The following is a 55,803-nucleotide window of genomic DNA, read 5'->3' on the forward strand; positions in this document are numbered from 1 at the left end:
TGGCGCTTTTTGCAGCCTGTGATTTGCCCAAGCCGCTCTGACTTTCTCTGAGCTGGAATGAGTCATCCACGTACCAGCAAGCGTTCGAAAGATGAAACCGCGCGACTGCTCCTGGCCTATTAATCTGGCGCAATCCATTCATGAGCCCCGTCCGAGCCGAGGCTGCCGAAGCCCTGGGCAAGCGGAGGTACGGCGCCATCGATACTCTGGAGTAAACCGCGCCGCATCAATAACAAGGCGCCCAACCCCCTCACCACTCCGCAAAACTCCCATCCCGATGCCGCCACACCGGGTTCCTCCACCGGTGCCCCTCCTGCGCCCGCTCGCGCACATAGTCTTCGTTCACCTCAATCCCTAGCCCCGGCCCGGTGGGGATGGCGACCATCCCGTCCTGGTACGCAAACACCCCAGGGTTGGACACATAGTCCATCAGGTCGTTGGCCTGGTTGTAGTGGATGCCCAGGCTTTGTTCCTGGATGAAGGCGTTGTAGCAAACCGCATCCAGCTGCAGGTTGGCCGCCAGTGCAATCGGGCCCAGCGGGCAGTGCAGGGCCAGGGCCACGTCGTAGGCCTCGGCCATGCTGGCGATCTTGCGGGTTTCGGTGATGCCGCCTGCATGCGAGGGGTCGGGCTGGATGATGTCCGCATAGCCCCCTTGCAGCACGCGCTTGAAGTCCCAGCGCGAGTACAGGCGCTCGCCCAGGGCGATGGGGGTGGATGAGATGCGGGCGATCTCCTTCAGCGCCTCTTCGTGTTCGCTCAGCACAGGCTCTTCGATGAACATGAGCTTGTAGGGCTCCAGCTCCTTGACCAGCACCTTGGCCATGGGCCGGTGCACGCGGCCGTGGAAGTCCACGCCAATCCCCACGTTCGGCCCCACGGCCTCGCGCACGGCGGCAACGTTTTGCAGGCAGCGCTCCACCTTGTCGTAGCTGTCCACGTACTGCATTTCTTCGGTGCCGTTCATCTTCACGGCGGTAAAGCCGCGTGCCACGGCGGCCTGGGCGGCGGCGGCTGTTTCGCTGGGGCGGTCGCCGCCGATCCAGCTGTAGACCTTGATGTGGCTGCGCACATTGCCGCCCAGCAGCTCGGACACGGGTACGCCCAGTGCCTTGCCCTTGATGTCCCACAGCGCCTGGTCGATGCCGGCCAGCGCGCTCATGTGCACGCCGCCGCCCCGGTAGAAGCCGCCCCGGTACAGCACCGTCCAGTGGTCTTCGATGTGGCGTGGGTCTTTGCCAACGAGGTAGTCGGCCAGTTCATCGACCGCAGCCGCCACGGTGTGCGCGCGGCCTTCCAGCACGGGCTCGCCCCAGCCGGTGATGCCTTCGTCGGTTTCGATTTTGAGGAAGCACCAGCGTGGCGGGACGATGAATGTGGTGAGTCGGGTGATCTTCATGGGGGGCTGGGCAGTCGGTTCAGAAATGCTGGGTTGTCTGGAACGAGTAGGGGGCGGTTCAGGCCGTGGCGGGCGCGGTGCCAAAGGACGCCTGCCACGCCCGCGCAAACGCTGCAGCCTTGTGCGCCACCTCGGGGGCCTGGTCACCGGGCCGGTACAGGGCCGATCCCAGGCCAAAGCCGCTGGCCCCTGCTGCCGCATAGGGGGCAATGCTCTCGGGCACGATGCCGCCCACGGGCACCAGTGCCATGGGCGGCGTGATGACGGCGCGCCAGGCCTTGAGCACATGGGGCGGCAGCGCCTCGGCCGGGAACAGCTTGAGCATGTTGGCGCCCGCTGCCAGCGCGGCATAGGCCTCGGTCAGCGTGGCCACGCCCGGCGCGCAGGCCATGCCGGCAGCGCGGGCGGCCCGGATCACATCGGGGTCGCTGTGGGGCATGACGATGATCTGCCCGCCGGCTGCCGCCACATCGGCCACGGCATCGATGGAGAGCACGGTGCCTGCGCCCACGAGGCAGTCGGCAGGCAGTGCATCGCGCAGTGCTCGGATGCTGGCCAGCGGCTCGGGCGAGTTGAGCGGCACTTCGATGATGCGAAACCCTGCGTCGTACAGCGCGTGGCCGATGGCCACCACCTCATGCGGCTGCACGCCGCGCAGGATGGCGATGAGCCCGCAGCGCTGCAGGATGTGGAACAGGGCTTTGTCGATGGGGTTCATGCAGCCAGGCTCCCGGAGGTGAAGGGGTGTGAGGAGGAGGCGGGTGCTGGCGCAACGACCAGCCCTGCCGCCAGCGCGATCTGCCACAGCCCGGTGGCCGTGGCTTGCGTGGCGATGGTGGGGGCGGCAAAGCCGTAGGTCTGCAGCGCGACGGCGTAGCGGCGGCACAGGTCGGGCTCGCCGCACAGCACCAGCGTTGGTGGTGTTGTTGGGGTTTGATCCTGTGCGCGGCTCAGGCTCGCCACCTCGTGCCCGATCAGCAGGCCCGAGAGGTAGTCCGCTTGCGCGGTAGGCGCCAGCGCGCCGGTCAGCCCCAGCGTGCGGGTGCTGAAGATGTGCGAGAGCAGTCCCAGCGCGGCATCGCTGCCCCGCGCCACCTCCAGCCCGCGCGCAAAGGCATCGTCGTCGTGGGCCGCTGCAGCCTGCATCGTCTTACCCAGAATGGTATGGCCGCGCAGCGCGGCAAACACCTCGCCGGTCATGAAGGTGTGGAACTGCTCGATGTGGCCTTGCCGTGCCAGCACCCATTTGCTGTGCGTGCCGGGCAGGCCGATGAGCATGGGCGCATCCGCAGGCAGTGCAAGGCCTGCCAGCACGCCCAGCACCTGGGTTTCTTCGCCGCGCATCACGTTGGGCAGTGCGCCCTGCTGCAACAGACCCGGCACGATGTGCAGCGGCGGGCCGTCGCGCCGCTCCACCAGCGTCAGGCCCCGCGCCAGTGCATCGAGCGAGGTGGGCGTCGGTAGGTACTTGGCCTCGCGCCAGCCCTGGGCGCTGCCTACCATGCCGCAGGCCAGCAGAGGCAGGCCGGGTGTGGCGGCCAGCCAGTCGCCGCAGGTGTCTTGCAGTGCGCGTTCAAACGCGGCGCCGGGCTCGCCGTCTGTCACGCTCGCGGTGGCGGGGGGCAGGTTCATGATGCCCCAGGGGCGGTGCCGCGTTTCCAGCACCTCGCCATGCGCGCCCATGCGGAAGGCGCGCAATGCGCTGGTGCCCCAGTCCAGGGCAATCAGGCCCGCCTCGGCAGGCACCAGATAACGTGCAGGCACCATGGGAGTCCTGCTTAACGTGCCCAGCGCAGCACGAGCGGGTCCACCCGCCGCGCGATGTCGATCAGGCCGCGGCGCACTTCGGGGTGCATGGCCGGGAAGGGATGGCGGCCTGCCTCGCAGGCGATCACGCCGCCTTCCTTCATCAGTGCCTTGGCCGTGAGGATGCCGCCCTGGCGGTTTTCGTGGTTGATGAGGGGCAACCAGCGCTGGTAGAGCGCAAACGCCTGGTCCATGTCACCCTGGCAGTGCGCCTCAATGATGGGGCGAATGCCGTCCGGGAAGGCGCCACCCGTCATCGCGCCGGTGGCGCCGGCATCGAGGTCGGCCAGCAGGGTGATGGCCTCTTCGCCGTCCCACGGGCCTTCGATGGCGGCGCCGCCCAGGCGGATCAGCTCGCGCAGCTTGCTGGCGGCGCCGGGCACTTCGATCTTGAAGTAGGCCAGGTTCTCGATCTCCTGCGCCATGCGGGCCAGGAAAGGAGCCGACAGCACGGTGCCGCTGGCGGGTGCGTCCTGCACCATGATCGGGATGCGGATCGCATCCGACACACGGGCATAGAACTCGTAAATCTGCGCCTCGGGCACGCGGAAGGTGGCACCGTGGTAAGGCGGCATGACCATCACCATGGCCGCGCCCATGTCCTGCGCGGCGCGGCTGCGCTCGGCGCACACGCGGGTGCCGTAGTGGGTGGTGGTGACGATGACGGGCACGCGGCCCGCCACATGCTCCAGCGATGTGCGGGTGAGGACTTCGCGCTCGGCGTCCGATAGCGAGAACTGCTCAGAGAAGTTGGCCAGGATGCAGACGCCATCCACACCGGCGTCAATCATGAAGTCAAGGCAGCGCTTCTGGCTGTCGAGGTCGAGGCGGCCGTCTTCATGGAACGTGGTGGGCACCACGGGGAAGATGCCGCGGTAGCGAGGGTTCTGGAGGGAATGGGTGGCGGGCATGGCGGGCATGGGCAAAAAAATTGAGTGAAATGAGGCTCTGTCGCCTGTCCATTAATCTCTGATTGCTATAAAATGTGTAGCATTCTTCTGTGGCTGACGCGGCAAAGGTGCGAAGCGACTTCGGGGGCGTCCTTCAATGAGAGTGACGCGGGACCGCCGCACCTCGGCAACCCACCAGAAAGTCAAAGTCGCAGCCATCGTCGGCCTGCAGTACGTGGTCCACATACAGCCGCTGGTAGCCGCCGCGTCCGCCGTTGTCCGCGCCAGCCAATGCGGCCAGGCGTGCTGCCAGTTCCTCGTCGCTGATGTCCAGATGCAGGCGGCCGTTCTCGCAGTCCAGCTCAATGAAGTCGCCATCGCGCACAGCAGCCAGCGGGCCACCGGCTGCCGCCTCGGGCGCCACGTGCAGCACCACGGTGCCGTAGGCGGTGCCGCTCATGCGCGCGTCGGAGATGCGCACCATGTCCTTGACGCCCTGGCGCAGCAGCTTCGGGGGCAGGCCCATGTTGCCCACCTCGGCCATGCCGGGGTAGCCCTTGGGGCCGCAGTTCTTGAGCACCATCACGCAGCTGGCGTCGATGTCCAGGTTTTCATCGACGATGCGCTCCTTGTAGTGCTCCAGGTTCTCGAACACCACGGCGCGGCCCCGGTGCTTGAGCAGTTCGGGCGAGGCGGCGGAGGGCTTGAGCACCGCGCCACGCGGCGCCAGGTTGCCGCGCAGGATGCAGATGCCACCGTCGGCAATCAGCGGGTTGTTGATCGGGCGGATCACCTCGTCGTTGTACTGCGGGGCTTCGCGCACGTTGTCCCACAGGCTCTTGCCGTTGACGGTGAGTGCGTTGGGGTGGGGCAGCAGGCCGTTCTCGCCCAGGCGGCGCAGCACGGCGGGCAGGCCGCCCGCGTAGTAGAACTCTTCCATCAGGAAGCGGCCCGAGGGCTGCAGGTCCACCAGCGTGGGCGTGCCACGGCCAATGCGCGTCCAGTCCTCCAGGTCCAGCTGCACACCGATGCGGCCCGCGATGGCCTTCAGGTGGATGACCGCGTTGGTGGAGCCACCGATGGCGGCGTTGGTGCGGATGGCGTTCTCGAAGGCTTCGCGCGTGAGGATCTTGGAGAGCGTGAGCCCTTCGTGTGCCATTTCCACGATCCGTTTGCCCGACATGTGGGCCAGCACATACCGGCGCGAGTCCACCGCCGGTATGGCTGCGTTGTGCGGCAGCGAAGTGCCCAGCGATTCGGCCATGCAGGCCATGGTGCTGGCCGTGCCCATGGTGTTGCAGGTGCCGGCAGAGCGGGACATGCCGGCCTCGGCCGCGAAGAACTGGTGCTCGTTGATCTCGCCGGCTTTGAGTGACTCGTGCAGGCGCCACACGGCCGTACCCGAGCCGATGTCCTTGCCGTCGAGCTTGCCGTTGAGCATGGGCCCGCCCGTGACCACGATGGCGGGCACATCGCAGCTGGCCGCGCCCATCAGCAGGGCCGGTGTGGTCTTGTCGCAGCCCACCAGCAGCACCACCGCGTCGATGGGGTTGCCGCGAATGGCCTCTTCCACATCCATGCTGGCCAGGTTGCGCGTGAGCATGGCCGTGGGGCGCAGGTTGGATTCGCCGTTGGAGAACACCGGGAATTCGACGGGGAAGCCACCCGCCTCGTAGATGCCGCGCTTCACATGCTCGGCGATCTTGCGAAAGTGTGCGTTGCACGGGGTCAGCTCGGACCAGGTGTTGCAGATGCCGATCACGGGGCGGCCGTCAAACGCGTGGTCGGGGATGCCCTGGTTCTTCATCCAGCTGCGGTACATGAAGCCGTTTTTGTCGGCCGTGCCGAACCATTCGGCGGAGCGGAGTTTGCGCTTGGGGGTGGTCATGGTGGGGTGCGAGAGAAAGAGGAGAAATGAAGGGTCAACGGGCCTTGCCCGAGCGGCGCGAAAGCAGCCGCTGCAGCAGGCAGAAAACGAACAGCAGCACACCAACGACGATGCGTGTCCACCAGGAGCTGAGCGTGCCGTCGAAGGAAATCAGGGTCTGGATGATTCCGAGCATGAGCACGCCAAACAGCGTGCCCGCCACATAGCCCACGCCACCCGTGAGCAGCGTGCCGCCAATGACCACGGCGGCAATTGCGTCCAGTTCCATGCCCACGGCATGCAGGCCGTAGCCCGACAGCATGTAGAACGTGAACACCACGCCCGCGAGCGCCGAGCAAAAACCCGAGAGCGTGTACACGCCAATGAGCGTGCGGCGCACCGGCAGGCCCATGAGCACGGCCGAGTGCTCGCTGCCGCCCACCGCATACACGCTGCGGCCAAACGGCGTGCAGTGCGCCAAAAACAGGGCCACCAGCAGCACGGCGATGGCAATGAGCGCGCCCAGCGATAGGGACGCGCCTTCCCACAGCGGCAAGCGCCACTGGGCCAGCTCGGAGTAGCCCTCGTGGGTGATGCTGATGGAATCGATGCTGATCAGGTAGCACAGCCCCCGCGCCAGGAACATGCCTGCCAGCGTGACGATGAAGGGCTGCAGCCGAAAGCGCTCGATGAGGAAACCCATGAACGCGCCAAATGCCGTGCCCATCAGCAGCACCAGCGGGATGGCGACCATGGGGTTCCACCCCCGGTGCTCCACCAACGCGGCCAGCACCATGGTGGTCAGCGCCACCACCGAGCCCACAGAGAGGTCGATGCCGCCGGACAGGATCACAAACGTCATGCCCACCGCCACGATGATGAGGAAGGCGTTGTCGATCAGCAGGTTGAGGAACACCTGGGCCGAGAAGAACCCGGTGTACAGCACCGAGCCCAGCGTGGCCATGGCCACGAACAGCGAGATGGTGGCTGCCAGCGGCAGGTACTTGGGGTTGAACCGCGCGCGCGCGGCGGCGGCCTGTGGGGCAGGGTGGTTCACCGTGCCGAAGCCTGCGGTTTTGGGCACGGCGCTCATTGCAAAGCTCCCGCGCCGGGGCGGCGTGCCAGGGCACCAACTTGCGCCCGGAATTCGGGCGACTGCAGCAGCATCACGATGAACACCACCACGGCCTTCACCACCAGGTTGATCTCGGGCGGCACGCCCAGCGAGTAGATGGCGTAGGTCAGCGTCTGGATGATGAGTGCGCCAATCACGCTGCCCACCAGGCTGAAGCGGCCGCCGGTGAGGGCGGTGCCACCCAGCGTGACGGCCAGGATGGCGTCCAGCTCCAGCAGCTGTCCAGCGTTGTTGCCATCCGCGCTCTTCACGTTGGAGCTGATCAGCAGCCCCGCAATGCCCGCGCACACTCCGCAGAACATATAGGCTGCCACGATAAGCCGCCCCGCCTGCACACCCGCCACCCGCGCCGCCGTGGGGTTGATGCCCACTGCCTGGATGAACAGGCCCAGCGCCGTACGCGTGATGGCGAGGTACAGCACCACGAAGACTGCGGCCACTACGAACACAGAGAACGGCAGCCCTGCCAGGTACCCACCGCCCATGAAGAAGTAGGGCGTGTAGTAGATGGTGATGATCTGCCCGTCGGTGATGAGCTGGGCAATGCCCCGGCCCGCCACCATGAGGATCAGCGTGGCAATGATGGGCTGCATGCCCACCTTGGCAACCAGCACGCCATTCCACAGCCCGCACAGCAGCGCCACGCCAATGGCGCCCAGAATGGCGACCGGGAGCGGAAACCGGCTTTCGGTGCCTGACACCGAGCCGCCAATCAGCCACGCGGCCACTGCCGCTGCAATGGCCACCGTCGCACCCACCGAGATATCGATGCCACGTGTGGCGATCACCAGCGTCATGCCCAGCGACACCAGCACCAAAGGTGCGGCGCGGTTCAGGATGTCGATGAGGCTGCCGTACAGGTGTCCGTCGCGCCATTCGATGTGCAGGAAGCTGCTGTTGAACACCGTGTTCACGATGAGCAGCAGTGCCAGCGTGATCAGGGGCCAGGCCAGACGGTGGCGCAGCAGGGCCACCAGAAGGGAGGGGGAACGTTCAGACATGTTCGGCAGCAATCAGGTCGTAGACGGCGTCTTCGCTGCTGCCTGCGGGCAGCTCACCCACCTTGTGGCGGTCGCGGAGCACCACGATGCGGTGCGCCACGCGCACCACCTCGCTCATTTCGGAAGAGATGAACAGCACAGCCATACCCGCCTGGGCCAGGCGCAGGATCTGGTCCATGATTTCCTGCTTGGCGGCCACGTCGATGCCGCGCGTGGGTTCGTCCAGGATGAGCAGGCGCGGTTCGATGGCCATCCAGCGCGCGAGGATGGCCTTTTGCTGGTTGCCACCCGAGAGCAAGCCGATGGGCTTGTCCACCGTCTCGGTCTTGATGCCCAGCAGCTTTACATAGCGCTCGGCCAGCGCCGTCTGCTCAGCGCGCGAGAGGAACTTGCCCACACCCATGCGCGCCTGCAGCGCCAGCGCAATGTTTTCGCGCACTGAGAGCTCGGCCACGATGCCGTCGGTCTTGCGCTCCTCGGGGCACAGGGCCAGGCCGTGGCGGATCGCGTCCATGGGGTTGGCAAACTTCACCACCTGCCCGTCGATGCGCAGCGCGCCCCGATCAGGCTGCTCCAGGCCAAATAGCAGGCGCGCCAGCTCGGTGCGGCCCGAGCCCAGCAGCCCGGCCAGGCCCACCACCTCGCCGGCACGGATCTGCAGGTCCAGCGGCTGCAGTTGCGTGTCTTGCCCCAGGCCCTCGGTTTGCAGCAGCGTGGCTTGACGGCTGTCCACGGTGGGCGCTGGTGCGGGTTGCTCCGACGCTGCGGCCAGGTCGCGCCCCAGCATGGCCGCGATCAGTGCCTGTGGGCCCAGGTCCTGCGCGCGCCACTCGCCCACCCAGCTGCCGTTGCGCAGCACGGTGATGCGGTCGGACACGGCATACACCTGGTTCAGGAAATGCGTCACAAAGACGATGGACAGCCCCTCGCTGCGCAGGCGCCGCAGCACCTCGAAGAGCTTTTGCACCTCGTCGTCGTCCAGGCTGGAGGTGGGTTCGTCCAGGATCAGCACACGCGACTCGATGCTGAGTGCCCGTGCAATCGCCACCAGCTGTTGCACGGCCACCGGGTAGTCCGACAGCAGGCGCGTCACGTCGATCTGCAGGCCGATGCGCGCCACCAGATCGCGGGCGCGCTGGTGCAGCGTGGCCCAGTCGATGCGAAAGCCCTGCGCGATACCGCAGCGCGGGTAGCGGCCCGCAAAGATGTTCTCGGCCACCGAGAGGTTGGGGCAGAGGTTGACCTCTTGGTACACGGTGCTGATGCCCAGGCGCTGAGCCGCCAGCGGCGAATCGGGCCACACGGCTTCACCGCCCAGCCGCATCTGCCCGCCGCTGGCTTCCAGAACGCCCGTCAGCACCTTGATCAGCGTGGACTTGCCCGCACCGTTTTGCCCCATCAGCGCATGGATCTCGCCGGGGTAGAGGTTGAGCTGCACATCGCGCAGCACGGGGATGCCCGCAAACTGCTTGTGGATGCCCGAAAGCTGCAGCACCGGAGCTGCGGCTGGGGCGTGAGCGGTGGACGCGTCCATGGGGGCCATCACGCTTTGTTCTTGTTGTAAACGTCCACGAGCACGGCGGCCAGCAGCACGACGCCCTTGATGACCTGCTGGTAGTCGATGCCGATGCCCAGGATGGACATCCCGTTGTTCATCACGCCCATCACAAAGGCGCCGATGACCGCGCCCATCACCTTGCCCACGCCGCCCGATGCCGATGCGCCGCCGATGAAGCAGGCTGCAATCACGTCCAGCTCAAAGCCCAGCCCCGCCTTGGGCGTGGCGGTGTTGAGCCGCGCCGCAAACACCAGACCAGCCAGGGCCGCCAGCATGCCCATGTTGATGAAGGCGTAGAGCGTGAGCCGCTCCGTCTTGATGCCCGAGAGCTTGGCCGCCTTCTCGTTGCCGCCCATGGCGTAGATGCGGCGGCCGATGGTGGTGCGGCTGGTGACAAAGTCGAACAGCACGATCAGCAGCGCCATCACGATGAGCACATTGGGCAGGCCCTTGTACGAAGCCAGCAGGTAGCTGAAGTACACCAGCAACCCGCCAAACACCACGGTGCGCGCGACGAACAGGCCCGCAGGCTCTGTCTGCACGCCATGGCGCAGGCGGTTGGTGCGCTGGCGCAGTCCGCCCACGGCCAGGGCTGCGGCTACGGCCGCGCCCAGCAGCAGCGAGGTCAGGCGCAGGCCTTCCACGCTGAACAGGTCGGGGATGAAGCCCGAGCTGAGCATCTGGAACGCCGAGGGGAACGGCCCCACCGACTGACCCGCCAGCAGCGCTAGCGCCAGGCCCTTGAACACCAGCATGCCCGCCAACGTGACGATGAACGAGGGGATGCGCGAGAAGGCCACAAACCCGCCTTGAATGGCGCCGATGAGCCCGCCGCACAGCAGGCACACCAGCGTGGCAGGCACGAAGTGCCAGTTGTATTCGACCATCAGCACCGCTGCCAGCGCGCCGATGAAGCCACACACCGAGCCCACCGACAGGTCGATGTGCCCGGCCACGATGACCAGCAGCATGCCCAGCGCCATGATGACGATGTAGCTGTTCTGCAGCACCAGGTTGGTCAGGTTCAAGGGCTGCATCAGCGTGCCCTCGGTCATGTACTGGAAGAAGCCCATGATGGCCACCAGCGTGATCAACATGCCGTATTCGCGCAGGTTGTGCTGCAGGTGCTGCAACAGCGATTTGTCGTGCCGCGCCGCTGCTGTCGGGTTGCCGTCGGCCAGCGTGCTGGCGGGGGGATGGGTGGTCTGGCTCATTTCGGTCATCAGTTCAATGCGTTGTGCGGTTCATCAGGCGCTGAAGAGGGGCGCTGCAGCTACGCGCGGCCGCCGTGCAAGGGCCGCCCCGCCGCACGGGCGGCGTCCCCCTTGGGGGGGATGGCGCGAAGCGCCTCAGGGGGGGCACTCACGATGGCTCGCATGATCTTTTCTTGCGAGGCGTCTGAAGTTGGCATCTCGGCCACAAAGCGGCCTTCGTTCATCACATAGATGCGGTCCGTGATGCCCAGCAGCTCAGGCATTTCGGAGGAGATCACGATCACGCATTTGCCCTCGGCCGCCAGCTGGGCGATGAGGGTGTAGATCTCGTACTTGGCGCCCACGTCGATGCCGCGCGTGGGCTCGTCGAGGATGAGCACTTCGGGGCTGGTGAACAGCCATTTGCTCAGCACCACTTTTTGCTGGTTGCCGCCCGACAGGTTCAGCGTCTTCTGGTCCACGCCCGAGCAGCGGATGCGCAGCTTCTCGCGGTAGTCCTGTGCCACGCGGTGTTCCTGCCCGCTGTCGATCACGCTGGCGAACGACACGCCCGGCAGGTTGGCCAGCGAGGTGTTGAACTGGATGTCTTCGTTCAGCACCAGGCCATTGCCCTTGCGGTCTTCGGTCACATAGGCCAGGCCGTGGCGCACGGCCTTTTCCACCGTGCTCACGTCGATGGGCTGCCCGTGCAGCCGCACTTCGCCGCTGATGCGCTGGCCCCACGAGCGGCCGAAGATGCTCATGGCCAGCTCGGTGCGGCCTGCGCCCATCAGGCCCGCAATGCCCACAATCTCGCCGCGCCGCACATTCAGGTCGATGCCCTTGAGGTGCTCGCGGTCGCTGCGCTGCGGGTGGTGGGCGCGCCAGTTGCGCACCTCAAAAACAATGTCGCCCACTTGTGGCTGGCGCTGGGGGTAGCGGTCGCTCATCTCGCGGCCCACCATGGCCTGGATCACGCGGTCTTCGCTCACCGCGCCTTCGCGGCAGTCCAGCATCTGCACGGTGCTGCCGTCGCGCAGCACGGTGATGGCATCGGCCACGCGCGAGATCTCGTTGAGCTTGTGCGAGATCAGGATGCAGGTGATGCCCTGGGCTTTCAGCTCCAGCAGCAGGTCCAGCAGGGCCTGGCTGTCGTTCTCGTTGAGGCTCGCGGTGGGCTCGTCCAGGATCAGCAGGCGCACCTTGCGCGACAGCGCCTTGGCAATTTCCACCAGCTGCTGCTTTCCCACACCCAGCTGGCCCACGGGCGTGTCGGGCGACTCGCTCAGGCCCACCTTGTGCAGCAGCGCTTGGGCCCGGCTGTGCGCAGCCATCCAGTCGATGACGCCGTGCCGCGCGGTTTCGTTGCCGAGGAAGATGTTCTCGGCAATCGACAGCAGTGGCACCAGCGCCAGCTCCTGGTGAATGATGATGATGCCCAGGTGCTCGCTGTCGCGGATGCCCGCAAACTCGCGCTCCTGCCCATCGAACAGGATCTGGCCGCTGTAGCTGCCGTGTGGGTACACACCCGACAGCACCTTCATCAGCGTGGATTTGCCCGCCCCGTTTTCGCCGACGATGGCATGGATCTCCCCGGCCTGCACCTGCAGGTTGACCTGATTTAGCGCTACCACGCCGGGAAAGGTTTTGCGGATGTTCCGCATTTCAAGAAGCATGGTCTCTCAGTCTGTTGGTGGGGCCTCTGGCCCCATCCCGGTTGCTGGCCGCCTGCGCTGCCCCAGAGGCATTCGCAGGCGGCGGCTTTAGATGCAGAAGCCGCTCGCGCTCACTTGATCTGAGACTCTTTGTAGTAGCCACTGCCGACCAGCACCGTGTTCCAGTTGGATACGTCCACCGACACGGGCTTGAGCAGGTACGAGGGCACCACCTTCACGCCGTTGTTGTAGGTCTTGGTGTCGTTGATCTCGGGCTGCTTGCCTGTCAGCACGGCGTCCACCATGTTGGCGGCCACCTTGGCCAGCTCGCGGGTGTCCTTGAACACGGTGGAAGACTGCTCGCCCTTGAGGATGGACTTGATGGAAGGCACCTCAGCGTCCTGGCCGCTGACCACGGGGCAGGGCTGCTGGGCAGTGCAGTAGCCCACGCCCTTGAGGGAGGACAGGATGCCGATGGAGATGCCGTCATAGGGCGACAGCACCGCATGCACTTTGTCCTTGCCGTAGTAGGCCGACAGCAGGTTGTCCATGCGCGCCTGGGCCACCGAGCCATCCCAGCGCAGCGTGCCCACCTTGTTCATGCCGGTCTGCTTGCTGCGCACCACCAGCTTGCCGCTGTCGATGTAGGGCTGCAGCACGCTCATGGCGCCGTCGTAGAAGAAGAAGGCGTTGTTGTCGTCCGGCGAGCCGCCGAACAGTTCAATGTTGAACGGGCCCTTGCCTTGCTTGAGGCCCAGCTTGTCCACGATGGAGGTGGCCTGCAGCACGCCGACCTGGAAGTTGTCGAACGTGGCGTAGTAGTCCACGTTCTTCGAGCCCTTGATGAGACGGTCGTACGCAATGACCTTCACGCCCTTGTCGGCCGCGTTTTGCAGCGCCTTGGACAGCGTGGTGCCGTCAATCGACGCGATCACCAGCACCTTGGCACCCTTGGTGATCATGTTCTCGATCTGCGCGAGCTGGTTGGGGATGTCGTCTTCGGCGTACTGCAGGTCGGTCTTGTAGCCCCGGTCCTTGAGCACCTTGACCATGTTGTCGCCATCGGCAATCCAGCGCGCCGAGGACTTGGTGGGCATCGAGATGCCGATGGTGCCCTTGTCCTGGGCCGATGCCACGGACGTGGCGCCCATGGCAGCCAAGGCCACGGTGGCCAACACGGCCTTGAAAATTGCACGCTTCATTTGAGTCTGTCTCCTGATGTTGTTTTGATTTGATTGACGCTTGGATATGCAACGGCCTTGCGAAACTGTCGCTGCCCAATTCCAGTGCCAACGCGCAAGGGCGGCCCCGCCGCGCCGGTGGCGTCCCCCTTCCCGCATCGCAAAGCGATGCGAGAGAAAGGGGGAAGGCGCGCAGCGCCTCAGGGGGTTAATACTTCCTGTTCGGCATTTCCTTCGCCGCCACTTCCATCGGGAAGATGCCTTCTTCCGTCACGATGCGCTTGGGCACCGCCTTGCCAGCCTTGATGTCCTTGACAGCGCTCATCAGCTGCGGGCCCAGCAGGGGGCTGCATTCCACGCTCACGTTGAGCTTGCCGGCGATCATGGCTTCGAAGGCGCCCTTCACCGCGTCGATGGAGATGATCACGATGTCCTTGGCGGGCTTCATGCCGGCCTCTTCGATGGCCTGGATGGCGCCGATCGCCATGTCGTCGTTGTGCGCGTAGAGCACGTTGATCTTCTTGCCCTCGGCCTTCAGGAAGGCTTCCATCACTTCCTTGCCCTTTGCGCGGGTGAAGTCGCCGGTCTGGCTGCGGATGATCTTGAACTTGGCGTCGGCCTTGATGATTTCCTCAAAGCCCTTCTTGCGGTCGATGGCAGGGGCGGAGCCCACGGTGCCTTGCAGCTCGACGATGTTGACCTCGCCCTTCTGGTCCTTCATCTTCTCCACCAGCCAGCGGCCGGCCTTGCGGCCTTCTTCCACAAAGTCCGAGCCCATGAAGGTCACGTAGAGCGACGTGTCCTTGGTGTTCACCGCGCGGTCGGTCAGCACCACGGGGATCTTGGCGGCCTTGGCCTCGCGCAGCACGGGCTCCCAGCCGGATTCCACGACGGGCGAGAACGCGATCACATCCACCTTCTGCGCGATGAACGAGCGGATGGCCTTGATCTGGTTCTCTTGCTTTTGCTGCGCGTCCGAGAACTTCAGCTCGATGCCCGCCTCCTTGGCGGCCGACTTGATGGACTCGGTGTTGGCGGTGCGCCATTCGCTCTCGGCCCCCACCTGGCTGAAGCCCAGCACGAGGGGCTTTTGCGCCCAGGCGGCGCCGGGCAGCAAGGCGGCCACGGGCACGCTGGCCAAGGCGGCAGCAACGGTGCGGCGGTTCATTTTCATCATCTTGTCTCCTGTCTTTAATGGTTGGTTGACGATGGTTGCGGGATTGAAAGAAGGAACGCTCGAAAAGGGCAGGGCTCAAGCCAGCATGTAGCCCGTCTTGACCGTGGTGTAGAACTCAGCGGCGTAGCGCCCCTGCTCGCGGGCGCCGTAGCTCGATTCCTTGCGGCCGCCAAAAGGCACATGGAAGTCCACACCCGCCGTGGGCAGGTTCACCATGGTCATGCCCACGGCAGCGTGGCGCTTGAAGTGCATGGCGCGCTTGAGCGATGTGGTGCAGATGCCCGCACACAGGCCAAAGGGCGTGTCGTTGGCCAAGGCCAGCGCGTGGTCGTAGTCGTCGGCCCGCAGCACGCAGGCCACGGGGCCAAAGATTTCCTCGCGCGCCACGCGGTGCTCGGGCCGGGCCAGGAAGAGGGCGGGGCTCATGTAATGGCCTGGGGTGGGGCGCTCCAGGCGCTCGCCACCCCAGACATGCTCCGCCCCCTCATTGCGCGCAATGTCGATGTAGCCCAGGTTCTGCGCCAGTTGGTTGTCGTCCACCACCGGGCCCATCTCGGTGCCGCGCTCCAGCGCATGGCCCACCTTCAGGCTGGCCAGCCGGTTGCGCAGGCGCGCCACAAAGGCGTCGTGCACCTCGGCCTCCACGATGAGGCGGCTCGATGCGGTGCAGCGCTGGCCGGTAGAGAAGTACGAGCCCTGCAGCGCGCAGTCCACCGCCTGGTCCAGGTCGGCGTCGGCCAGCACGATGAGCGGGTTCTTGCCGCCCATCTCCAGCTGCACCTTGGCGCGGCGCTGGCTGGCGGCGCGCAGGATGCGGTCGCCCGTGGCGACTGATCCGGTGAAGCTCAGCGCGTTGACCAGCGGGTGGTCCACCAGCGTCTGGCCCACCTCGCGGCCGCTGCCCATGACGAGGTTGAAGGCACCGGCGGGCAGGCCGCTGCGGCTGATGATTTCGGCCAGCGCCCAGCCACAGGCGGGCACCAGCTCGGCGGGCTTGAACACCACGGTGTTTCCGTAGGCCAGGGCCGGGGCGATCTTCCAGGCCGGGATGGCGAACGGGAAGTTCCACGGCGCGATGATGCCCACCACGCCCACGGGCTCGCGGGTCACGTCCACCTGCACGCCCTGGCGCACGGAGGCCAGCAGCTCGCCCTGGATGCGCAGCGCCTCGCCCGCAAAAAACTTGAAGATCTGCCCGCTGCGCGCCACCTCAGCGATGCCTTCGGGCAGCGTCTTGCCTTCTTCACGGGCCAGCAGTGCGCCCAGCTCGTCCTTGCGTGCCAGCAGCTCGCTGCCGATCATGTCCAGCACGTCGGCGCGGCGTTGGGGTGTGCTCTGGCTCCAGGTGGGCAGGGCGTCGGCCGCAGCGCGCACGGCCAGCTCGGTCTGGTTGCGGTCGGCGCGGGCGTATTCGGCCACCACCTCGCGGGTGTCCGACGGGTTGGTGCTGATGCCGGTGGTGGTGCCGATTTCCCACCGGCCGTTGATCAGGTGCCGGGGGCTGAGCTGGAGGTCGCCGAGCTTCATGGAGAGAGGCCTTTGTTGCAGTTGCGGCGAAGTCTATGGAAGGTTTAGATATCAATCCAATCGTTTTTTAGACAAAATACATATCGTTCTTTGCATTCTGGAAAACCCCTCCCTCCATGAGCACCTACAACCACTGGTTCATCCGCGCCCGCCTCAAGACGCGCCAATTGCTGCTGCTGGTGGCCCTGGCCGAAGAGGGCAACATCCACCGCGCCGCCCAGGTGCTCAGCATGACCCAGCCCGCTGCGTCCAAGCTGCTCAAGGATCTGGAGGACGTGCTGGAGGTGTCGCTGTTCGACCGCCTGCCACGCGGCATGCGCCCCACCTGGTATGGCGAGACCATGATTCGCCACGCCCGCATGGCCCTGGCCAGCCTGAACCAGGCACACGACGAGATCGGTGCGCTCAAGACCGGTCACTACGGCCAGGTGGGCATCGGCGCCATCACCTCACCGGGCCTGAGCCTGCTGCCCGCTGCCGTGGCATTGGTCAAGCAGGAGCATCCCAGCCTGCGCATTTCGCTGGACATCGAAACCAGCCCCGTGTTGCTGGAGCGTCTGGAGCAGGGCAAGCTCGACATCGTGGTAGGCCGCCTGTATGAAGAGCACGACAAAGAGAACCTGCGCTATGAGTCGCTGACGGAGGAGCTGGTCTGCGCCATGACGCGCCCGGGCCACCCGTTGTCGAGCATGACCGGGTTGACGCTGCGCGATGTGGTGTCGGCCAGCTGGATCGTGCCGCCAGCGGGCAGCGTGCTGCGGCACCGGTTTGACCTGATGTTCCAGCAGGACGGGCTTGCGCCGCCGCTGCACACGGTGGAGACATCGGCCCTGCTGTTCATCACGCGCATGCTGCAGCAGAGCGACATGATTGCGGTGGTGGCGGAGGATGTGGCGCGCTATTACGCGGCGCATGGGATCGTGACGGTGTTGCCGCTGGCGATGCCGTGCCATATGGATGCGTTCGGAATCATTACGCGGTCGGACCGGCTGTTGTCGCCGGCGGCGAAGGTGATGATGAAGGCGTTGAAGCAGACGAGTCTGGTGCAGTATGGGAGGCGGTTGGAGGTGGGGGATTGATTTTTTGGATGAAATTGGCTGCTAGCGCTTGTGAGGTAAGCGCTGGCAGCTATTGTTTTTGTAGTTTTAGGCCTCCTGTCCGTTCGGGCTGAGCCTGTCGAAGCCGGGGCGTGCTGTTTTGGGAGGCATGCTTGGGTTGAGGGCGGAGGCCGGGAGTCGCCCGGCGTGCGAGTAACTTTCTTTCGCGTCGCCGAAAGAAAGTCACCAAAGAAAGGGCGACCCCCAGTCTGCGACCCCTGCGCTTCGCTACGGGGCAAACCTGCGTCGGGGCGGTTGCTGGGTGCGCCGTGGAACTCGCTTTGCTGCTGCGCAGCGCCGCTCGGACAACCACGGCGAGTCAGTTCACGAAGCATGGGCGCTTCGACGCCCATGCCACCCCGCAACCGCCCCGCCGCAGGCGCAGCCAGCAGGGGTGGGGCAGCAGAACATCCGAACAGCCAAACTGCCCTTCGGGCCATCGCTGCGCTCGGCCCTGCCGCCGCAGCGCGTGGCGCTTGCGCCCGCGAGATGGGGCCGAGCGAAGCAATGGCCCGTGTGGAAGTCCGCTCCCCCGGGTTCCCTTCTGTATGCGCCTGGGGCGCGCAGGGCGCGGGGTGGCATGTGCGTCGGAGCGCGCATGCTTAGTGATCTGACTCACCGCAGTTGTTCGAGCGGAGCGCCGCAGGCGCGCAGCGAGTTCTGCGGTGCACCCCGTGACCGAGCACCCCAGGTTGCCCCGTAGCGAAGCGCAGGGGTCGCAGACAGCAGGGTCGCCCTTTCTTTGGTGACTTTCTTTCGGCGACGCGAAAGAAAGTTACTCGCACGCCGGGCGACTCCCGGCCTCCGCCCTCAACCCCGGCATGCCGTTCAAACCAGCACACCAAGGCTTCGACCAGCTCAGACCGAACGGGCAGGAGTCATCAGGACTGCAAAAACAATAGCTGCTAGCGCTTGATGGATAGGCGCCAGAGCCCAAAAAGACCTCAAAAATTCAAACCCACCCCGCATCCACCTTGAACTCCTGCGCCGTACACATCGCCGCATCATCCGACGCCAAAAACAACACCATCCGCGCAATGTCATGCGGCCGCAGCTTGTCCGGCAAACACTGGTTGCGCGCCAACTCCTTCTCGCCCTCGGCGTCCAGCCACAGCTTGATCTGCCGCTCCGTCATCACCCAGCCAGGCGACACCGTGTTGATGCGGATCCGGTCTTGCCCCAGCGTCTTGGCCAGCCCGCGCGTGAGGCCGTTCACCGACGACTTGGCAATGGCATAGCAAGGGTAGCCCGTGCCCTTGCCCTGCCAACCGGTGGAGCCCAGGTTGATCACCGAGCCCGCGCCCAGCCTGCGCATGCCCGGCACCACGGCCTGGATGGCGAAGAAGGCGGGGCGCTCGTTGATGGCCATGCGCTCGTCGTAGTACGCGGGCGTTACGGATTCGAGCGTGTGCCGGTCATCGCTGGCCACGTTGTTCACCAGCACCGCAAAGTCGCTGCCCAACTCGGCCGCCGCTTCGGCCACACAGGCCTGCAGGGCGTGCACGTCGCGCACATCACACACACGCCACCAGGGGCGGGGCAGGCCTGCGTCGGCAATGTGCTGGGCGAGGGCTTCGCTCGCGTTGCGCGCCACGTCCACAAACGCCACGCGGGCACCTTGCTCGGCAAACGCCGCCACGATGGCCGCGCCAATGCCGCTGCCGCCGCCCGTCACAAACACGGCACGGCCTTGCAGGCTGGGGAACTTCGCCAGGCCCTGGGGGGCGCCGGTGGCATCGGTCGAGGAAGAGGAGGGGGTAAAAACCTTTGACATATAAATATTGCAATCAATCAATTGAAAAAAATTTCATTTCAAGCATCAATTGGCGTTGATAAGATGCCGTTCGTCAAGTGCCTGGCGGCAGGCCGATACAAAAAAAAGACCGGAGACACGCATGCGCCCCTTGCTGGATACCCCCTTCTCTCCGCCCGAGGGCGCTGCCTGTTCCGCGCCCATCACCGGCGCCGTGCGCTGCGTGATCGCACCGGGCAACGCGCTGGGCGAAGGCGTGTTGTGGTCGGTGCGCGAGCAGGCCGTGTACTGGGTGGACATCCTTGGTCGCGAGCTGCACCGCTGGGACCCGGCCACCGGCGGCCACCAGCGCTGGACGTTTGACGAAGAGATCTCCGCCATCGCCGAACGCGCGCACGCCCCCGGCTTCATCGTCACGCTGCGCCGGGGTTTTGCGCTGTTCGACCCGGCCACCGACATTGCCCCGCGCTACCTGCACCAGCCCGAGCCCGACCGCGCGGGCAACCGCTTCAATGACGGCAAATGCGATGCACAAGGGCGCTTCTGGGCGGGTTCGATGGACTTTGCTTGCGAGGCGCCCACGGGCGCGCTCTACCGCTATGACCCCGACGGCAGTTGCACCCGCCACGACGACGGCTTTGCCGTGACCAACGGCCCCACCTGGTCGGGCACCGGGCAGGGCGCGGCCATGTTTTTCAACGCCACCATCGAAGGCAACACCTACCGTTACGACAGCAATCTGGCCGCAGGCACCGTGTCCAACAAAACACTGTGGAAGCACTGGCTGCCCGAAGACGGCCTGCCCGATGGCATGACCACCGACGCGCGGGGCCGCCTGTGGATTGCACACTGGGGCGGCTGGTGCGTGACCTGCCACGACCCGGTGACCGCCGCCGAGCTGGGCCGCGTGCGCCTGCCAGTCAGCCAGGTCACCACCTGCGCGTTTGGCGGCGCAGACCTGCGCACGCTGTTCATCAGCTCCGCGCGGGTAGGTCTCACGCCCGAGCAGCTGGCGGCTGAGCCGCTGGCCGGGGCGCTGTTTGCGGTGGACACCGACAGCCTAGGCCTGCCCGCCCATCCATTTGGCGGCTGAGAGCGGCTCACAAAACCCTTCTGGCGTCGTCGCCGCGTCTTGTCGTACTACGCGTACTGCCTGCGACGCGGCGCCTGGCCAGAACCGCTTTGCTGGGTTTTGTTATCCGCTCTAAGCGCTGAACGCAGCCCCGGGCGCTCCGCCAACCCGCAATCCCCTTCAACACCCCAAAGAAAGCACACCGCCCATGACCGAGGCCTCTTCATCCCACCCCATCGTCTGGCTGCACCAAGCGGGGCAGCACCTGGGCCTGGTGCCCACACTGGGCGGCAGCGTGGCGGCCTGGCAGATCGACGACCCGCAAGCGGCGGGTGCGCGCATCGACCTGTGGCGGCCGTGGGATGGCGCCACGGCCGACCTGTACCAGCTCGCGTCGTTTGCCATGGTGCCCTGGTCCAACCGCATCAGCGGCGGCGGGTTTGAGCACGCTGGCCAGTTCCACCCCATGCGCCCCAACCGCGTGGGCGAGCCGTACCCTATTCACGGCGATGGCTGGCTGCAGCCCTGGCAGCTCACCCAGCCCGCGCCCGACACGCTGCAGATGCAGCTGCGCTCACAGCACTTTGACGGCAACCCCTACGAGTACGAATGTGTACAGACCTTCCGCCTGGTGGACGGCGGCCTGGACCAGTCGGTGCAGGTGCGGCACCTGGGCGCGCAGCCGCTGCCCTACGGCCTGGGCCTGCACCCCTGGTTTCCGCGCACCCCCCGCACGCGCATCACGGCGCCGGTGCAGGGCGTGTGGCTGTGTGGCGACGACCCTTTGCCCACCCAGCACACGCAGCACTTCCCGCCCGGCTGGGACTTAAACAGCGGCGCTCCCGCCAATGGCGGCCTGATCGACAACGCCTACACCGGCTGGGGCGGCACGGCCCAGATCGACTGGCCCGAGCGGGGCCTGCGCTTGACCGCCCAGATGCCGGACTTTGCGCAAGACGGCGGCACCGACCAGCACTACTGCCTGATCTACCGACCGCCACAGGGCCCGGCATTCTGCTTTGAGCCCATCACACAACCCATCGACGCCTTCCATCAGCCCGGGCAGCCCGGCCTGCGCACGCTGGCGCAGGGGGAGTCGATGGCGCTGCGTGTGGAGTGGCGCTACAGCAGCGGCGTGAGTGAGGTGGATGCGGGGCAGTAGATTTTGATTGAAATTGGACCTAGCGCTTAATGGTTATCGGTTGTTTGCTATCGAAATAATAGTTTTCAGCCACAGCTGGCTCCACGGGCTTTCTGCGCCTAACTGGCCGTGCGTGCACCCCGTGCCGATTTCGCCTTGGCCTTCGCACCCCCGGCATTCAGGGCCACCGATGCGCGGATCAGCGCCTTGAAGGCCTCCGCGTCCACGGTGTCCCCTTCGTGGATGTCTATAGCACGCCGGGCGTTGCCGTCCAGACTGGCGTTGAAGAGCTTCGCCGGGTCTGGTAACGAAGCGCCCTTCAGAAAGGTCAGTTTTACCGCTGACTTGTACGACTCGCCCGTACACAGAATCCCGCCCAGCGACCACACGGGCGTGCCGTTCCACTTCCATTCCTCCAACACCTCAGGCGCCGCCTCATGGATCAGCTGCCGCATGCGGCCCAGTGCTTGCCCGCGCCAATCGTTCAGGTCGGCGATGCGCTGGTCGATCAGCACCGATGCGGGCGGGCCTTCGGGGGGTTTTGCAGTGCTCATGGGGTCTCCTGGTGAGTCAAGGTTGCAAGCCCCGCTCGCAACCGGTGCAGATTCCGCGCAGCGGCCGGGTAGCACCTGAGGGGTCAGAACGGTGGTGATGAAGCGTGATTTTTCCTCACGGTAGCGCTCCATGCCAAAGGGCGCAAAACGCTGCTTGAGCTGGTTGTACTGCTCCACCAGGCGCGGGTCTGCACGCAAGGCATCGCGAAAGTGCAGAAAGAACTCAAACTCCGATCCTTTGGCCACCACCTGCAATGCCACGTCCGTGTCTGTGCGTGGCGACAGCAGCATGCACAGCTCTTGCGTGCGCAAGGTGTCCTTCTTGGCCACGTAGCCTGCGCCCTGCAGCACCTGAACGGCCCGCGCGTGCTCTTGCGCAGCCACCAGCACGCAAATGTCCAGATCGCCTTTGGACACCGCACCAGGTATGGCCGACGCACCAATGTGTTCCGCCTGCGCATCAGGCAGGAGCCGGGCGATCTCTTGCACTACGGACAGATATACGGCACCAGCGGCTGCCTGGTACTCGGAGGGTTCCAACAACTTCATGGGGTCATGATGATGCCAGTCTGGCGGGGCAGCGGCCCCTGCAAAAGCCTGGTTCAGGACGGCTCGGGCTGTTGCCTTCGATCACCCCCATGCGCCCCCGTCCGCCCTGCTGAGGTTGTGATAATTTGCAACTATCCGACCGCCACCCCAACCACCCCGCAGGGACGATCAACCGATGAAGAACACCCAACCTGGAAGCGCTGGTCCGTTTGCACCGCTGACCATGCTGATGCTGCTGTCCACGCTGCCCTTTGCCGCGTCGGCCCAAACGATCTCCAGCGGCGCCCCTGCCGTGGCCAACGTGCCGGTGGACAGCCCCCTGGCGCTGGGCGCCTTGCTGGTGGCTGTTGCGCTGGCCGGGTGGTGGTCGCTGCGCCGCAGTCACGGCGTGCGGCGTGTGGCGTCGCTGCTGCTGGTGGCCGCAGTGGTGGGCCTGGCGGGGCAGGGGGCAGGTTTGATGGCGCAGGTTGTCAGTGCCTTCACCCAGCCTGCGGGCGAGACACTGCCCATTACCGTCAGCCCCATTACCGCCGGTGGCTTCACAGGCTTTCAGCCTGCGGACTTCAGCAACAACTCCGGCGCTGCGCTGCGAATTGCCGCCATCGATCCGCCCGACCTGGCCCAGTGTTTTGCCACCAACCCGGCCAACACCTTGCTGCCCCCCGGGCCTCCCACGCCATCGCCCCATCCCGCCTGCGGCGTGGGGGCCATGCTGGCCAATGGTGCTACCTGCCGGGTGGATGTCGAGGCCATCTGCCGCAGCCTCTACGTCTCGGGCGCCACGCTGACCGCCATCAGCCCCACCTCTGGCACTGCATCGGGTGGGGTCGGCGTCACGCTGACCGGCACCGGGCTCACCGGCGCCACCAGCATCACTTTTGACGGTGTGCCCGCTACCTCGGTCAACGTGGTCAACGCCACCACCATCACGGCGGTCACGCCAGCGCACGCAGCGGGTGCCGTCAATGTGGCGGTTTTCACCCCGGCCGGGGCCGCTCAGCTGGCTAATGGCTATACCTACCTGGCCACCGCTGTGGGGCAAAGCAGTGGCGGCGGCGTGATTGCTGCGCTGGGCGGCGGGCTGAACAACCTGATTGCGGCCACCGCAGACAACAGCACCGGGATCGGGTGGGGTGGCTTCGGCACGGCCGTGGGGCCGGGTGCGCAAAGCGACACCGACGGCGCCAGCAACACCGCCGCCGTCGGAGTGGCCCTGGGTGCGGGCGTTTATGCCGCGCAACTGTGCAGCACCTACCAGGTCGATTCGCAAGGCAATACGCCCTGCCAGGCGGGTAACACCTGCTACAACGACTGGTTCCTGCCCGCCCGCAACCAGCTCGCGGCGCTTTATACCAACAGGGTGGCGGTAGGTGGCTTCGCCAACGCCCTCTATTGGAGCTCCACCGAGGGCTCGGCCTCGCCCCTGAGCGATGCATGGATCAATGATTTTTCCATCGGCAATCCGGTGACCATCCCCAAGACCCAAAACCTGCAGACGCGGTGCGTGCGTGCCTTCACGCCTTGAAGGCCGGGGCGCATGCCGTAAAACGCCGAAAATTTGGTTGAAATATGCTCTGGCGCTTGATGGACAAGCGCCAGAAGCTATCAAATGGTGAGCAATCGATCTTGGGCATATGCAGAACACCGGCCGGGCCGCAACGGCCCGTGGTTTACCCGCTTGCTGCCCATTGCGCCTGCCCACACCCTTAACGTCATCCGCAGCGGGGCGTAGGCTGCAAGTGGTGGTGCATGGCGCCCCTCATGCTCTGTCGCCTTGGCCTGTGCAGCCCATCCCCCAAACTGGAACGATTCCGGCAAACTGGCACCACCATGAACGTGATAGACCCGCGCACCGCCATCGTGTTGATCAGCGCCATGAGTGCGCTGATGGCGCTGGTGCTGTGGGCCCTCAAGCGCAGCTACCCGCCCAGCATTCAGGGTCTGGGCCAATGGGCGCAGGCGCTGTTGATCATTGTGGTGGGCGGCATCCTGGCGGCCTCGCGTGGGCAACTGCCTGAAATCCTCACCACGGCCGTGCCCAATTTCTTGCTGTGCTGGGGCGTGTATGGCCTGTATGCGGGCACCCAGCGTTTTTACGGCGTGCGCCCAGCCACCTGGCGCTGGCTGGCGGTGACTGTCGCCGTCACGCTGGGCACCCTTTGGTTCGCCCTGGGCGACCCCAGTTACACAGCCCGCCTGCGGCTTGTGACGGCACTCTTGGCCGTGATGTTTGCCGTGCACGCCTGGTTCATCGTGCGGCAGGGCATGGGCAGCTTTTCGCGCTGGCTCACGGTGGGGGTGATCGTGTACATCGCCGTGATTCAGCTGGTGCGGCTTGCCACCACGTTCTTCCTGCCCATGGGCGACACCATCTTGAGCGGCACGCCGCAGCACGTGCTGTTCATCGCCAGTTTTTCCGTGTCCGTCCTGCTGTTTTCGGTGGGCGCCGTGCTGATGGCTGGCGACCGTCTGCGGGCCGAGCTGGAGCTGCTGGCCACCCGCGACTCGCTCACCAACACCCTGACCCGGCGCTACATGGACGAAGCCTGCGCCATCGAGCTGGAGCGCAGCCACCGCACCGGCCAGCCCCTGGCCATGCTGATGCTGGACCTGGACCATTTCAAAACCATCAACGACACCCACGGCCACCAGGCCGGCGACCGCGTGCTGGTGGAGTTTGCCACCAAGGTACAGCGCTGCCTGCGCAGCAAAGACCTGCTGGGCCGCTTTGGTGGCGAAGAGTTTGCCCTGCTGCTGCCCAACACCCCCCTGGACGCCGCCCTGCAGGTGGCCGAACGCATCCGCGCCGCCTGCGTGCCCCAGGGCAACGAGGTGGGCTGCACCGTCAGCATCGGCGTCACCCTGAGCCTGCCGCAGAACGATTCGATGGACAAACTGCTGGCGCGGGCGGATGCGGCGCTGTATGAGGCGAAGAACACGGGGCGCAATCGGGTGGTGGCGGGGTAGGGGCTGGGGGGCTTGGCAGAGACTGGCACCCGGGGTGATTGCTGGGGGCTTGAGCCGAACTGGCCGATAAATGCGATGGGTTCGGTTTGAGAATTTGATTGAAATTGGCCGCTGGCGCGTTATTTGGGAGTTCAATCGAACTGGTTCGCCCTGAGGTAGCCAGAGCCCTGGAGTCACCTCAAAAGCGTACCTCTAGTGTGAATATGCTGCCAGGCGGTGGCCGTCTCCCTTCTGCACCGTGTGGCAGGTCAGCTGCGCGACTAGAGCCGCGGAAAAACGATCACACAGCGCGCTCCGTGTGATGGCGCGGTTCAGGAGATCCGAGGCCTCGGACGACAGGCTGCACCATCAGGACGAAGTGACTATTGGCAGTTGCGCTGGTGAGACAACTTCTCCGCGTGGCTGCGTGAGGAGATCTTCCTTTACCCATGGGTTGAATGGCAAGCCGTGCGCAATTGCATCGCCCACGGCCTCCGCGCCCAGCTACCGTTAGGCCTCTTAGGCACAGCTTATGGCGCGCACGACGCTGCTGGAGCGGAGTCTAGTCCGGAGTTGGGGGAATGATGCCAGGTAGATTTTCGCTAGCCAAACGTTGATGTTGCTGATACAAGTGGACACAGCTACCAATCTATTTCTGTTGATAGCTAACTTCTGCGGGCTACCTACTTGAAGTTTTTTACCTGTTGCAGGCCGTGCCCAGCGTCTCCAGCGCAATTAATTTGATATTTAGTAATGATTCCAAAGAAAAATATTAAAACTTCGCGAAGCTCTCAGGGGGTGAAATTCCCAATGGAAAGAATTTTAGAGTCCGCGAGACAGGGGAAATTGATTATTGTTGTTGGGACTGGCGTTAGTATGGGTTTGGCTGCGGGTCAAATTCCTTCTTGGACTGGGTTACTTAAAAATGGATTTGATTTTGCCAAGAGAAAAGGGCGAATAACTGAATCGCAATTTGAAGGCTGGGCGAGTCAGCTCGCATCCGCTGATCTAGATGATTTATTAAGTGCTGCTGAATTTATAGGCAGAAAGCTAGGCGCTCCAAAAGACTTGGTTTATGCGCGATGGCTGGAGGAGGTTTTTAGTACCGTTGCTCCGTCCAATGACCAACTAGCGAAGGCCTTAAAAATCTTTGTAGCACAAGAAATACCTATTTGTACGCTTAATTACGATCCTTTATTGGAGTTGGTAACTGGGTTGCCTCCACTTTTGGTTAGCGATACCAAGAACGTGATGGCTTGGATGCGTAGAGAATATTCAGCAATATTTCATTTGCATGGATTTTGGGAAAATCCTCAATCTTGTGTTTTGGGTATACGAGATTATGAAGCTACACAAATCAGCGAGGTTCGCGATTTATTTCAGAGAAATTTGACGGTATTTAATCATTTGCTCTTTATTGGCTGCGGTGATACTTTGGCTGATCCCAACTTCTCTGCTTTGATAGATTGGTTGCGACATCAGCTAGGTGTATTGACGCTGCCGCATGTGGCTTTGGTGCGAGAAGCTGATTTGGCGAATCGGAATGAAGATCCTGCTTGGTTGGGATTCGTAGAGCCAGTTAGTTTTGGTGTGGATTATGCAGATCTTGCTGGATTTCTTGTTAATAATTTTTCCATGCCTGTTGAGAAAATTAGAAAAAGAAAAAAACCTCTGCAGATTATCGAAAATGAAACTATAATCGATGATTACCGAAAATTTTTACAACGCGATTGTGGGCAAATGACAATTGAAGGTGTTAGTGCGGATATGGACACTGGACAGCGGAAATTTGACTTGGAGCGTTTGTTTGTTCCATTAAGTGTTGTTGCGTGTCCTCCGGATTTTCTTCCAAATGATCCAGACGCGCATGAAAAGCTTGAACAATGGCGTGAAAAAAATAGAAATTCACTTCCATTTGGAAAAATTCTTGCTAAAAATAAAAAATTGGCTTTATTGGCACTGCCCGGCGGGGGGAAAACTTTGCTTTTAAAGCGTCTTGCGGTGGCATATTCTGAGCCACAACGTAGAAAGGCTAGTTCGGACAACTTGCCCGAGTTGAATTTGTTGCCAATTTTAATTCGTTGTCGAGAGTGGAGGGAGTATATAAAGTTGCCAATCTTGACTCTCCTTAAAAGCATTGGCGAAATTACCGGTCAGCCAAATTTGGCAGGGCTGTCCGATGCAGTATTGCCCCTTCTGAAAAAAGGGCAGATATTGTTGCTCGTAGATGGTCTTGACGAAATCCATAACGATGCTGATAGGGCTACCTTTGTTGATCATTTAGAGTCATTCTTAGAAGAGTTCGGCGGGATTCGGCTCGTTGTGACGAGCCGTGAAGCTGGTTTTAGCTTAGTTGCTCCTTCCATTTCGCGGTTTTGCGAGCGCTGGAAATTGGCTCCACTGTCGGAAGATGCGATTTCGCTTTTGTGTGAGCATTGGCATCGATTAATGGGAGGAGAAAATCCAAATGCAATTGATGAAGGGCGGGAAGTCACGCAATTGCTTTTGAAGAATAGTTCGTTGCGGCGTTTGGCTGAAAATCCGTTACTTTTAACAATGCTCCTTGTTGTCAAGCACGGAGCCGGGGGGGTACCTCCTGATAGAGTGAGTCTCTATGGACGCGCGGTAGATGTATTACTCGACACATGGAATATAAAGGGGCATGCGCCTTTAAATGCTAAGGAGGCCGTTCCGCAGCTAGCGTACGTTGCTTTTCAACTTATGTGTATGGGCAAACAAACAGCGACGGAGCACGAGCTTTTAGGTCTTTTGGAAGACGCTCGGGAAAAGCATCCTAATATCAAACGCTACGCTAAAGATAGTCCGCATGCATTTTTAAAAAGGGTTGAACTACGGTCTAGTTTATTACTCGAGGCTGGACACCAAATGGAAAATGGTCGAGCAGTCCCGTTCTATCAGTTTCGTCACCTGACGTTCCAGGAATATTTAACAGCCGTTGCGGCAACTGAGGGGCATTACGAAGTCTATAAACAGGAGGACACCGTTTTGACGCCTCTCGCTAAATATTTGCTAGCCGAGGAATGGAAGGAGGTCATTCCGATGGTGGCAGTGTTGGCTCGTAAAAGAGCGGAGCCACTACTTCTAGAGCTAATAAATCAAGGTAACTATCTAAGAAGAAAAATAGAAAGTGGAGAAATTAGAGAGGATGAACCGGTCTCCATGGATCGAAAATTGGCAGGTCCAGTCGGCCGTCTCCTTCAGTGCTTTATAGAAGAGGCCGAAGCATCACCAGGGACAATTTCTTCAGGGCTCGAATTGGTTGCATTCTTCGCCCATGGCTGCAAATCTTCAGATGATTGGGAAAATCTTTGCCGAGGCCCTTATGGTGAAGAATTATATCGCCAGGCTTGGGATTTATTTATATCTGAAGAGTGGTCTGAAGAATCTTGGCTAATGAACAGTTGTGCAAGTATTGCTGCTTATCATAAGCCTCTGAGTTATTGGATTGGTGATCAAGGTGTCGTCCAGTTGCGAGACTTAATAGATAGTGAGCGCAAGGAGGATGTCGGCCGCGGACTTTTGGTGTATATGGGCATGCTTTGGAATCACTCTAGAGGTTTAAGTGATAACGATATAATAGTTGGCTCAATACCTGTGAGTTTGATAGAGAAATTCATTTTTCACAATGATTTTAATATATCGGCTATTGCTATTTGGATATGGACTAATGCTCGCCGTCGGCAGAAAAATCCCCAATTGGTTTCTGGTGAAGTGCTTGATAAGCTATTGGATTTTTGGTTGGATGAGCGTGCTTCGCAAAGGGTCTGGCTTGCGGCTTACTCATTGAGTTGTCAAATTGGAATTGAGCGAGAATGTTGGATGCCAATCTTGAACGATTCAAGAGTTTTAGAAATTAAAAGAAGATTTGAATCAAAAAATTCCACTTATAATGAGTCTGATAACTTTGAAAAAACTGCTAGTTTTTTTGTTGCATATCATGCCAAAAATGTTTGGTCGGATAGTATCCTATCAGGACAGTTGGATTATATTGATGAGATAATTGGTCGAGGACAGGATTCTGATGTTTTGAAGGGGATTAGGGTAACTTTGGGAGTTAAATCAAAGAATAAAAAACATAAAGACGATAAGCTAAATACTAAGGTCTGAGACTATTTATATATAGATTATTTTGCGGTGTGGGTTTATAGCAGTCGATGGGGTATCCGCATCCCCGCCAACCCCGGCATCGCCCCCCGCATCCCCTCCAAAAACAACCGCAACCGCGCCGGATAAAACCGCGCATGTGGATACACCAGATACACCGGCAACGAGGGGGCCTGCCAGGTGGGCACCAAGTGCAGCAAGTCGCCTGCGCGCAGATCCGCATCTACGATCCACGCCGATGCAATACACGCGCCGAGCCCGGCCAGGGCGGCGCTGCGCAGGGCGTACAGGCTGTCGGTGGCCAGGCGGGGGGTGATGGCGAAGGTGCTGGCCTCGCTGCTGTGCTGGTGGGTCAAGGTGACTTCGCGCTGGTAGAAGGTGCTGAGCGCCAGCCAGGGTAGATCCTTCAGATCCTGCGCGTGTTGCGGTGTGGGCCGACTTGCCATGAGGGCGGGCGATGCCAGTACGATGCGCGGCACTTCGGCAAGGCGAATGGCGACCACCGAGGGGTCTTCCACCGCACCCACCTGGATGGCGCAGTCAATACCTTCTGCGATGAAGTCAGGGCGGCGGTCGTGCAGCATCCATTCCACCGAAACATCGGGGTAGCGGCGCAGGTAGTCCATCAGCGGGGGGATGAGCTGGTTTTGCCCGAAGGCGTGGGGCGCCAGCACGCGCAAGGTGCCGCGCGGGGTGTCGGCCGTGCCGCGCAGGTCGTCTTCCATGGCGCGCCAGTCTTCCAGCAGGGCTTTGGCGTGGGCAAAGCAGCGGTCGCCGTCTTCCGTCAGTTTCATCACATGGGTGGAGCGCTGCAGCAGCTTGACGTCCAGGCTGCGCTCCAGCGCTTGCAGGCGGCGGCTCACGGTGGGCTGGCTGGTGCCCAACTGCTGGGCGGCGGCAGACAGGCTGCCGGCCTCGACGATGCGGACAAAGGTCTGCATCAGCTCGATGCGGTCGGCGCCGGGCGGCTGGGTCGGGAGGGTGTTGGTCATACGTCAAGCGTATAACGAATCTGCAATTCAGCCTACTACCCAGCGCGGCGACGGGATAGAACAATCGCACCATTCCTTTTAAACCGATGGTGTTGTGATGTCTTCCATTCAAAATGTGCATGCAAGGGGTGTGGCGGGGCGGGCCCCGGTGGCGCTGGCTGAAGAGAGTGCGGCAGGCGCGGTGGGCGCGACGCTGCTGTTGCTGCTGGCGACCACGGCGGGGCTGAGCGTGGCGTCGCTGTATTACAGCCAGCCCATGCTGGGCGTGCTGGGGCCCGACATGCAGGCCGACAGCCGCGTGGTGGGGCTGGTGCCCACGCTCACGCAGCTGGGGTATGCGCTGGGCATCTTGCTGCTGGCGCCGCTGGGTGACCGGTTTGACCGGCGCCGCATCATCGTCATCAAGTCCATCGCGCTGATGCTGGCGCTGCTGCTGAGCGGCCTGGCGCCCGGCATGGGCGCGCTGCTGGCGGCCAGCCTGGCCGTGGGCCTGGCGGCTACGGTGGCGCAAGACGTGGTGCCCGCTGCCGCCACGCTGGCCCCGGCCGCACAGCGCGGGCGCATGGTGGGCACGGTGATGACGGGGCTGCTGCTGGGCATCTTGCTGTCGCGCGTGGTTAGTGGCTTTGTGGCGCAGCAGTGGGGCTGGCGCACGGTGTATGTGGCGGCGGCGGTGGCCGTTGCGCTGCTGACGGTGGCGGTGTGGCGCGGCCTGCCGCGCTTTGCGCCCACCACGCAGATGGGCTATGGCGCGCTGATCGGCTCCATGGTGGCCTTGTGGCGCCAGCACGCAGCGCTGCGCCGCGCGGCCTGGGCGCAGGGGCTGCTGGCCGTGGGCTTCAGCGCGTTCTGGTCCACGCTGGCGGTGATGCTGCACAGCCAGTTCAACCTGGGCACGGCGGCGGCGGGCGCGTTTGGCCTGGCAGGAGCGGCGGGTGCACTGGCAGCCCCACTGGCCGGGCGCCTGGCCGACAAGCGCGGGCCCGAGGTGGTGACGCGCTTCGGCGCAGGGCTGGCCGCTGCGTCGTTTGCGCTGATGGCGCTGGCACCGCTGCTGCCTGCGCAGGCCCAACTGGGGTTGATCGTGGTCAGCGCCATCGGCTTTGACTTCGGCGTGCAGGCCACGCTGGTGGCGCACCAGACCATCGTGTACGGCATCGACCCTGCGGCGCGCAGCCGGCTCAATGCGCTGCTGTTCACGGGCATGTTCATCGGCATGTCGGCCGGTGCGGCGCTGGGTGCCTTGGTGCTGGCGCAGTGGGGCTGGCTGGGCGTTGTGGCGTTGGCTACCGCGGGGTCGCTGGCTGCACTGGCGGTGCGGATCGCGGGGCGGACACGGTGATTTGAATGGAAAATGCCTCTAGCGCTTGATGGGAAAGCGCTAGCAGCTATCAAAAACAGAGCGGCCAGGAAGCCGCTCTTTCTTTTTTGCTGGGCTACCTTGCCGGTGGCCTCAGGCCTTCTTCACTTCAATGTGATACAGCCCCCAGGGGCACAGGCCAAAGCGTTCCTTCACCGGCTTGTCCTTGAAGGCGGGCAGCACATCGGCGTCGTACACGGCCCACTGCGGGCCCAGGCCGCCCAGGGCCATGGGCTGGCCGTCGATGTGGGTGGCGACGATCATGCGGTAGGCCTGCACGTCGGCCATGCTGATGGTCACGTTGTAGCCGTCCACCGCGCGCAGCACCAGCTGCACGGGGCTGCCAGCGGCCACACCGGCAGCGGCCAGCACGGTGGTGAGCAGGGGGCCTTTGAGCGTGTGGGGCTTGCTGTCGTATTCGAGCGTGGGCTTGATGGTGACGGCGGGCATGCGCTGCAGGGCGGCGGCGTCCAGCGCGTGGGCTTTGTCGAACTGGATGCCGTGTTTGCCCATCATCTGGTCGATGGTGGCATCGAGCGCGCCCCGGTTGGGCTGGGTGATGGCGCCGCTGATGGTGAGCAGGGCGGGGCTGGTGGATGTTTTGGCGGGTGGGGCGGCGTGGCTGCTGGTGGTGGCGGTCCACAGGCCTGCCAGGCTGACGCTGGCAGCCACAAAGTTTCTTTTGTTCATGCTCGGTTTCTCCTCGTGTGATGCTTGGTTGATTGATCGATGGATGGGGCACATCAATCCGGGGCGCATGGTAAGCGCAGGACTGGCGCTTGCCACCCAAAAAAGTGTCAGTACCTGTGTGGACGTGCCGCGCGTGCTGCGTGTGCCGTGTGGCATGCGTGTCCTGTGGCCTTAAACCCCCAGGGTGCATGGCGCACCCTGCCAGCGCGCAGACGCGAGCCGCACCACAATCGGCGCCCATGACTTCTTCTTCGACGATGCTGCGGCTGATCAGCCTGGCGGCCTTTTGCAGCATGGCCTCCATGCGTGTGTGCGACCCGATGCTGGTGGCACTGTCCCTTGAGTACAAGATCACCACGGGCGATGCATCGGCCGTGATTGCGGCGTTTGCCGTTGCTTACGGCGTGCTGCAGCTGGTGTATGGCCCGCTGGGCGACCGGGTAGGCAAGGTGCGCGTGATCATCGGCGCCACGGCGGCGTGTGCGGTGTTCAGTGCCATGACGGCCCTGGCGCCCAGCTTCAGCCTGCTGGTGGTTGCGCGTGCGGCCATGGGGGCTGCGGCGGCCGGGATCATTCCGCTGTCGATGGCGTGGATTGGCGATGAGGTGGCCTACGAGCAGCGGCAAGAGACCCTGGCGCGGCTGATGGTGGCCACGGTGACCGGGATGATGGCGGGCCAGTGGTTTGGCGGCTTTGCCACCGAAACGCTGGGCTGGCGTGCGGCGCTGGGTGTGCTGGCCGTGCTGTTCTTCACGGCAGCCACGCTGCTGTTGCGCCATGCGCGCGCCAGCGGGGCGCTGCGCCCTGTGGTGGTGCCGGGCGCACCGGCGTTCTCGCTGGCCAACTACCTGGCGGGCACCCTGGCGCTGCTGCGCATCCCGCGTGTGCGCTGGGTGCTCACGGTGGTGGCGATTGAGGGCGCACTCGCGTTTGGCACGCTGGCTTTTGTGCCTGCGCGCATGGTCGATGGGTTTGGCCTGTCGGCCTCTGCGGCGGGCGGCGTGATGGTGCTGTATGGCATAGGCGGGCTGATCTACAGCGTGTTTGCGCGGCGCTGGCTGGCGGCGCTGGGCGAGCGGGGGCTGGCCGTGCTGGGGGCCAGCTTCATTGCCATCGGCCTGCTGTTGCTGGCCTGGGCGCCTGCGGTGGGTTGGGCCATGCTGGGCTGCTTCTTGGCGGGCATCGGCTTTTACATGCTGCACAACACGCTGCAGGTGCAGGCCACCCAGATGGCGCCCGAGGCGCGGGGCACGGCGGTGACGCTGTTTGCGTGCCTGCTGTTCCTCGGGCAGTCCACGGGCGTGCTGCTGGTGGCCTTCAGTGTGGACCGGGGCTGGCTGCCGCCAGTGTTCACGGCGGCGGCGGTGGGGGTGTTTGTGCTGGGGCTGCTGATCTCGCGCCGGGTACAGGCGCGTGGGGCGGTGGCAGGCGCCTGACGGGCCCCGCCGGTGCACCCGTCAGCCCCGCGCCTCGTACCAGCCCTTGCTGCGGTTGACCACGGCCACCACCGCCAGCATCACGGGCACCTCGATCAGCACGCCCACCACCGTGGCCAGTGCCGCACCGGAGTGGAAACCAAACAGGCTGATCGCCGTGGCCACGGCCAGCTCGAAGAAGTTGGATGCTCCGATCAGCGCCGAGGGGCAGGCAATGCTGTGCTTTTCGCCCACGGCGCGGTTCAGGCCATAGGCCAGGGCGGAGTTGAACAGCACCTGGATCAGGATGGGCACGGCCAGCAGGGCGATGACCAGCGGCTGCTGCAGGATGGCTTCGCCCTGAAAGGCGAACAGCAGCACCAGCGTGGCCAGCAGCGCGGCGATGGACCACGGGCCGGTGCGTGCCACGGCGGCGTCGAAGGCGGCCTGGCCCTTGCGCAGCAGGCGCTTGCGCAGCCACTGGGCGATCACCACGGGGATCAGGATGTACAGCACCACCGAGGTGAGCAGCGTGTCCCACGGCACGGTGATGGCCGACAGGCCGAGCAAGAATGCCACTAGCGGCGCAAACGCCACGATCATGATGCTGTCGTTGAGGGCCACCTGCGACAGCGTGAACAGCGGGTCGCCCCCGGTGAGGCGGCTCCACACAAACACCATGGCCGTGCAGGGCGCGGCGGCCAGCAAAATGAGCCCGGCGATGTAGCTGTCGATCTGGTCGGCAGGCAGGTACGGCGCAAACCAGTGGCGGATGAACAGCCAGCCCAGCAGCGCCATCGAAAACGGCTTGACCAGCCAGTTGACGAACAGCGTCACACCAATGCCGCGCACATGCTGGCGCACTTCGGCCAGCGCACCAAAGTCCACCTTCAGCAGCATGGGGATGATCATCACCCAGATGAGCAGACCCACCGGCAGGTTGACGCGTGCCACCTCCAGCGCGCCCACGGCGCGCGCCGCGCCGGGCAGCCACTGGCCCAGCGCAATGCCCACCACGATGCACAGCAGCACCCAGACGGTGAGGTAGCGCTCGAACACCGCCATGCCGGCGGCCGGGGAGGGGGGCAGCGCACTGACAGCAGCACGTTGTAAAGGGCTTGGTGGCAGGGTCATTTCAGTGGTCCATTCAGTTATCCATTGCGCTGCGCGCCACCCGCGATGCATGCAACTGGCGCGCTCTAAACCAGCGCCCCCGCGCAAGGGCCGCCCCGCCGCGCTGGGGGCGTCCCCCTCCCGGCTCGCGCAGCGAGGCGAGAGAGGGGGAAGGCGTGAAGCGACTCAGGGGGTGTTTCATCATTGCTTGGGCAGGTTGCGGGCAGTGGCTTGCAGCGCGGTGGCGGCCAGCTTGTCGTCGGGCAGGTTCACCAGCAGCTCCAGGCGCTGCTTGATGGCGTGCAGGGTCTTGCGGAAGGCCTCGGCCTTGTCGGCGTCCGAGCCATCGCCCGCTGACGGGTCGGCATAGCCCCAGTGCGCCGTGGCCGGGTGGCCGGGCCAGAAGGGGCAGACCTCGCCCGCTGCGTTGTCGCACACGGTGATGATCAGGTCCATGTGCGGCGCACCGGGGGCGGCAAACTCGTCCCAGCTTTTGCTGCGCAGCCCTTCGGTGGGGATGCCCGCGTGGGCCAGCGCCTGCAGGCCCAGCGGGTGGGGCTGCTGGTTGTCGCGTGGGCTGCTGCCGGCTGAATAGGCCTTGAAGCGGCCCTGGCCCATGGCGTTGAGCAAGGCCTCAGCCAGGATGCTGCGCGCGGAGTTGTGCGTGCACAAAAAGAGCACGTTCAAAGGAGGACGTTGTGGGGTGGCGTTCATCGTGGCTCCAGGCTCAGCAGCACTTGTTGGGGTTGTTGGCGGTGGGGCCGCAGCAGGCGGCCTGGCCGGGCGCGGGGGCGGACGGTGCGCCTGTGGGGCAGCACGCTGCCTGCGCGGCCTGGGCTGGCTGCTGCGCAGTGGCTTCGTTGAACACGGGGATGTTGCCCAAGGTGTGGAAGTGTTCCCAGGCCACGCCCTGCGGGTCGGTGATCCAGTGCTTGTCGCTGCGGGCGTAGCAGCAGGTGGTGGCGCCTTCGTCCAGCAGGGCCATGTCGGCGCCCTGGGCGCGGGCCTTGAGTTCGGCCAGCTCGTCGGCCTCGTCCACCTGGAAGCCCAGGTGGTCCACGCCGGGCTTGTCGCCCCGGGTGGAGATGGCGAAGTTCACGCGCGGGTCTTCGAGCATCCATTTGGCGTAGTCGGTCTCGACCCGCGCAGGTTCGGCCGCGAACAGCCGGGAGTAGAACGCGATGCTCTTGGCAAGGTCATCGACATGCATGTGGACGTGGAATCGCTTCATGGTGGTTTCCTTTCGGCTGTGGGTCGTGGGCTGGAAGTTGTTGGGGGGCGATCAGCACTGGCAGGCGGCGGTGGCCTCGTCGGTCAGGCAGGCAGCGCCCTGGCAGCAGTTCTCGGTCAGGTAGGCCAGCAGGTCGTTCATGGTGGCAAACGAGGCGCGGTAGATCAGGTTGCGGCCCTGGCGCTCCTGGCTCACCAGGCCCGCGTGGGTCAGCTCCTTGAGGTGGAACGACAGCGTGTTGGGCGCAATGCCCAACTGCTCAGACAGCCCGCCGGGCGTGAGCCCTTCCTGGCCCGCCACCACCAGGGCGCGGAACACCCGCAGGCGCACTTCCTGGGCCAGGGCGGCGAGGGATCGGATGACATCGGTTTCTTGCATGGTTCGATAATACAACAAAAGTTGAAATATAGAAGTATCGCCTGGAGAAGTTTCTGGAGTCGTCAGGAAAATTCAAGAAAAAATGGCAGTCTGCGCTCTATGGTATTGCCCTGATAGCTATGAATTTCATAATTACTGAAGTCTGTGTACCACGGTCTTCATAACTCGACGATCTAATCACCCGATTTTTTAATCGTTTGTGAACTTACGATTCGCCGATACAGTCGCCCATCCTTTTCCAGACCCGCGCGGCAGCGGCCACTCACTGTGGGGCCGCTGCCGCGCACTGCTTTCCATGATCGATTTACGGGGTATCACCCAAACCTACCAGGGCCCACAAGGCCCCGTCGAAGCCCTGCGTGGCATCGACCTCAGCATCCAGCCGGGCGAAGTGTTCGGCATCATCGGCAAGAGCGGCGCGGGCAAAAGCTCGCTGGTGCGCGTCATCAACCTGCTCAACCGGCCCACCACGGGCCAGGTCATCGTGGGCGGCCGTGACCTGACCCAGCTGAACGACGCGCAACTGCGCGAGGCCCGGCGCGAGATCGGCATGGTCTTCCAGCACTTCAACCTGCTGTCGTCGCGCACCGTGTTCGACAACGCCGCATTACCGCTGGAACTGGCGGGCATGGACAAGGCAGCGATCCGCGAGCGCGTGAACCCGCTGCTGGAGCTGGTGGGCCTGGCCCACTTGGCCGACCGCTACCCCGCGCAGATCAGCGGCGGGCAAAAGCAGCGCGTGGGCATTGCGCGCGCGCTGGCGAGCCGCCCCAAGGTGTTGCTGAGCGACGAAGCCACCTCGGCGCTGGACCCGGAGACGACCCGCTCCATCCTCGACCTGCTGCGCCAGGTCAACCGCGAGCTGGGCCTCACGGTGGTGCTCATCACCCACCAGATGCAGGTCATCAAGCAGGTGGCCGACCGCGTGGCCGTGATCGAGGCCGGTCGCATCGTGGAGCAGGGCCGCGTGCTCGATGTGTTCACGCGCCCGCAGCAGGCCATCACCAAGAGCCTGATCGACGAAATCCTGCCGCAAGAGCTGCCTGCGAGCGTGCTTGACCATGTGCGCAAGCTCACCCGCCAGCTGGCCACCACGGCGCCCGGCCACGCGGGGCGGCTGCTGCGGCTGTCGTACTCGGGCGACAGCGCCTACCAGCCCATCCTGTCGCAGCTGATCCGCGAGTTTGGTGTGGACATGAGCATCCTGCATGGCCAGGTGGACGAGATCCAGGACGAGACCTTCGGCTCGCTGGCCGTGTACGCCAGCGGCGAGCCCATGCAGGTGCGCGGTGCGGTGGAGCACCTGCGCGCGGGCGGCGTGGCGGTGCAAGAAGTCACGATCGAGATCTGAGGAGGAAAGCCATGTTCGACCATTTCACTCCGGCCATGCTGGACCTCTTTGCCTCCTCGTTGTGGGAGACGCTCATCATGGTGGGCATCTCCGGCATCGTGGGTGGCCTCATCGGTGTGCCGCTGGGCGTGTTCCTGCGCCTCACGGACCACGGCGGCGTGCTGCAGAACGGGCCCGTCAACAAGCTCGTGGGCTGGCTGGTGAACGCCGTGCGCTCCACGCCTTTCATCATCCTGCTGGTGGCCATCATCCCGTTCACGCGCTTCATCACGGGCTCGTCCATCGGTACCGCCGCCGCCGTGGTGCCGCTGACGATTGCCGCCGCGCCGTTTGTGGCCCGCCTGGTCGAGGCCGCCTTGCGCGAGGTGGACCACGGCCTGGTCGAAGCCGCCCAGGCCATGGGCGCCACCACCAGCCAGATCGTGTGGAAGGTGCTGCTGCCCGAGGCGCTGCCCGGCATCGTGGCGGGCCTGACCATCACCTTCGTCAGCCTGACCGGCTACTCGGCCATGGCCGGTGCGATTGGCGGCGGTGGTTTGGGTGACCTGGGCATCCGCTACGGCTACCAGCGCTTCTTGCCCGAGATCATGCTGGCCGTGGTGCTGGTGCTGATCTTCTTTGTGCAGGCCGTGCAGAGCCTGGGCGACTGGGCGGTGCGCAGGTTGAGCCACCGGTGAGTGCTGGATTGGCTGCTTCTTTTGCTATCTATTTGGTAGCTATAAAGGGATGATGGACGCGCGCAGACGGCCATTTTTCTATAAATTCTGGCCCCCGTCTCCGCACCCATAGCTGCCCTCACCTTCACTCCCTCTCCCGCAAGGGGAGAGGGAGCCTGAAAAACCCCTTCAGCCCGGCACCCGGTAGTGGTAGCCATACGCCGTCTTGAACCCCATCGACTGGTACAGCCCCAGCGCTGGCGTGTTCTGCGCGCGCACTTGCAGGTAGGCGCTGGCTGCCCCGGCCTCGGCGGCCCAGTGCAGCAGGGCTGTGACCAGCGCGCGCCCGCGCCCGCCGCCCCGGTGCTCAGGCGCCACGGCCAGGTCGTACAGGCCCACGGCGCCGCGCTCCAGCACTGCCAGCCCAAAGCCCACGGGCTGGCCTTGTGCGTCGTGCTGCAGTGCAAATGCGGCAGGGTGGGCGATGTGGTCCAGCATGCTGTTGTGCAGCGCGCGGTGGTGCGTTGGCACGCTGTTGGCGGCGGCAAAACCCTCCAGCCAGGTGGCAGTGGGCGTGGTGCTGATGTGGGTGCTGCCATCGGGCTTGCCGACCGAACCCAGGGCCAGCGGCCGGTGCAACACCAGTGAGGGGTCGAAGTGCTGGTAACCCGCCTCGGCCAGTTCCAGGTCGGCCTCGGGCGGGGCCAGGGGCGAGATGCGGAATACGGCGGGCAGCCCGTGCCGCGCATACAGCGCTGCTGCCGCTTCGCGCACCCCGTCAAACGGCGCGCCGGGCAACAGCGCGTTGACCGAGTTGGCACGCTTGGTGTAGCCGCCCGACAGCCGAAACACCCAGCCCCGGTGGAACACCGTCTGGTGTGCCGGCCAGGCGTTGAAGGCGCGCTCTTCAAGGGCGCGGATGAGGGCGACGGGAACGGTGGGCTCGATGGTGTTGGGCGTCATGGAAGGTGTTATACCAACCCGCCCCTTGGGCACATAGTCAGTCGTTTCGGTCGGTTCAGTCGGTGGTGATCTTGTGGTCGGCCACCAGCTTGGCAAAGCGTGTGGTGTCGCTGGCTATCTGCTCGGCCATCTGCGCGGGTGTGTTGCCAATGGGCTCGGCGCCAATGTCCTGCATGCGCTTCTTGAAGTCGGGCGACTGGATCACCTTGACCATCTCGGCGTTCAGCCTGGCCACCACATCGGCGGGTGTGCGTGCCGGGGCCAGCACTCCAAACCAGGTGCCGATGTCTAAGCCCGCAAAACCGGCCTCCTGCAGCGTGGGCACATCCGGCAGCGATGAGGACCGCTTGGCCGTGGTCACCGCCAGCGCGCGCAGCTTGCCCGCCTTGATGTGGGGCAGCACGGGCGTGATGGTGTCGAACGACATCGACACCTGCCCGCCCAGCAGGTCGGTGGTCAGCGGGCCGCTGCCCTTGTAGGGCACATGCAGCACAGGCTGGCCGATGGTGGTCGAGAACTGCGTGCCGATCAGGTGCTGCGCCGTGCCCGCGCCGTTGGAGCCATACGAAAACTTGTCGGGCGCGGCCTTGATCAGGGCCACGAGTTCCTTCACATCCTTGGCGGGCGTGATGGCGCTCACGGCCAGCACGTTGGGCACCAGGGCCACGGTGGTGATGGGTGAAAAGCTCTTTTGAAAGTCGTAGCTGAGCTTTTTGTAGACGCTGGTGGCAATGGTGTGGTGCACCGCGCCCATCAGCAGCGTGTAGCCGTCGGGTGCGGCCTTGGCCACGTAGTCGGCGCCAATGGTGGCGCCCGCGCCGCCCCGGTTTTCCACGATCACGGGCTGGCCCAGCGCGGTGCTGAGCTTTTCGCCCAGCGCACGCGCCAGCACGTCGGTGGTGCCGCCCGCTGCAAACGGCACGACGAGGGTGACGGGTTTGCTGGGCCAGGCCTGTGCGTGGACAGTTTTGCCAGGTAGCAGGCAGGCGGCTGCGGCCAGCGCCGCCAGTGCCATCAGGTGTTGACGGCGCAGCGGGTGGGCGATGGCGGTGGGGCCGGGGGTAGGGCGATGCATGGTTTGTCTCCTAAAGGATGGGGGCGGCGGCTGTGTGGCCTTTGCGGCCTTGTGGTGGTGCCCGCCGTGTGGCGTCCAGGCCCGTTCTTGCGGGCGTTGAACGATTGCTTTCAGGCGGCTTTGCGCTCGGTCTCTTTGCCGCTGATCAGCGCGCACACCGCATCGGTCACCTGCGCCGTGGTGGCCGTGCCGCCCAGGTCGCGGGTGTGCAGGGCCGGGTTGGCGGTGACTTGCTCGATGGCCTGCATCACGGCGCGGGCCGCATCCACCTCGCCCAGGTGCTCCAGCAGCATGACCACCGACCAGAAGGTGCCGATGGGGTTGGCCAGGCCCTTACCCATGATGTCGAACGCCGAGCCGTGGATGGGCTCGAACATGCTGGGGTAGCGGCGCTCGGGGTCGATGTTGCCGGTGGGCGCAATGCCCAGGCTGCCCGCCAGTGCGGCGGCCAGGTCGCTGAGGATGTCCGCATGCAGGTTGGTGGCGACGATGGTGTCGAGCGTGGCGGGGCGGTTGACCATGCGGGCCGTGGCGGCGTCCACCAGCTCCTTGTCCCATTTCACATCGGGGAACTCGGCCGCCACCTGCGCGGCAATCTCGTCCCACATCACCATCGCGTGGCGCTGCGCGTTGCTCTTGGTGATGACGGTGAGTTGCTTGCGGGGGCGCGATTGCGCCAGGCGGAAGGCAAAGCGCAGGATGCGCTCCACGCCCACGCGGGTCATGATGGAGACATCGGTGGCCGCCTCGATGGGGTGGCCCTGGTGCACGCGGCCGCCCACGCCCGAGTATTCGCCTTCGGAGTTTTCGCGCACGATGACCCAGTCCAGGTCCTTGGGCGTGCAGCGCTTGAGCGGCGCGTCGATGCCCGGCAGGATGCGCGTGGGCCGCACGTTGGCGTACTGATCGAACCCCTGACAGATCTTGAGGCGCAGGCCCCAGAGCGTGATGTGGTCGGGGATGTCCGGGTCACCCGCCGAGCCAAACAGGATGGCGTCCTTGCCGCGCAAGGCATCCAGCCCGTCGGCCGGCATCATCACGCCGTGCGCGCGGTACCAGTCGCCGCCCCAGTCGAAGTTTTCAAACTCGAATTGCAGGCCGGGGTGGCGGGCGGCCAGGGCTTCCAGCACGCGTTGGCTGGCGGGAATCACTTCCTTGCCGATGCCGTCTCCGGGGATGGTGGCGATTTGATAGGTTGTCATGCAGAGGCCTGGGTGAAAAATGTCTGGAAATGCCCGTGCAGCAAGGCACAGGCGTGAAAGAGAGACACAGGAGAAACCAAACGGTAGAGGGACTGTAGGCCTGGACGCTTTTGCAGAACGCCGCTAAAGTGAATCCATCGTTAACTTGAAGTTAAGGCCGTAGCAGATGAGTTCCACCATCCAGCCCGCAGAACTGGGCTTCTTTTCTGCGCTGGCCGCCAGCCCCAGCCTGAGCGCCGCAGGGCGCGAAATGGGGGTCTCCACGGCGGCGGTCAGCAAGCACCTCACGCAGATGGAAAAGCGCCTGGGTGTGGTGCTGGTCAACCGCACCACGCGCCGCATGAGCCTCACGCCCGAGGGCGAGCTGCTGCTGGAGCACGCGCGCCGCATCCTGCGCGAGATCGATGCGCTCGATGAACTCATCGTGCAGTCCAAGGCCAGCCCCAAGGGCCTGCTGCGCGTGAACGCCACGCTGGGCTTTGGCCGTATGCACATCGCGCCCGTGATTTCGGACTTTGTGCGCCAGTACCCCGATGTGGATGTGCAACTGCAGCTGTCGGTGCACCCGCCGCCGATCACCGACGACGCCTACGATGTGTGCGTGCGTTTTGGCGAACCGCCCGACGGCCGCGTGATTGCCCGCCGCATCGCACCCAACCGGCGCGTGCTGTGCGCTGCGCCCGCCTACCTGGACCGCCATGGCAGGCCCCGGGTGCCGCGCGACCTGATGGAGCACCAGTGCATCGGCATCCGCCAGGGCGACGAGGCCTATGGCCTGTGGCGCCTGACCACCGGGCGCGGCAGCAAGGCGCACACCGAGTCGATCAAGATCACCGGCAACTTGACCACCAACGACGGCGAGATCGCCGTGCTGTGGGCTCTGCAGGGCCACGGCATCGTGATGCGCGCCGAGTGGGACGTGAACCGCCACCTGGCCCAGGGTCTGCTGGAGCCCGTGCTGCCGCACTACCAGACCCCGGCGGCTGACATCTATGCGGTGTACCCGCAGCGGCACCAGTTCTCCACCCGCGTGCAGGCGTTTGTGGGGTTTCTGGCCGAGGCGCTGGCAGCGTCGGGGGCACCGGCCGCTGTGCCCGCCAAGCCGACCAAGCCGGGCAAGCTGGGTAAAAGCGCAATGCAGGTTTCCTGATCTGCGGGGTGGCGCTGGTGTCGCTGTGCGGGTAGGGTGTCGCCATCCGAGTCCGTTTTGCCCGCCTTCTTCCGCTGCCCTGCCCAGACCAGGCTTTTACCCATGAAACCACTTTCGCAGCTTTTTGCCGCGCTGGCATGCGCCCTCACAGCCCTGCCGGTGCTGGCTACCGACTCCACCGCAGCCCAAGACTGGTCTCTGTCGGTCGATGGCGCCTATGTACTTGATGCGCGCGCAGGCCTGGCCTGGCCGCGTTGTGTGGAAGGTATGCAGTGGACGGGCAAGACCTGCACCGGCAAGCCGTTGCTGCTGGACCGTGCTGAAGCCACCACTCTTGCCACCGACCGCTGGAAGGCCGAGGGCGTGGGTTGGCGCCTTCCCCGCGCGGCGGAACTGCAGCGGCTGGTGGACAAGTCGCTGTCTCCCCCGGGCCTCAACCCCATCCTGTTCCCGGCCGCGCCGGGCCAGTGGCACTGGTCATCCACCAGCAACGTGAGTGCGCCCAGCGTCAACCCATACACCTACGGCAACATCGCGCAAGGCCGCGCGGGCGATGGCGTACGGCAGGCTGCCATGATCAACGGCTGGGCCGTGAACCTGTCCACCGGCGAGGCACGGGGCGATGCGGCGCGGGCCAGCAAGCTGCCCGTGCGGCTGGTGCGGCCGCCGCCGGTGGGGGCGGGGAAGTAGCCGCAGACGTCGCACGGAGCAGGTAGCGGCTCAGGCACCTCATGCTGCCACCGTTTCCGCGTCGCCCGCCGCAAACACTTCGCGGGCAGCGGCCAGTCCGTTCAGCGCGGCGGGAAAGCCTGCGTAAACAGCCATCTGCATGAGGACTTCCACTATTTCTTCACGGGTGACGCCCACGTTCAGCGCCGCCTGCAAGTGCACCTTGAGCTGTGGTGTCGCGTTGCCCAGCGCAGTCAAAGCAGCGATCACTGCAATTTCGCGGCTGCGCAGGTCCAGTCCGGGTCGGGAATAGATGTCGCCAAACGGAAACTCGATCAGGTAACGGGCGAAATCCGGGGCAATGTCGGCCAGGCTGGCGACGACGTGCTCACCGGCGTGGCCGTCGATTTCGCGCAGCTTGGCGAGGCCCTGGAGATAACGGGGATTGGTTTCGGGGGACATGGGTGCTTCCTTGGCGGGGTGACGAGGGTGTGTGGCGAAGGGAAGCCTCCAGATCCCGGTAGTGCGCGATCTTGGCTTGCAGCGCCTGTGCGGCTTGCTGCATGGCGGTGATGGTTGCAAGCACCTGAGCAAGGTGATGCTCCAGCAGCTCGCGCCGTTCGGGGGCGGTGGTGTTCCCTTCGCTGCGCAGCCGCGCGAAGGCCTGCATCTGCCCGATGGGCATCTGGGTCTCGCGCAGGCGCAGCAGGAATCCGATCCATTCCATGTCCGAAGCCGCATAGCGGCGCTGGCCACCCGGCGCGCGCGCCACGGGCGCAATCAGCCCGGCGCGCTCGTAGTAGCGCAGCGTGTGCGCGGTCAGGCCCGTGCGTTCGGCGACTTCGGCAATGGTGAGGAGGGATGCCATGGGAACGATTCTGAAAGTTGGAGTGCACTCTAAGTCAAGCACTGAATCGTTCCAACGTGACAAGGGGTCGCAACAGGCCGCTGTCTAACCCTTGTTCGTATCCGCAGCCTCGTGGATCTCTAGCCACCCGCGTGCTTGCAAGCAGTCTCTTCACCGCAGCTGCAACGCCTGCAGCACCAGCGAAAACGCAGGCGATGGCTGGCGCCGACTGGGGTAGTACAGGTGGTAGCCCGCGAACGGTGGGCACCAGTCTTCCAGCACTCGGACCAGGCGTCCGTCTTCGATGTGGGTGGCCAGTTCGTCCTCGGGCAGCAGCGCAATGCCCAGCCCAGCCAACGCTGCATCGACCTGGGGCGGGGCGGTGTTGAAGATCAGCGGGCCATCTACCCGCACGTTGACCTGTTTGCCTTTGCGCGCAAAGTCCCACACGTACAGGCCGCCCGAGGTAGGCATGCGCTGGTTGATGCACCGGTGCGCCGTCAGGTCGTGCGGGGTTTTGGGAATGGGATGGGCGGCAAAGTAGCTGGGCGATGCGACCACGGCCATGCGAAGCGGCGGGCCGATGGGCATGGCAATCATGTCCTTGTCGATGGTGTTGCCCAGGCGCACCCCGGCGTCAAAACGGTCGGCCACTATGTCGCGAAAGCCGTAGTTCATGTCGAACTCCAGCGTGATGTCGGGGTTGTCGTGCAACAGTGGCATGAGCTTGGGCAGCAGCGTGGTGTGCATGACGTGGTCGCCGCAGGTGATGCGCACAGTGCCTGCGGGTTTGTCGCGCAGTGCGGTCAGCGCATCCAGCTCGGCCTCAATCTCGTCAAAGCGGTGACCGATGGCTTGCATCAGGCGTTCGCCCGCTGGTGTGGGCGAGACGCTGCGCGTGGTGCGTGTGAGCAGCCGGATCTGCAGGCGCTCTTCAAGGCCACGGATGGTCTGGCTCAGCGCGGACTGCGTGACGCCCAGAGTGGCTGCGGCCCGGGTGAAGCTGCCCTCGCGCGCCACGGTGACAAAGGCCAGCAGATCGTTCAGGTTGCGTCTCGCCATGTCTGATTCTCTGAATTGATTGGTTAGCCAGCCTTATAAACCCATTCGCCATTCATTATCTAGTCGGCGCAAGCAATGCTGGGCAAACTTCTTGCCATGGCACAACGCATCAGCACCCACCCCTTCCAACGCCGCGCCCTGGCGGGTGTCGTCTTGGCATTCACCCTGGCGGCCGGGGTGATGCCCGCCACCACCTTTGCACAGCAGGGCCCCATGAAAATTCATCTGCATATCGATGGTGCCATTGCCACCGCCACCCTGGACAACAACGCCGCAGCGCGCGATTTTTTGGCCCAGCTGCCGCTGTCGCTGACGTTGCAGAACTACGCGGAGATCGAACGCATCGCCACCCTGCCGCGCAAGCTGTCGGCGGATGGGGCCCCGGCGGGCATCACCCCCAAAACCGGTGACATCAACTACTACGCGCCCTGGGGCAATCTGGCGATTTTTGTGGGCGATGACGCCTATGCACGCGGCCTGGTGCGGCTCGGCAGAGTGGACACGGGCCTGCCCGCGTTCCAGCGCCAGGGGCCTTTGAAGGTGCGTATCGAACGCGCCAGCGATTGACGCGCGGACAAAGCATTGGAGCGTCCAACGAAGGCGCGCCCTCGACCCCCGCCTTCATTTCTCGATTTCTCGTCCTTCCCCAATTTCCTTCCTCCCCAGGAGCATCGAACATGCACAACACACTCTCCACCATCCACGCACAGCACCCAATACCCGGCACAGCCCCCCTCACCTCGGACCGGCGCGACTTCCTCATCCGGGCGGGCTTCGGTGCGGCGGTATGGGGCGGGCTGTCTGCCGCGGGTGGTAGTGCGGTGGCAGCGGGGCCGCAGCCAGCGCCCGGCAAGCTCAGCGGCGCCGACAATTTCTACCAAAGCGACAAGGTGGCCGTGCGCAAGGTGACCTTCAAGAACCAGTACCGCATGGCGGTGGCTGGCAACCTGTTTGTGCCCAAGAACCTGGACCGCAGCAAGAAAAATCCGGCCATTCTGGTGGGCCACCCCATGGGCGCAGTCAAGGAACAAAGCGCCAACCTGTATGCCACCAAGATGGCGGAGCTGGGGTTTGTCGCGCTGTCGCTGGACTTGCCTTTCTGGGGTGAGAGCGAGGGCCAGCCGCGCAACGCGGTGGCGCCAGACATCTATGCCGAGGCTTTCAGCGCAGCGGTGGATTTTCTGGGCACGCAGGCGATGGTGGACCGCGAGCGCATTGGGGCCATTGGCGTGTGCGGCAGCGGCAGCTTTGTCATCAGCGCCGCCAAGATCGACCCGCGCATGAAGGCCATCGCCACCGTCAGCATGTACGACATGGGTGCTGCCAACCGTGATGCGCTGAACCACTCGCAGACTTTGGAGCAGCGCAAGCAGATCATTGCCGCCGCTGCCGAGCAGCGCTACGTGGAATTCACCGGCGGGGCCATCCAGTACACCGGTGGCACGGTGCACGAGCTGACGGCAGACACACACCCCATTCAGCGGGAGTTCTATGACTTCTACCGCACCCCGCGTGGCGAGGTCACACCCAAGGGCGGCTCAGCCAAAACCACCACCCACCCCACGCTGACCAGCAACGTCAAGTTCATGAACTTCTACCCGTTCAATGACATCGAGACAATTTCTCCGCGCCCCATGCTCTTCATCACGGGTGACCAGGCGCATTCCAAGGAGTTCAGCGAAGACGCCTTCAAGCGCGCTGCCGAGCCGAAGGAGCTGCACATCGTCCCCGGTGCTGGCCATGTGGATCTGTATGACCGTGTGAACCTGATCCCATGGGGCAAGTTGACGGCGTTCTTTGGCAAACACCTGGCTTAAGCAATGACCACCCAGGTTTGCGACGCCCCGCCGCACCACACAGGCGGTGAAGACGGGGCGGCGGCGCAGCCCGCGCGCTGGAGCGGCGTTTTGGCGATGACGCTCTGCGTGTTTGCGCTGATCGCGTCGGAGTTCATGCCAGTCAGCCTGCTCACACCCATGGCCGCAGACCTGGGTGTCAGTGAGGGTTGGGCCGGGCAGGGCATTGCGATATCGGGCGCCTTCGCCGTGCTCACCAGCCTGAGCATTGCAGCGCTGGCAGGCAGGATGGACCGCAAGACCCTGCTTCTGGGCCTTACGGCGCTGATGTGCTTATCTGGCGCGGTCATTGCACTGGCACCGAACTACGCGGTGTACATGGTGGGGCGCGCGCTCATTGGGGTGGTGGTGGGAGGCTTTTGGTCGATGTCGGCCGCCACGGCCATGCGGCTGGTGCCCGCGCAGCAGGTGCCACGGGCCCTGGCCATCTTCAATGGTGGCAACGCGCTGGCCACGGTGGTGGCGGCGCCGCTCGGCAGCTATCTGGGGGCCGTGATTGGCTGGCGCGGGGCTTTCTTCTGCCTGGTGCCGGTGGCGGTACTGGCCTTCATCTGGCAGTGGGTGAGCCTGCCGCCGATGCCTGCCGGGCCCCGGCGCTCTGGGGCCTCTGGCCTTGTTTTTAGACTGCTCCGGCGCCGGATGATTGCCGTGGGCATGCTGGCAGTGGGCTGCTTTTTCATGGGACAGTTTGTGCTGTTTACCTACCTGCGTCCATTTCTGGAGACCGTCACGCATGTGGGTGGGTTCACCTTGTCGTTCATCCTGCTGGTGATCGGGGTGGCGGGCTTTGTGGGCACCACGCTCGTCGGCGCGGCGCTGGCCAGAGGCTTTTACCCAACGCTGTTCATGGCACCCGTCTTGATGGCGCTCATCGCCATCGCGCTGATCTGTTTGGGTGACCAGCTCACCGCTGTCACTGCCTTGCTGGGTGTGTGGGGCCTGGTGGCTACGGCCGCGCCGGTGGGCTGGTGGACATGGGTCGCCCGGTCGATGCCGAGAGACGCAGAAGCCGGAGGCGGCCTCATGGTGGCGGTGGTCCAACTGGCTATCGGCCTGGGCTCCACGGTGGGGGGCCTGCTGTTTGACCGCAGCGGATACCAGAGCACCTTTGTCGTCAGCGCTGTTTTGTTGGTGGTGGCCGCGTTGCTGGTCTTGCTGACCTGGCGCTCTGGCAGGTCCGAGGGCCGTGCTTTTGTCGGTAGTTGAAGGTTGAAGGAGATGGGGTGAACGCGTGCATTGCGCGCCAGCAAACTGACGGCGATGTGGGGTGCAAAACCGAGGGGACAGCAAAACCCGGCGTCCTGGTGAAAAATGGCGCGGCAGGTGGAGAGGCTGTGACCTGCTGGCACCCCAGCCTCCCCCCACGTCGCGCCGCTTCATGTGCGCGGCTCCATTTCCATCATCCCACTGCGAGTCTTCCATGAACCCATCCATCCCTACCACCGCGCTGCAGCTGCGCTCGCTTGTACAAGCCAATGGCACCTTGCAGATTAGCCTGGAGCCGACACCCGTGCCCACGCCAGGGCCTGACGAAGTGTTGATTCAGGTACAGGCCACGCCCATCAACCCATCGGACATTGGCCTGCTGCTGGGCCCGGCTGATCTGTCCACCGTGCAGGTCGCGGGCACGGCCGAGCGGCCGGTGGCCACGGCTCGCATCCCCGAGCGCGCCATGCCCGGCATGGCGGCACGCCTGGGCCAGAGCATGCCCGTGGGCAACGAGGGCGCCGGTCTGGTGGTGGCTGCGGGTGCATCGCCCGCTGCGCAGGCGCTGCTGGGCCGCACGGTGGCAGTGATTGGTGGCGCCATGTATTCGCAGTACCGCGCCATGCCTGCAGCGCAGTGTCTGCCGCTGCCGCCCGGCACCACGGCGGCTGAGGGCGCGTCGTGTTTTGTCAACCCGCTGACTGCGCTGAGCATGGTCGAAACCATGAAGCGCGAAGGCCACACCGCGCTGGTGCACACCGCTGCGGCCAGCAACCTGGGCCAGATGCTGCTCAAGATTTGCCAGAAGGATGGTGTCGGCCTGGTCAACATCGTGCGCAAGCCCGAGCAAGCGGAACTGTTGCGCGAACTGGGTGCCCAGTACGTGTGCGACAGCAGTGCGCCCGATTTCATGGCCGAGCTGACCGACGCGCTGGCCGCCACTGGCGCCACCATTGCGTTTGATGCCACGGGCGGCGGCACGCTGGCGGGGCAGATCCTGCAGTGCATGGAGGCGGCCATCAACCGCAAGGCCAAGGAATACAGCCGCTACGGCTCGGCCGTGCACAAGCAGGTGTATCTGTACGGCCACCTGGACACGCGCCCCACCGAGATCCAGCGTACCTTTGGCATGGCCTGGGGCGTGGGCGGGTGGCTGCTGTTTCCGTTTCTGCAGAAGATTGGCGAAGAAGCAACGCAGGCGCTGCGCCAGCGCGTGGCGGCCGAGCTGAAGACCACGTTCGCCAGCCACTACGCGCGCACCGTGTCGCTGGCAGGCGCGCTGAGTGCCGTGTCCATTGCGTTCTACGGCCCGCGCAATACTGGGGCCAAGGTATTGATCGACCCGTCGCTGTAAGCGACGTTGCAGGGGCGCTTCCGGTGCCTTGAGGGACGGTCCATTACCGCAGGCGCCAGGCAAGCCCGGTAAGTGCCATGTAGCCAGCCGACGCCGCGTGCGCCAACAAAAAGGGCTCCCAAAGGGAGCCCGATCTGCCTGCCCGCCCCTGCGGTTCAGTTAACACTCCCCATGGCAGCGCCACCCGCAAATGCAAAGTGCCACCACCATGGGAAGTCCCGCAACTGCTTCAACCAATCTCAAGCAGTTGGTCTGCCAATTACATGGCGCTGAATTCGCCGTGGGGGATCTGGCCGGTGCGCAGGGCTTCTGCTGCCTGGGCACGCACGGCAGCGCGGTCAGCAGTAGAGGTGTAGGTCACCACACGCGAACCAGCAGGTTCCTGGCTGCGGGTCTGGGCGACGGTTGCGGCTTCAGCGGCCACTTCAGCGCGGGTGCGGTTCGTTTCGAACTTCAGGGCGAATTGCGAGCTGTCGGCTTCGTCAGCCTGGGCGCCAAAAGAAGCGAAAGCGGCAACAGCAGCGACGGAGAGGAAACGGGCGGTCTTGTTCATGATGAAAATCCTTGAAGGTTAAAAAGCGTCTCAAAAAAGCCGGGTCAAAAACCATTCCTGAACCGGGTTCGGTGAGTCGCCTTGCGGGTTCGGCTCATCGATGGGATGAACTGTACGCCGATGGTGTTCACGGAAAAACTACCTGGTCGCGAACTAACTGTTCCAGTATTGAGAACAATCCTTCCATCATCCCGCGCTCCCGGGTGATCTTTCAGGGCTCGAATTCTGCTGGAAAAAACTGTATATTCATACAGCATCAAACCACAGGAGTAGCAGTGCCATGCAAGTCATCGAATCCACTTTCGTCGTCAATCTCCGCGACTATCCCGAGGAGCTTCCGCCCAAAGAGCGCATTGCCGCAGAAACCCGGTACGCCAGGGCCCTGGAAAAGCAGCTTGGCGGCCCTGAACAGGTAGCAGCTGCGCTGGACACCATGCAGAGCCTGGAGGAGTCGCCCCCCGAGGTGGTGTCCCCTGGCGATCTCACTTTGCTCAAGGCCTGGGGCAAGGCCAGCGTGGCAGCCCGGCAGGCCGGGTTCCGGGATTTGGGGGAAGGAGAGGGCGCGTACTTTGAAGTAAGGCTGGTCTGAGAGGCTGAGAGTCCTTCATCCATGCCCGCCTTGCACGCCAATACGCCCCAGCTCGTCGTTACAAATGCTCGCCATAGCCTGAGCTATGGCTGTGCTTTGCGCCTAGATCCGAGGCGTATTTGCGCGCCTTTCGGGCCCGGCTAAAAAACTCTCAGCCTCTGAGCCTGAAAGCCCGCAGCACGCAGTGGGGCTGACCGAGCCGTCGTGCAGGCGCGTGCTGGGTGTGAGGGCCGGGTCACCCCGGTGCTTGCACACCCGCCGTGTGGGCAGATACTGTGTGTACATTGCATTGCCTGCACCATCAACGCCGGAGACACAACACCATGACCCTGCCGCTTCACCCCCTGGACCCTGACCTGTTTGCCCGCGCATTGCCGCTGCTGGACGAAGAGTGGCTGACCCGCGACCCCGAACTGGCGCCCGTGTTGCCCACGGTGCTCGCGCGCAATGTGGGGCAGGACTGGCACAAGGCGGGTACGTTTCGCCACCACCTGGTGGGCGTGACGCGCACCCTGACCGTGTGGCAGCAGCCGCGTGACGTGCGCCTGCTGGGCCTGCTGCACAGCGTGTATGGCAATGCGTTTGTGGACCTGGTGAAGTTCGACCCCGCCAAGGAGCGCGCCCGGGTGCGCGAGATTGCGGGCGAGTCGGCCGAGCACCTGGTCTACCTGTTCTGCACCCAGTCGCGCACGCAGTTTGTGCAAAAGGTGCTGGCCCATGCGCTGGAGGCGGACGGCAGCCTGGTGTTACAAAAAGACGGGCAGGACCATGTGCTCACGCCCTACGAGGTGGCGGCCTTCATCATCGTGAGCATGGCCGACACCATCGAGCAGTGGTTCAGCTGGCAGGACGACATCTTTTCGCGCTTTCCGGACGTGCAACACCGTCACCAGAAGGCGCACTGGGCCGCATCGCTCTGGCCCGGGCCCATGCGGCCGTCGGGGCGCATGGTGCACCAGATCAATGGCCTGGCCAAGGCGCTGCAGCACCCGGGGCTGAAGGATGTGCTGCCCATGCCGCCCGTGTTTGCGCACTGCTCGCAGCACCTGTCTGCGGCCAACGAGGCGGCAGCCACGTCGCTGTACTGGTCCGTCATCCAGCAAGACCAGCCGCTGGTGGATCTGGACGTGGCCACCGGCGTGCTGGAAAGCGCCGTGCGCCACAACCCCTGGGTGGGCGAGCCGCAGATGGTGCTGGCCCAGCTGTATCTGTCCGCTGGCCGCAAGGACGACGCCAAGGCCGCTGCCGAAAGCGCGCTGCACCTGTTCAGCGCCTGGGGCAATGCGTGGGACAAGCGCGTGCAGTGGGACGCCTGGGTGGCCTGGACGCGCATCCTGCTGCAGGGTGCCACGGTGGAGGGCACCTGGCCCGAGCGGCTGGACAAGCTGAACAACGTGGCGCTCAGAGTGTGACCCCCTGAGGCGCTGCGCGCCTTCCCCCAAAGGGGGACGCCACCAGCGCACGCAAGCGAAGCGCCGCATGCGCGGCTTGGCGGCCCTTGCGCGGTGGCCGCAGAGGGAGCGCGCGCCTTTTCAAAGTGCAGGGTGCATGTTTTATATGCGATTGGGTTGTAATGAAATGAGAACTTAGTTGTTCCAGTTTTAACGGGAAAACCCTAGGATGCGTTCCATCTCTTTACGAAAGGTTTTCCCCGTGAACAACAACAAGCGCCTTCTCCTGCAATCCGCCCTGGCTCTGGCCGCTGCTGCCGCTTTCTCGTCCGGCGCCATGGCCCAGGACAAGCCCATCAAGGTGGGCGTGACCGGCGGCCCCCACGCGCAGATCTTCGAGCAGGTGAAGAAGGTCGCCGAGAAGGACGGCCTGAAGATCCAGATCGTCGAGTTCAGCGACTACGTGCAGCCCAACGCCGCGCTGGCTGCGGGCGATCTTGATGCCAACAGCTACCAGCACAAGCCTTACCTCGATGCGCAGGTGGCAGACCGTGGCTACAAGCTGGTGTCGGTGGGCTACACCGTCAACTTCCCCATCGGCCTGTATTCCAAAAAGGTCAAGAAGCTCGAAGACCTGAAGGAAGGCGCCAAGTTCGGCATCCCCAACGATCCCACCAACGGTGGCCGCGTGCTGCTGGTGCTGCAGGACAAGGGCCTGATCAAGCTGCGTGACGGCGCGGGCCTGAAGGCCACGCCGCTGGACGTGGTGAGCAACCCCAAGAAGCTCAAGTTCGTGGAACTCGACGCTGCCCAGCTGCCGCGCTCGCTGGACGACCTGGACGCCTCGGCCATCAACACCAACTTTGCGCTGTCGGCTGGCCTGAACCCTGGCAAGGACGCGATTGCACAAGAAAACGCCAAGAGCCCCTACGTCAACCTGATCGCCGTGCGCGAAGCCGACAAGGACAAGCCCTGGGTGGCCAAGCTGGTGAAGGCCTACCACTCGGAAGAAGTGAAGAAGTTCATCCAGACCGAGTTCAAGGGCTCGGTGCTGCCAGGGTTTTAAGGCTTCACGCTGAGCGCACCCTGTAATGGGTGGGCGCTGCGGTGCCCTGGTTTGACTTGCTCCCGCGAGGGGAGCGGGCGCCCATCAGCGCTGTCGAAGAACGGCAAATATTCAGATTCCATTGGCATCCAGCGCTTGTCCAGCAGGCGCTGGATGCTATTTTTTTGGTAGCTATTGGCCGGCCCAGTGCCCCGGCTGCTTTGAGGGGAAACAGGCGGGCCACGCTTGCGTCCACAATGGGAGGGTTAACGTTCTGTAGCAATTACGCCCCGCACACCCCTTCCACCACGGCCCCCCACCCATGTCCTTCGCGGAACGAATCCTCTCAGCGGTCTGGTTGAGCGCAGCCACGCTGTTGTTCGCCGCGTCGCTGTGGGTGCCGGACGTCAGCGTGCGGGTGTTTCTGGACAACGCCTCGTGGACGCTGGCGTTTGGGCTGTCGGCCTTCTGGGCCTGGCGCGGCTGGGTGCAGGCGCCGCCTACCGACCGCGCGCTGCACGCCGGTCTGCTGGCCTTTGCCCTGCTGGTGGCTGTGGGGCAGATGGTGTGGAACGTGCAGGTGGCGCTGGACTGGAACCCGTTCCCCGCGCCTGCCGACCTGTTCTTTTTGGCAGGGGGCCCGCTGTGGGCGGCCACCGTCATCCGCGCCACGTTTGCCCGCCTCTCGCGTGACCGCGCCTACCCGGCGGCGCTGGACTTTGGCGGTGCCGTGCTGGCGCTGCTGGCCTTCACCCTGGTGATCTATCTGCCCTCGGGCGGGGTGGGGTCGGCGGCGGTGGGTACGGTTCTGGTGCTGTACCCGGCAGGGTTCCTCACGGCGGCGGGAGTCACGGCGCTGGCCATTCCTACCGTGGGGGTGCGGGTGGCGCGCTCGCACCTGCTGGTCTTGATGGGCCTGTTGGGCTATGGCCTGAGCTGGATGCAGTGGAACCTGATGGTGATCAGCAGCACGGTGGAGCCGGGTGTCTGGTTCAACGCCAGCTTCAGCCTCTCGGCGCTCGCCCTGGGTTGGGGCGCGCGCTGGCTGCGCTTTGAGATGTCGGTGGATGCCGACTACCGCCGCCAGTGTGACCGGGCCATGAACTATGTGCCGCTGGTGTCGATGACGCTGGCGGCCATCACCCTGGTGCTGCTGTTTGTCGCGCCCGACGGGCGTGCCGGGGTGCAGGCGCTCATCTTGGTGTGCTGCCTGCTGGTGCTGCTGCTGGCCGCACTGCGCCAGACCATTGTGGTCAGCCTGCTCAACCGCCTTCGCACGGCCGAGGCCGCCGTGCTGCGCAACGAAGAGCAGCTGTACCGGGTGGCGCACTTTGACGCGCTCACCGGCCTGCCCAACCGCCGCTACTTTGAAGATGCGCTGGAGCGCGCCGTGGCCGAGGCCGCGCGCGACACGCAGGGCACCAACCGCCGTGTGGCGCTGCTGCTGATCGACCTGGACCACTTCAAGAGCGTGAACGAAACCTACGGCCACCGCGTGGGCGATGCGCTGCTGAGTGAGGTGGCCCAGCGTATCACCCAGCTGCTGGCGGGGCAGGGCCTAGTGTCGCGGCTGGCCAATGACCAGTTCACCGTGATGCTGCTGCGCCCCGCCTCGCGCACCGAGCTGGCGCAACTGGCCGCATCGCTGGTTGAAGGGCTGGGGAGACCCTGGGAGCTGTCGGAGGTGGGGGCGCAGTACATGGGTGCCAGCCTGGGCATCAGCCTGTACCCGGACGACTCTGCCAACAGTGTGGAGCTGGTGCGCCACGCGCATTCGGCGCTGCACGCCACCAAAAGCGCAGGGCGCGGCTCGTACCGTTTCTACATCGAGGAGTTCACGCAGATCACGCGCAGTCGGCTGGAGCTGCGCCGCCGCCTGCACAGCGCGCTGCAGGGTGGCGAGTTCACGCTGGTGTACCAGCCCCAGCTCAACCAGCAGCGCCATACGGTGGGCGCCGAGGCGCTGCTGCGCTGGTCGGTAGACGGCAAGGCGGTGCAGCCGGACGAGTTCATTCCGCTGGCCGAGGAG

49 protein-coding genes and 1 pseudogene (2 of these 50 running past the window's edge) are annotated in these 55,803 nt (G+C 64.3%); 21 read left to right on the plus strand and 29 right to left on the minus strand.

Going from position 1 to position 55,803, the window contains the following annotated elements; all coding sequences use genetic code 11:
- Nucleotides 1-41: the end of a hypothetical protein gene (locus ACT89O_RS11410; RefSeq protein WP_110958933.1), read on the plus strand. Its footprint begins 151 nt before the window's first position; only the last 41 of its 192 coding nucleotides appear in the window; its start codon lies off the left edge, out of view; its stop codon occupies nt 39-41.
- A 209-nt stretch (nt 42-250) separates the two neighbouring features.
- On the opposite strand, the gene dgoD is transcribed toward ACT89O_RS11410, so the two are convergent.
- From dgoD to ACT89O_RS11475, 13 genes are all read right to left on the minus strand, one after another.
- Entirely contained in the window at nt 251-1,399 is a 1,149-nt protein-coding gene (gene dgoD / locus ACT89O_RS11415) for a galactonate dehydratase (RefSeq protein ID WP_487262693.1), read from the minus strand.
- Nucleotides 1,400-1,457: 58 nt separating this feature from the next.
- Nucleotides 1,458-2,117 (minus strand): 2-dehydro-3-deoxy-6-phosphogalactonate aldolase, encoded by a 660-nt coding sequence (locus ACT89O_RS11420; protein WP_116749616.1) that lies wholly within the window; start codon nt 2,115-2,117, stop codon nt 1,458-1,460.
- Nucleotides 2,114-3,166 (minus strand): 2-dehydro-3-deoxygalactonokinase, encoded by a 1,053-nt coding sequence (locus ACT89O_RS11425; RefSeq protein ID WP_487262694.1) that lies wholly within the window; start codon nt 3,164-3,166, stop codon nt 2,114-2,116. The genes ACT89O_RS11420 and ACT89O_RS11425 overlap by 4 nt, the downstream gene beginning before the upstream one ends.
- An 11-nt stretch (nt 3,167-3,177) precedes the next feature.
- On the minus strand, nt 3,178-4,116 hold the full coding sequence (locus ACT89O_RS11430) for a dihydrodipicolinate synthase family protein (protein ID WP_487262849.1): 939 nt from the start codon (nt 4,114-4,116) through the stop codon (nt 3,178-3,180).
- Between the two features lie 133 nt (nt 4,117-4,249).
- Nucleotides 4,250-5,983 (minus strand): IlvD/Edd family dehydratase, encoded by a 1,734-nt coding sequence (locus ACT89O_RS11435; protein ID WP_487262695.1) that lies wholly within the window; start codon nt 5,981-5,983, stop codon nt 4,250-4,252.
- Nucleotides 5,984-6,017: 34 nt separating this feature from the next.
- Nucleotides 6,018-7,055, minus strand: coding sequence for a galactofuranose ABC transporter, permease protein YjfF (gene yjfF / locus ACT89O_RS11440; protein ID WP_487262696.1), 1,038 nt, complete (start codon nt 7,053-7,055; stop codon nt 6,018-6,020).
- A complete protein-coding gene (locus ACT89O_RS11445; protein ID WP_487262697.1) occupies nt 7,052-8,098 on the minus strand; it encodes an ABC transporter permease in 1,047 nt (348 codons plus the stop codon). Before ACT89O_RS11445 ends, yjfF begins: the two co-directional genes overlap by 4 nt.
- Nucleotides 8,091-9,641 carry a sugar ABC transporter ATP-binding protein gene (locus tag ACT89O_RS11450; RefSeq protein WP_487262698.1) on the minus strand — a complete coding sequence of 517 codons (1,551 nt, stop codon included), beginning with the start codon at nt 9,639-9,641 and terminating at the stop codon, nt 8,091-8,093. Before ACT89O_RS11450 ends, ACT89O_RS11445 begins: the two co-directional genes overlap by 8 nt.
- A complete protein-coding gene (gene mmsB, locus ACT89O_RS11455) occupies nt 9,641-10,870 on the minus strand; it encodes a multiple monosaccharide ABC transporter permease (protein WP_487262699.1) in 1,230 nt (409 codons plus the stop codon). The genes ACT89O_RS11450 and mmsB overlap by 1 nt, the downstream gene beginning before the upstream one ends.
- A gap of 59 nt (nt 10,871-10,929) precedes the next feature.
- Nucleotides 10,930-12,525 (minus strand): multiple monosaccharide ABC transporter ATP-binding protein, encoded by a 1,596-nt coding sequence (mmsA, locus tag ACT89O_RS11460; protein WP_487262700.1) that lies wholly within the window; start codon nt 12,523-12,525, stop codon nt 10,930-10,932.
- A gap of 110 nt (nt 12,526-12,635) precedes the next feature.
- Nucleotides 12,636-13,706 carry a multiple monosaccharide ABC transporter substrate-binding protein gene (gene chvE / locus ACT89O_RS11465; protein WP_487262701.1) on the minus strand — a complete coding sequence of 357 codons (1,071 nt, stop codon included), beginning with the start codon at nt 13,704-13,706 and terminating at the stop codon, nt 12,636-12,638.
- 187 nt (nt 13,707-13,893) lie between these two features.
- The gene (locus tag ACT89O_RS11470; RefSeq protein WP_487262702.1) at nt 13,894-14,859 is read right to left on the minus strand and encodes an ABC transporter substrate-binding protein; all 966 of its coding nucleotides are present in this window, start codon (nt 14,857-14,859) and stop codon (nt 13,894-13,896) included.
- A gap of 78 nt (nt 14,860-14,937) precedes the next feature.
- Nucleotides 14,938-16,389 carry an aldehyde dehydrogenase family protein gene (locus tag ACT89O_RS11475; protein WP_487262703.1) on the minus strand — a complete coding sequence of 484 codons (1,452 nt, stop codon included), beginning with the start codon at nt 16,387-16,389 and terminating at the stop codon, nt 14,938-14,940.
- Between the two features lie 116 nt (nt 16,390-16,505).
- Here ACT89O_RS11475 and ACT89O_RS11480 point away from each other — a divergent pair, with 116 nt between their 5' ends.
- A complete protein-coding gene (locus ACT89O_RS11480) occupies nt 16,506-17,468 on the plus strand; it encodes a LysR substrate-binding domain-containing protein (RefSeq protein WP_487262704.1) in 963 nt (320 codons plus the stop codon).
- A gap of 970 nt (nt 17,469-18,438) precedes the next feature.
- On the opposite strand, the gene ACT89O_RS11485 is transcribed toward ACT89O_RS11480, so the two are convergent.
- Nucleotides 18,439-19,260, minus strand: a complete 822-nt coding sequence (locus ACT89O_RS11485; RefSeq protein ID WP_436130091.1) for an SDR family NAD(P)-dependent oxidoreductase — start codon at nt 19,258-19,260, stop codon at nt 18,439-18,441.
- A 121-nt stretch (nt 19,261-19,381) separates the two neighbouring features.
- Between ACT89O_RS11485 and ACT89O_RS11490 the strand changes: the two genes are divergently transcribed.
- Both ACT89O_RS11490 and ACT89O_RS11495 read left to right on the plus strand, forming a co-directional pair.
- A complete protein-coding gene (locus tag ACT89O_RS11490) occupies nt 19,382-20,332 on the plus strand; it encodes an SMP-30/gluconolactonase/LRE family protein (RefSeq protein WP_487262705.1) in 951 nt (316 codons plus the stop codon).
- A gap of 187 nt (nt 20,333-20,519) precedes the next feature.
- Nucleotides 20,520-21,473, plus strand: coding sequence for an aldose 1-epimerase (locus ACT89O_RS11495; RefSeq protein WP_487262706.1), 954 nt, complete (start codon nt 20,520-20,522; stop codon nt 21,471-21,473).
- Between the two features lie 98 nt (nt 21,474-21,571).
- Here the strand turns inward: ACT89O_RS11495 and ACT89O_RS11500 are convergent, their stop codons facing one another.
- Both ACT89O_RS11500 and ACT89O_RS11505 read right to left on the minus strand, forming a co-directional pair.
- Complete coding sequence (locus tag ACT89O_RS11500; RefSeq protein WP_487262850.1) at nt 21,572-22,006, minus strand: DUF1801 domain-containing protein; 435 nt, start codon at nt 22,004-22,006, stop codon at nt 21,572-21,574.
- Between the two features lie 96 nt (nt 22,007-22,102).
- Nucleotides 22,103-22,555: pseudogene (locus ACT89O_RS11505) on the minus strand (GrpB family protein); the annotation flags it as partial.
- A 175-nt stretch (nt 22,556-22,730) separates the two neighbouring features.
- On the opposite strand from ACT89O_RS11505, the gene ACT89O_RS11510 reads away from it, so the two are divergent.
- The 3 genes from ACT89O_RS11510 (at nt 22,731) to ACT89O_RS11520 (ending at nt 29,629) form a co-directional block, all read left to right on the plus strand.
- A complete protein-coding gene (locus ACT89O_RS11510; protein ID WP_487262707.1) occupies nt 22,731-24,080 on the plus strand; it encodes a midcut-by-XrtH protein in 1,350 nt (449 codons plus the stop codon).
- Nucleotides 24,081-24,385: 305 nt separating this feature from the next.
- On the plus strand, nt 24,386-25,522 hold the full coding sequence (locus ACT89O_RS11515; RefSeq protein WP_487262708.1) for a GGDEF domain-containing protein: 1,137 nt from the start codon (nt 24,386-24,388) through the stop codon (nt 25,520-25,522).
- 732 nt (nt 25,523-26,254) lie between these two features.
- Nucleotides 26,255-29,629 carry an SIR2 family protein gene (locus ACT89O_RS11520; protein WP_487262709.1) on the plus strand — a complete coding sequence of 1,125 codons (3,375 nt, stop codon included), beginning with the start codon at nt 26,255-26,257 and terminating at the stop codon, nt 29,627-29,629.
- A gap of 35 nt (nt 29,630-29,664) precedes the next feature.
- On the opposite strand, the gene ACT89O_RS11525 is transcribed toward ACT89O_RS11520, so the two are convergent.
- Nucleotides 29,665-30,618: a LysR family transcriptional regulator gene (locus tag ACT89O_RS11525; protein WP_487262710.1), complete on the minus strand. Its 954-nt coding sequence runs from the start codon at nt 30,616-30,618 to the stop codon at nt 29,665-29,667.
- A gap of 97 nt (nt 30,619-30,715) precedes the next feature.
- Here ACT89O_RS11525 and ACT89O_RS11530 point away from each other — a divergent pair, with 97 nt between their 5' ends.
- On the plus strand, nt 30,716-31,960 hold the full coding sequence (locus ACT89O_RS11530; RefSeq protein WP_487262711.1) for an MFS transporter: 1,245 nt from the start codon (nt 30,716-30,718) through the stop codon (nt 31,958-31,960).
- A 111-nt stretch (nt 31,961-32,071) separates the two neighbouring features.
- Here ACT89O_RS11530 and ACT89O_RS11535 read toward each other — a convergent pair whose 3' ends face one another.
- Complete coding sequence (locus ACT89O_RS11535; protein ID WP_487262712.1) at nt 32,072-32,668, minus strand: putative pterin-binding protein; 597 nt, start codon at nt 32,666-32,668, stop codon at nt 32,072-32,074.
- 239 nt (nt 32,669-32,907) lie between these two features.
- On the opposite strand from ACT89O_RS11535, the gene ACT89O_RS11540 reads away from it, so the two are divergent.
- Nucleotides 32,908-34,104 (plus strand): MFS transporter, encoded by a 1,197-nt coding sequence (locus ACT89O_RS11540; RefSeq protein ID WP_487262713.1) that lies wholly within the window; start codon nt 32,908-32,910, stop codon nt 34,102-34,104.
- Nucleotides 34,105-34,125: 21 nt separating this feature from the next.
- Here ACT89O_RS11540 and arsB read toward each other — a convergent pair whose 3' ends face one another.
- From arsB to ACT89O_RS11560, 4 genes are all read right to left on the minus strand, one after another.
- The gene (arsB, locus tag ACT89O_RS11545) at nt 34,126-35,148 is read right to left on the minus strand and encodes an ACR3 family arsenite efflux transporter (RefSeq protein WP_142150574.1); all 1,023 of its coding nucleotides are present in this window, start codon (nt 35,146-35,148) and stop codon (nt 34,126-34,128) included.
- Nucleotides 35,149-35,397: 249 nt separating this feature from the next.
- Nucleotides 35,398-35,910 (minus strand): arsenate reductase ArsC, encoded by a 513-nt coding sequence (locus tag ACT89O_RS11550; RefSeq protein WP_218299661.1) that lies wholly within the window; start codon nt 35,908-35,910, stop codon nt 35,398-35,400.
- 13 nt (nt 35,911-35,923) lie between these two features.
- The gene (locus ACT89O_RS11555) at nt 35,924-36,427 is read right to left on the minus strand and encodes an ArsI/CadI family heavy metal resistance metalloenzyme (RefSeq protein WP_228894975.1); all 504 of its coding nucleotides are present in this window, start codon (nt 36,425-36,427) and stop codon (nt 35,924-35,926) included.
- A gap of 51 nt (nt 36,428-36,478) precedes the next feature.
- Nucleotides 36,479-36,805, minus strand: a complete 327-nt coding sequence (locus ACT89O_RS11560; protein ID WP_055397556.1) for an ArsR/SmtB family transcription factor — start codon at nt 36,803-36,805, stop codon at nt 36,479-36,481.
- A 295-nt stretch (nt 36,806-37,100) separates the two neighbouring features.
- Here ACT89O_RS11560 and ACT89O_RS11565 point away from each other — a divergent pair, with 295 nt between their 5' ends.
- Both ACT89O_RS11565 and ACT89O_RS11570 read left to right on the plus strand, forming a co-directional pair.
- Nucleotides 37,101-38,156, plus strand: coding sequence for a methionine ABC transporter ATP-binding protein (locus tag ACT89O_RS11565; protein WP_487262714.1), 1,056 nt, complete (start codon nt 37,101-37,103; stop codon nt 38,154-38,156).
- Between the two features lie 11 nt (nt 38,157-38,167).
- Complete coding sequence (locus ACT89O_RS11570; protein ID WP_055397552.1) at nt 38,168-38,833, plus strand: methionine ABC transporter permease; 666 nt, start codon at nt 38,168-38,170, stop codon at nt 38,831-38,833.
- Nucleotides 38,834-39,001: 168 nt separating this feature from the next.
- On the opposite strand, the gene ACT89O_RS11575 is transcribed toward ACT89O_RS11570, so the two are convergent.
- The 3 genes from ACT89O_RS11575 to ACT89O_RS11585 all read right to left on the minus strand — a co-directional run bounded on the left by ACT89O_RS11575 (nt 39,002) and on the right by ACT89O_RS11585 (nt 42,052).
- A complete protein-coding gene (locus ACT89O_RS11575) occupies nt 39,002-39,775 on the minus strand; it encodes a GNAT family N-acetyltransferase (RefSeq protein WP_487262715.1) in 774 nt (257 codons plus the stop codon).
- 55 nt (nt 39,776-39,830) lie between these two features.
- Nucleotides 39,831-40,790: a Bug family tripartite tricarboxylate transporter substrate binding protein gene (locus ACT89O_RS11580; protein ID WP_487262851.1), complete on the minus strand. Its 960-nt coding sequence runs from the start codon at nt 40,788-40,790 to the stop codon at nt 39,831-39,833.
- Between the two features lie 170 nt (nt 40,791-40,960).
- Nucleotides 40,961-42,052, minus strand: a complete 1,092-nt coding sequence (locus tag ACT89O_RS11585) for a tartrate dehydrogenase (RefSeq protein ID WP_487262716.1) — start codon at nt 42,050-42,052, stop codon at nt 40,961-40,963.
- A 166-nt stretch (nt 42,053-42,218) separates the two neighbouring features.
- Between ACT89O_RS11585 and ACT89O_RS11590 the strand changes: the two genes are divergently transcribed.
- The gene (locus ACT89O_RS11590) at nt 42,219-43,202 is read left to right on the plus strand and encodes a LysR family transcriptional regulator (RefSeq protein WP_487262717.1); all 984 of its coding nucleotides are present in this window, start codon (nt 42,219-42,221) and stop codon (nt 43,200-43,202) included.
- A gap of 102 nt (nt 43,203-43,304) precedes the next feature.
- Nucleotides 43,305-43,892: an Lcl C-terminal domain-containing protein gene (locus tag ACT89O_RS11595; protein WP_487262718.1), complete on the plus strand. Its 588-nt coding sequence runs from the start codon at nt 43,305-43,307 to the stop codon at nt 43,890-43,892.
- 39 nt (nt 43,893-43,931) lie between these two features.
- Here ACT89O_RS11595 and ACT89O_RS11600 read toward each other — a convergent pair whose 3' ends face one another.
- From ACT89O_RS11600 to ACT89O_RS11610, 3 genes are all read right to left on the minus strand, one after another.
- Nucleotides 43,932-44,333, minus strand: coding sequence for a carboxymuconolactone decarboxylase family protein (locus tag ACT89O_RS11600; protein WP_121506623.1), 402 nt, complete (start codon nt 44,331-44,333; stop codon nt 43,932-43,934).
- Entirely contained in the window at nt 44,260-44,739 is a 480-nt protein-coding gene (locus ACT89O_RS11605) for a MerR family transcriptional regulator (protein WP_055397539.1), read from the minus strand. Before ACT89O_RS11605 ends, ACT89O_RS11600 begins: the two co-directional genes overlap by 74 nt.
- Nucleotides 44,740-44,889: 150 nt before the next feature.
- On the minus strand, nt 44,890-45,780 hold the full coding sequence (locus ACT89O_RS11610; RefSeq protein ID WP_121419893.1) for a LysR family transcriptional regulator: 891 nt from the start codon (nt 45,778-45,780) through the stop codon (nt 44,890-44,892).
- 96 nt (nt 45,781-45,876) lie between these two features.
- On the opposite strand from ACT89O_RS11610, the gene ACT89O_RS11615 reads away from it, so the two are divergent.
- The 4 genes from ACT89O_RS11615 (at nt 45,877) to ACT89O_RS11630 (ending at nt 50,196) form a co-directional block, all read left to right on the plus strand.
- A complete protein-coding gene (locus ACT89O_RS11615; protein ID WP_487262719.1) occupies nt 45,877-46,347 on the plus strand; it encodes a cyclophilin-like fold protein in 471 nt (156 codons plus the stop codon).
- A 110-nt stretch (nt 46,348-46,457) separates the two neighbouring features.
- The gene (locus ACT89O_RS11620; RefSeq protein ID WP_487262720.1) at nt 46,458-47,597 is read left to right on the plus strand and encodes an alpha/beta hydrolase; all 1,140 of its coding nucleotides are present in this window, start codon (nt 46,458-46,460) and stop codon (nt 47,595-47,597) included.
- 3 nt (nt 47,598-47,600) lie between these two features.
- Entirely contained in the window at nt 47,601-48,842 is a 1,242-nt protein-coding gene (locus ACT89O_RS11625) for an MFS transporter (protein ID WP_487262721.1), read from the plus strand.
- Between the two features lie 214 nt (nt 48,843-49,056).
- Nucleotides 49,057-50,196 carry a zinc-binding dehydrogenase gene (locus tag ACT89O_RS11630; RefSeq protein WP_487262722.1) on the plus strand — a complete coding sequence of 380 codons (1,140 nt, stop codon included), beginning with the start codon at nt 49,057-49,059 and terminating at the stop codon, nt 50,194-50,196.
- 259 nt (nt 50,197-50,455) lie between these two features.
- Here ACT89O_RS11630 and ACT89O_RS11635 read toward each other — a convergent pair whose 3' ends face one another.
- Nucleotides 50,456-50,749, minus strand: coding sequence for a hypothetical protein (locus ACT89O_RS11635; RefSeq protein ID WP_055397528.1), 294 nt, complete (start codon nt 50,747-50,749; stop codon nt 50,456-50,458).
- 280 nt (nt 50,750-51,029) lie between these two features.
- Between ACT89O_RS11635 and ACT89O_RS11640 the strand changes: the two genes are divergently transcribed.
- The 4 genes from ACT89O_RS11640 to ACT89O_RS11655 form a co-directional block, all read left to right on the plus strand.
- Complete coding sequence (locus ACT89O_RS11640; protein WP_055397526.1) at nt 51,030-51,338, plus strand: hypothetical protein; 309 nt, start codon at nt 51,030-51,032, stop codon at nt 51,336-51,338.
- A gap of 323 nt (nt 51,339-51,661) precedes the next feature.
- Nucleotides 51,662-52,750, plus strand: coding sequence for a DUF6817 domain-containing protein (locus ACT89O_RS11645; protein ID WP_487262723.1), 1,089 nt, complete (start codon nt 51,662-51,664; stop codon nt 52,748-52,750).
- A 208-nt stretch (nt 52,751-52,958) separates the two neighbouring features.
- Nucleotides 52,959-53,795, plus strand: a complete 837-nt coding sequence (locus ACT89O_RS11650) for a MetQ/NlpA family ABC transporter substrate-binding protein (RefSeq protein WP_487262724.1) — start codon at nt 52,959-52,961, stop codon at nt 53,793-53,795.
- A gap of 301 nt (nt 53,796-54,096) precedes the next feature.
- Nucleotides 54,097-55,803 carry the 5' portion of a putative bifunctional diguanylate cyclase/phosphodiesterase gene (locus tag ACT89O_RS11655; RefSeq protein ID WP_121419900.1) on the plus strand. The gene runs 603 nt beyond the window's last position, so the window shows 1,707 of its 2,310 coding nt (coding positions 1-1,707); the start codon lies at nt 54,097-54,099; the stop codon falls past the right edge of the window.

This window comes from Acidovorax sp. NN32, from assembly GCF_057597245.1.

What these genes read in the sequence shown, in the direction of transcription:
- ACT89O_RS11615 (WP_487262719.1), top strand. Translation starts at nt 45,877, where the DNA reads ATGGCACAACGCATCAGCACCCACCCCTTCCAACGCCGCGCCCTGGCG.
- ACT89O_RS11565 (WP_487262714.1), top strand. Translation starts at nt 37,101, where the DNA reads ATGATCGATTTACGGGGTATCACCCAAACCTACCAGGGCCCACAAGGC.
- ACT89O_RS11550 (WP_218299661.1), bottom strand. Translation starts at nt 35,910, where the DNA reads ATGAACGCCACCCCACAACGTCCTCCTTTGAACGTGCTCTTTTTGTGC.
- ACT89O_RS11645 (WP_487262723.1), top strand. Translation starts at nt 51,662, where the DNA reads ATGACCCTGCCGCTTCACCCCCTGGACCCTGACCTGTTTGCCCGCGCA.
- ACT89O_RS11420 (WP_116749616.1), bottom strand. Translation starts at nt 2,117, where the DNA reads ATGAACCCCATCGACAAAGCCCTGTTCCACATCCTGCAGCGCTGCGGG.
- ACT89O_RS11520 (WP_487262709.1), top strand. Translation starts at nt 26,255, where the DNA reads ATGATTCCAAAGAAAAATATTAAAACTTCGCGAAGCTCTCAGGGGGTG.
- ACT89O_RS11635 (WP_055397528.1), bottom strand. Translation starts at nt 50,749, where the DNA reads ATGAACAAGACCGCCCGTTTCCTCTCCGTCGCTGCTGTTGCCGCTTTC.
- ACT89O_RS11570 (WP_055397552.1), top strand. Translation starts at nt 38,168, where the DNA reads ATGTTCGACCATTTCACTCCGGCCATGCTGGACCTCTTTGCCTCCTCG.
- ACT89O_RS11515 (WP_487262708.1), top strand. Translation starts at nt 24,386, where the DNA reads ATGAACGTGATAGACCCGCGCACCGCCATCGTGTTGATCAGCGCCATG.
- ACT89O_RS11485 (WP_436130091.1), bottom strand. Translation starts at nt 19,260, where the DNA reads ATGTCAAAGGTTTTTACCCCCTCCTCTTCCTCGACCGATGCCACCGGC.
- ACT89O_RS11650 (WP_487262724.1), top strand. Translation starts at nt 52,959, where the DNA reads ATGCGTTCCATCTCTTTACGAAAGGTTTTCCCCGTGAACAACAACAAG.
- ACT89O_RS11625 (WP_487262721.1), top strand. Translation starts at nt 47,601, where the DNA reads ATGACCACCCAGGTTTGCGACGCCCCGCCGCACCACACAGGCGGTGAA.
- ACT89O_RS11435 (WP_487262695.1), bottom strand. Translation starts at nt 5,983, where the DNA reads ATGACCACCCCCAAGCGCAAACTCCGCTCCGCCGAATGGTTCGGCACG.
- ACT89O_RS11500 (WP_487262850.1), bottom strand. Translation starts at nt 22,006, where the DNA reads ATGAGCACTGCAAAACCCCCCGAAGGCCCGCCCGCATCGGTGCTGATC.
- ACT89O_RS11555 (WP_228894975.1), bottom strand. Translation starts at nt 36,427, where the DNA reads ATGAAGCGATTCCACGTCCACATGCATGTCGATGACCTTGCCAAGAGC.
- ACT89O_RS11640 (WP_055397526.1), top strand. Translation starts at nt 51,030, where the DNA reads ATGCAAGTCATCGAATCCACTTTCGTCGTCAATCTCCGCGACTATCCC.
- ACT89O_RS11590 (WP_487262717.1), top strand. Translation starts at nt 42,219, where the DNA reads ATGAGTTCCACCATCCAGCCCGCAGAACTGGGCTTCTTTTCTGCGCTG.
- ACT89O_RS11530 (WP_487262711.1), top strand. Translation starts at nt 30,716, where the DNA reads ATGTCTTCCATTCAAAATGTGCATGCAAGGGGTGTGGCGGGGCGGGCC.
- ACT89O_RS11450 (WP_487262698.1), bottom strand. Translation starts at nt 9,641, where the DNA reads ATGGCCCCCATGGACGCGTCCACCGCTCACGCCCCAGCCGCAGCTCCG.
- yjfF (WP_487262696.1), bottom strand. Translation starts at nt 7,055, where the DNA reads ATGAGCGCCGTGCCCAAAACCGCAGGCTTCGGCACGGTGAACCACCCT.
- ACT89O_RS11595 (WP_487262718.1), top strand. Translation starts at nt 43,305, where the DNA reads ATGAAACCACTTTCGCAGCTTTTTGCCGCGCTGGCATGCGCCCTCACA.
- chvE (WP_487262701.1), bottom strand. Translation starts at nt 13,706, where the DNA reads ATGAAGCGTGCAATTTTCAAGGCCGTGTTGGCCACCGTGGCCTTGGCT.
- ACT89O_RS11445 (WP_487262697.1), bottom strand. Translation starts at nt 8,098, where the DNA reads ATGTCTGAACGTTCCCCCTCCCTTCTGGTGGCCCTGCTGCGCCACCGT.
- ACT89O_RS11425 (WP_487262694.1), bottom strand. Translation starts at nt 3,166, where the DNA reads ATGGTGCCTGCACGTTATCTGGTGCCTGCCGAGGCGGGCCTGATTGCC.
- mmsA (WP_487262700.1), bottom strand. Translation starts at nt 12,525, where the DNA reads ATGCTTCTTGAAATGCGGAACATCCGCAAAACCTTTCCCGGCGTGGTA.
- ACT89O_RS11480 (WP_487262704.1), top strand. Translation starts at nt 16,506, where the DNA reads ATGAGCACCTACAACCACTGGTTCATCCGCGCCCGCCTCAAGACGCGC.
- ACT89O_RS11470 (WP_487262702.1), bottom strand. Translation starts at nt 14,859, where the DNA reads ATGAAAATGAACCGCCGCACCGTTGCTGCCGCCTTGGCCAGCGTGCCC.
- ACT89O_RS11490 (WP_487262705.1), top strand. Translation starts at nt 19,382, where the DNA reads ATGCGCCCCTTGCTGGATACCCCCTTCTCTCCGCCCGAGGGCGCTGCC.
- ACT89O_RS11580 (WP_487262851.1), bottom strand. Translation starts at nt 40,790, where the DNA reads ATGGCACTGGCGGCGCTGGCCGCAGCCGCCTGCCTGCTACCTGGCAAA.
- ACT89O_RS11535 (WP_487262712.1), bottom strand. Translation starts at nt 32,668, where the DNA reads ATGAACAAAAGAAACTTTGTGGCTGCCAGCGTCAGCCTGGCAGGCCTG.
- ACT89O_RS11495 (WP_487262706.1), top strand. Translation starts at nt 20,520, where the DNA reads ATGACCGAGGCCTCTTCATCCCACCCCATCGTCTGGCTGCACCAAGCG.
- ACT89O_RS11630 (WP_487262722.1), top strand. Translation starts at nt 49,057, where the DNA reads ATGAACCCATCCATCCCTACCACCGCGCTGCAGCTGCGCTCGCTTGTA.
- ACT89O_RS11540 (WP_487262713.1), top strand. Translation starts at nt 32,908, where the DNA reads ATGACTTCTTCTTCGACGATGCTGCGGCTGATCAGCCTGGCGGCCTTT.
- ACT89O_RS11575 (WP_487262715.1), bottom strand. Translation starts at nt 39,775, where the DNA reads ATGACGCCCAACACCATCGAGCCCACCGTTCCCGTCGCCCTCATCCGC.
- ACT89O_RS11430 (WP_487262849.1), bottom strand. Translation starts at nt 4,116, where the DNA reads ATGCCCGCCACCCATTCCCTCCAGAACCCTCGCTACCGCGGCATCTTC.
- ACT89O_RS11620 (WP_487262720.1), top strand. Translation starts at nt 46,458, where the DNA reads ATGCACAACACACTCTCCACCATCCACGCACAGCACCCAATACCCGGC.
- ACT89O_RS11585 (WP_487262716.1), bottom strand. Translation starts at nt 42,052, where the DNA reads ATGACAACCTATCAAATCGCCACCATCCCCGGAGACGGCATCGGCAAG.
- ACT89O_RS11510 (WP_487262707.1), top strand. Translation starts at nt 22,731, where the DNA reads ATGAAGAACACCCAACCTGGAAGCGCTGGTCCGTTTGCACCGCTGACC.
- ACT89O_RS11475 (WP_487262703.1), bottom strand. Translation starts at nt 16,389, where the DNA reads ATGAAGCTCGGCGACCTCCAGCTCAGCCCCCGGCACCTGATCAACGGC.
- ACT89O_RS11610 (WP_121419893.1), bottom strand. Translation starts at nt 45,780, where the DNA reads ATGGCGAGACGCAACCTGAACGATCTGCTGGCCTTTGTCACCGTGGCG.
- ACT89O_RS11605 (WP_055397539.1), bottom strand. Translation starts at nt 44,739, where the DNA reads ATGGCATCCCTCCTCACCATTGCCGAAGTCGCCGAACGCACGGGCCTG.
- ACT89O_RS11600 (WP_121506623.1), bottom strand. Translation starts at nt 44,333, where the DNA reads ATGTCCCCCGAAACCAATCCCCGTTATCTCCAGGGCCTCGCCAAGCTG.
- ACT89O_RS11525 (WP_487262710.1), bottom strand. Translation starts at nt 30,618, where the DNA reads ATGACCAACACCCTCCCGACCCAGCCGCCCGGCGCCGACCGCATCGAG.
- mmsB (WP_487262699.1), bottom strand. Translation starts at nt 10,870, where the DNA reads ATGAGCCAGACCACCCATCCCCCCGCCAGCACGCTGGCCGACGGCAAC.
- ACT89O_RS11560 (WP_055397556.1), bottom strand. Translation starts at nt 36,805, where the DNA reads ATGCAAGAAACCGATGTCATCCGATCCCTCGCCGCCCTGGCCCAGGAA.
- dgoD (WP_487262693.1), bottom strand. Translation starts at nt 1,399, where the DNA reads ATGAAGATCACCCGACTCACCACATTCATCGTCCCGCCACGCTGGTGC.
- arsB (WP_142150574.1), bottom strand. Translation starts at nt 35,148, where the DNA reads ATGGCGGTGTTCGAGCGCTACCTCACCGTCTGGGTGCTGCTGTGCATC.